The sequence below is a fragment of the Streptomyces sp. NPDC059866 genome, from assembly GCF_042731325.1.
Lineage (GTDB): Bacteria > Actinomycetota > Actinomycetes > Streptomycetales > Streptomycetaceae > Streptomyces > Streptomyces flavusporus.
Window position 1 is genome coordinate 1 of the sequence record NZ_JBHWJT010000005.1, and the last position, 56,018, is coordinate 56,018.

Consider the following 56,018-nt stretch of genomic DNA (forward strand, 5'->3'; position numbering starts at 1 on the left):
CACCCGTGCCGCCTGGGGCGGCACGGGTGGGCGCGGGCGGCACCCTGCAAGCGCCGGGCTGCGCGACCAACCCCGACGCCTTCACCAACGCCGGGCGCCCAGTCAACGCCGGGCTACCTCACCCACCGCTCGCGTCAGCTACCACTTGGGCGGCGATGCGATCGACCTCGCCAGGACCTCGTCCAGGACGCGGGCCGTGCCGGGTACGTCGAGTTGGGAGTTGTCGATGATCGGGAGGCCCGAGCCGTACCAGCCCGCCATGCGGCCGTGGATGCGGGCGACCTCCTCGTCGGTGAGGCGGCGGTTGCCGGTGCGTTCGGCGTTGCGTTCCAGGACTATGTCGAGGCCGGGCAGGAGGACCACGGGGAGCAGGCCGGGGCCCACGTGCCGTTTCCAGCCGCCGAGGCCCACGACCGGGCGGTCCGGGAAGACGGCGTCGTCGAGGATGCAGGAGATGCCGTTGGCCAGGAAGTTGCGCGCGGCGAATCCACAGGTGCGGCGGGCGAGGCGGTACTGGGCCTCGGAGTGGTCGTTCCATCCGGACTGCGGGTCCGCGAAGCCCGAGCGGACCCATTCGCGTACGTCGTCCAGGCTGATGTGGGCCGTGGGGACCCGGCGGTGGTCCGCCCAGTACTTGGCCACGCTGGTCTTGCCGGCGCCGGCGGGGCCGATGAGCAGCACCGCGAGTGTCGTGGTGCCGGGGTCGGGAGCGGTCGTGGCGGGCGGTGTGCTGGGCATGGCGACGGGGCCGCCGGGCGGTAGCGGCACATGGCCGGTGGTGTCCGGCGCCGTCGGGACGGCTTGCGCAGGCATGGGGTGCGAGGCGGGCGGGACCGGGGCCGAGGGGGCGCCGGTGAAGCCGGGTGCCGGGGGCGGCGGGGGCACGGGGACGGGTCCCCGCGGCCCGGGCGCGGAACCCTGGTGGTGCGGACCTGGGTGTTGTGCGGCCGGCGACCAGCCGACGGCCGGTCCGTGCCCCGGCTGGTGGGGCGGCGGCAGCGGAGACCCCACTGCGTGCTGCATCCGGTGCCACTCCGTCTCGTACAGGCAATTGACGCTGGCAGCGGGGCGGGCCCCGCTCTCCCCCACAGCCCAAAAGGCGTGGGGGCACCCCCACCTGAACGGTACCGTCCCCGGCCGCCGTCTGGTGAACGGCCGGGGACGGCCCGAAGTGCCCGGTGTGGAGAGGAGAATCGGGCTGATGGGGCCCCTGTGGACTTACTGGCCCACTTCGCCGTAGGCGGCGAGGAGCATGGCCGGGTCCGGCCCTTCCAGAACGGTGGGCTTGGCCAGGCCGTCCAGGACGATGAAGCGCAGCAGGTCCCCGCGGGACTTCTTGTCGACCTTCATGTTCTGCAGCAGCTTGGGCCACTGGTCGTAGCGGTAGTGCAGCGGCAGGCCGACCGATTCGAGGATCGTGCGGTGCCGGTCGGCGGTGGCGTCGTCCAACCGGCCCGCGAGACGGCCGAGTTCGGCGGCGAAGTGCATGCCGACGGCGACCGCGGCGCCGTGCCGCCACTTGTAGCGCTCGTTCTTCTCGATGGCGTGGCCGAGGGTGTGACCGTAGTTGAGGATCTCCCGCAGGCCCGATTCCTTCAGGTCGGAGGAGACGACCTCGGCCTTGACCCGGATGGACCGCTCGATGAGCTCGGCGGTGTGCGGGCCGGCCGGGGTGCGGGCGGCCTGCGGGTCGGCCTCGATGAGCTCGAGGATCGTCGGGTCGGCGATGAAACCGGCCTTGATGATCTCGGCGAGCCCGGAGACGTAGTCGTTGACCGGGAGGGAGTCCAGCGCCGCCAGGTCGCACAGCACGCCGGCGGGCGGATGGAAGGCGCCGACCAGGTTCTTGCCCTCGGCGGTGTTGATGCCGGTCTTGCCGCCCACCGCCGCGTCGACCATGGCCAGGACGGTGGTGGGGATCGCGATCCAGCGGACGCCGCGCAGCCAGGTCGCGGCGACGAAACCGGCGAGGTCGGTGGTCGCACCGCCGCCGACGCCCACGACGACGTCCGTGCGGGTGAAGCCGGACTGGCCGAGCGCCTTCCAGCAGTAGGCGGCGACCTCGGCGGTCTTGGCCTCCTCGGCGTTGGGCACCTGGATGGCGACCGCCTCGTAGCCCTGCTCGGCCAGATCGGCGCGCAGTGCCTCGCCGGTCTCGGCGAGCGCCTCGGGGTGGATGACGGCGACCCGCTTGGCCTTGTCACCGACCAATCCGCCGAGCTCACCGAGCAGTTGACGGCCGACCAGGACCTCGTACGGCTCGCTGCCCGCGGTGCCGCCGACCTGGATCCTTGTCACCTGGCTTGCCATCATGTCCTCCGGCCGGGAGTCCGGGGGTTGTCCCCCGGAGAATGCAGTCAACTCCAGTGCGTCCAGAGCAGCTTGGGTGACCTCTTCGGGCGTACGGCCATCAGTGGCGACCACGGCCGTGGCGACCTCCTCGTACAGGTGCCGGCGGGCCTCCATCAGCTCGCGCCACTGCTTGCGCGGGTTGACGGCGAGAAGGGGGCGGGCCGCGTTCAGGCCGGTCCGCTTGACCGCTTCCTCGACGTCCATGGAGAGGTAGACGACCCGCTGCCCGGCGAGCACCGCGCGCGTGTCCGCGTCGAGGATCGCGCCGCCGCCCAGCGCCAGGACGCCGTCGTGCTCGGCCAGCGCCCGGTGCACCGCCTGCTTCTCGAGCGCCCGGAACGCGGGCTCGCCCTCGTCGACGAAGATCTCGGCGATGGACCGGCCCTGCTCGGCGACGATGTCGTCGTCGGTGTCCCGGTAGCCGACGCCCAGCCGCTCGGCCAGCAACTGCCCGACCGTGGACTTGCCCACGCCCATCGGACCGACCAGCACCACCTGCGGAGCGCTCATCGGATCGCCAGGTTGTCGAGGTAGGACTGGACGTTGCGGCGGGTCTCGGCCACGCTGTCGCCGCCGAACTTCTCCGCCACGGCGTCCGCGAGGACCAGCGCGACCATCGCCTCCGCGACGATCCCGGCTGCCGGAACCGCCGATACGTCAGAGCGCTGGTGGTGGGCTTTCGCCGCCTCACCCGTGGTCACGTCCACGGTCTGCAGGGCGCGCGGCACGGTCGCGATCGGCTTCATCGCGGCCCGCACGCGCAGCAGCTCACCGGTGGACAGACCGCCCTCGGTGCCGCCGGAGCGGCCGGAGACGCGCCTGATGCCCTCGGGCGTGTTGACGATCTCGTCGTGCGCCTTCGACCCGGGCACCCGGGCAAGCTCGAAGCCGTCGCCGACCTCGACGCCCTTGATCGCCTGAATGCCCATCAGGGCGGCGGCCAGCCGGGAGTCCAGCCGGCGGTCCCAGTGCACGTGCGAACCGAGGCCCACGGGCACGCCGTACGCCAGCACCTCCACGACACCGCCGAGCGTGTCGCCGTCCTTGTGGGCCTGGTCGATCTCCGCGACCATCGCCTTCGACGCGTCCGCGTCCAGGCAGCGCACGGGGTCCGCGTCGAGCTTCTCGACGTCCGCCGGGGTCGGGTACACGCCGTACGGGGCCTTGGCCGCCGCCAGCTCCACGACATGGCTGACGATCTCGATGCCGGCGGTCTCCTTCAGGTACGACCGCGCCACCGCGCCGAGCGCCACCCGGGCCGCCGTCTCCCGCGCGGAGGCCCGCTCCAGCACCGGACGTGCCTCGTCGAAGCCGTACTTCTGCATGCCCGCGAGGTCGGCGTGACCGGGCCGGGGCCGGGTCAGCGGCGCGTTACGGGCGAGGTCGGCCAGCACCTCGGGGTCGACCGGGTCGGCCGCCATGACCTGTTCCCACTTCGGCCACTCGGTGTTGCCGACCATGATCGCGACCGGCGAGCCCAGGGTGAGACCGTGCCGGACACCGCCGAGGAAGGTGACCTCGTCCCGCTCGAACTTCATCCGCGCACCGCGCCCATAGCCGAGCCGCCGGCGCGCCAGGTGGTCCGCCACCATCTCCGTGGTGATCGGCACGCCGGCGGGAAGGCCCTCCAGCGTCGCGACGAGTGCGGGACCGTGGGACTCCCCCGCGGTCAGCCAGCGCAACCTGCTCAACGGTGCTCCTCAGTGCTCGCGCCCCGGTACTGCCCTGCGTACGCGCGTCCTCGCGTACGGCGATGGCGCGACCGGGGTGCGCGGCCCTGGCCCGCCACCTCCGATCCTCCCACGTCCGAGGCCCTGCCCCGCCGCCGGTCCATCAGACGGACGGGACCCGGCAGGACGACGATCAGGAGGGGCCGTTCTCCGGACGCTGCTGCGGGGCGTAGGCGCCGAGGTAGTCGGCGCCGCTGGGCTGCTGCGGAGCCGCCTGCTGAGGCGCGTACTGACCCAGGTGGTCCACTCCGCGCCCCTGCCCGTACTGTGCCGCCGGCACCGGCTGTGCCATGCGCAGCGCACGGCGTGCGGCGATCTTGTTCCTCAGCTTGAGGATCCAGGTCGCCAGGACAGCGACAATGATCAGTACGAGCACGGTGTTCTGCACCCAGTCGGGCAGGAACCACAGCAGGCTCTCGAAGATCTGGCTCTTGGCAGACGCCAGCGACACGCCTGTGGACATCGAACGCTTTCCCCTCCCCGGCCCGCCCCCTGCGGAACCGGGGGGATCCTATCGAGCGTCGAGCGCGTGTTCGCCCGCTTTTCGCATGGCCTCCAGCGCCGGTACGCGCCCCGTCATCTGCTCGACCTGGAGCACCGCCTGGTGCACCAGCAGGTCGAGACCGCTGACGACGGCCCCGCCGAACATGGACCAGCGGGCCGCGAGTTCGGTGGGCCACGGCTCGTAGAGCACGTCGAAGAGGGTGGCGGGCCGCTCGGGCACAGCGGCGGCCAGGGCGTCCGTCGTACCGGTCGGCGTCGTCGCGATCACCAGTGGAGCGCGCAGCGCCTCGGCCGCGTCCGCCCAGTCCGCCGTCCGCACCTCGACGTCGAGCCGCTCGCCCCACTGCCGCATCTCGGCGGCGCGGGCGGCGCTGCGGACGTACACCAGGACCTCGCCGGTGCAGATCCGGGCGAGCGCGGCCAGCGCGGAGGAGGCGGTGGCGCCCGCGCCGAGGATCGCCGCCGAGTCGACCTGCTCGATGCCGTGCTCGCGCAGTGCGGCGATCATGCCGGGGATGTCGGTGTTGTCACCGACGCGGCGGCCGTCCTCGGTGAAGACGACCGTGTTGACCGCCTCGACCGAGGCCGCGGTGGCGCTGATCTCGTCGAGCAGCGGGATCACGGCCCGCTTCAGCGGCATGGTCAGCGACAGCCCGGCCCACTCGGGACCGAGCGTGCCCAAGAAGCCCGGCAACGCCGCCTCGTCGATCTCGAAGCGGTCGTACCTCCACCCCTCCAGGCCCAGTTGCGCGTACGCGGCACGGTGCAGCACCGGGGAGAGGGAGTGGGCGATCGGAGAGCCGAGCACGGCGGCCCTTCGAGGTGCGGGCATCAGTCGTTCCTCGACGCGTTGAACTTGTCGACCAGCCTCTGGTGTTCCTCGATCGTCTTGGCGAACTCGGTCTTGTTCATGCCGTCCGTGGCGACGAAGTACATCCAGCCGTCGTCCGTCGGGTTCAGCGCGGCCTTCAGTGCCTCGTCGCCCGGGTTGCCGATCGGACCGGGTGGCAGGCCCTTGTTGGTGTACGTGTTGTACGGGTCCGGGTTGCTGTTGATCTCCGACTCGGAGATGTCGATCTTGCTCTGACCCTTGAGGTAGTTGAAGGTCGAGTCGAACTGGAGCAGTTGGTTCGTCTCGGTGTTGGTCGACTCGAGGCGGTTGTAGACGACCTCGGCCATCTTGCGGAAGTCGTCCGTCGTCTTGCCCTCGGCCTGGACGAGGCTGGCGACCGTGATGACCTGCAGCGGATTCTCCAGGTCGAGCGCCTTGGCCTTCGCGTCGAGCTCGTACTGGCCGTACTGCTCGTTGGCCCGCGTGACCATCTCCTTCAGCACCGCCTCGGGCTTCATGCCCTTGGCCGCGGGATAGGTGCCCGGGTAGAGGAAGCCCTCCAGCGGGTCCTTGATGTCGCCGTTGTTGTTCGCCCAGCTGGGCAGGCCGAGGCTCTTGTATTTCTTCTCGGCGGTCTTCCTGGTGGTGCCGGACGACAATTCGAGCTGTGCGTCGATCGCCTTGTAGACACTCGTATTGCGCTCGCCCGGCCTGACCAGCACATTGTTCTGGCTCTTCGGGTCGAGCATCATCTCGACGGCGCTCGCCGCGGACATCTGCTTGTTCAGCAGATAGGCGCCCGCCTGGATCGACTCCCCGTCAGGGTTCTGCGACTGCGCGGCGACGAACGCGTCCACGCTCTTGATGACGCCCGCGTCCTTGAGCCGGCGGCCGATCTCGGCTCCGGTAGCGCCCTTGGGGACTTCGACGGTCACCTGCTCGTCGGTGCCGTCCCCCGCGTAGTCCGGGGCAGCGCCGAAACGATCCTGGTAGTACTGGTAGCCGAAGTAGGAGACACCGGCCAGGCCGCCGCCGAAGACCAGGACGACCACCAGGCAGGCGCATCCGCTGCGGCTCTTCTTGCTCTTGCCGCCCCGTCCCCGCCGGTCGCGGCCACCCCGGTCCCCCGGCTCGTCGCCGTCGTCATCGTCCCCGCCCGCGAAGAAGGCGTGCTCGCCCTGGTCGGGGCCGGGATCCCAGTCGGTCCTCGGCTCCGGTTCGGCGCGCCGCCGGGCGGGCGGCTCCGGCGGCGGGTACGCGTCCGGGGTGCCGTAGAAGTCCGGCTGCTGTGCGCCGTAGGGGGCCGTCTGCTCGGCGTACGGGTCGGCCGGGTCCGGGGTGTAGGGGACCTGCTGGTGCGTGCCGGTGGCCCAGCCGCCGGTGTCGTACTGCTGGTGCGGGTCGTACGACTGCTGCCCCTGACCGGGGTACTGATGCTGCCCCTGGCCGGGGTACTGGTGCTGCGCCTGACCGTATGCGGCCTGCCGGCCGTTGCCCCAGTCGCCGTACTGCGGCTGCTGCGGCTGCTCTGGATAGTGCTGCGGCTGGCCGTCGTAGGGGGACTGCTGACCCTGGTGGGCCTGCTGTCCTCCCCATCCGCCGTCCCCGTACAACGGGTCCTCCGGATGCCACGGTTCGGAGCCTTGGCCCCGGCCATACTCAGTCATCGATCCCCTAGAGCCGCGAGGCGGCGGTCGCGTGGCTTCCGGCTCGGCTCCCGTCCCGCCTCTTGCTGTGCGGAGGCTGTTCGAACACCGCCGCATCGCGCGGAACGTTACCGTATCGCGATCAGATGACCACTTCGACGCCCTCGCCCGGGGCTTTACCTGACACCCGTTCGGATTCCAACGCCTGCTGCAGGATGATGACAGCGGCCGCCTGGTCGATGACCGAGCGGCCCTTCTTGGACTTCACGCCCGAGGCGCGCAGTCCCTGGCTCGCCGTCACCGTCGTCATCCGCTCGTCGACCAGCCGGACCGGGACCGGTGCGATGCCCTGCGCGAGTTCCTGGGCGAAGCCGCGGACCTTGGCCGCGGCCGGGCCCTCGCCCCCCTTGAGGGAGCGCGGCAGCCCGACGACGACCTCGATCGGCTCGTACTCCTCGACGAGCTGCTTCAACCGGCGGTGCGCTGCGGGGATGTCCCGTCCCGGGACCGTCTCCACCGGGGTGGCGAGGATCCCGTCGGGGTCGCACGAGGCGACCCCGATCCGGGCGTCCCCGACGTCGATCGCGAGTCGACGTCCTCTGCGCATCACTTGGCCGTTTCCGCCACGAGCCGCTCGACGGCGTCGACGGCCTCGCCGATGGCGGCCGGGTTCTGGCCGCCGCCCTGGGCGACGTCCGGCTTGCCGCCGCCGCCACCGCCGAGGGTCTTGGCGGCCGTACGGACCAGGTCGCCGGCCTTCAGGCCGCGCTCGCGGGCGGCCTCGTTGGTGGCGATCACGGTCAGCGGCTTGCCGTTGACCGTGGTGAACAGGGCGACCACGGCGGCCCGGCCGCCCTGGATGCGGCCGCGCACGTCGAGGACCAGCTTGCGCAGGTCGTCGGCGGTGGTGCCGTCCGGGACCTGGCCGGTGACCAGGGCGACGCCGCGCACGTCCTTGGCGGACTCGGCGAGGCCGGCGGCGGCCTGGAGCACCTTCTCGGCGCGGAACTTCTCGATCTCCTTCTCGGCGTCCTTCAGCTTGCCGAGCATGGCGGAGACCTTCTCCGGCAGGTCCTCCGGTCGGCCCTTGAGCAGCTCGGTGAGCTGGTTGACGACCGTGTGCTCGCGGGCGAGGAAGGTGTAGGCGTCCACGCCGACCAGGGCCTCGATCCGGCGGACACCGGAGCCGATGGACGACTCGCCGAGCAGCTTCACCAGGCCCAGCTGGGCGGTGTTGTGCACATGCGTGCCGCCGCACAGCTCCTTGGAGAAGTCGCCGATCGTCACGACGCGCACGCGCTCGCCGTACTTCTCGCCGAACTCGGCGATGGCGCCCTGCTTGCGGGCCTCGTCGATGCCCATGATGTCGGCGCGCACGTCGAGGTCGCGGGCGAGCACCTCGTTGATCTTCTGCTCGACGTCGGTCATCACGGCCGTCGGTACGGCGGACGGCGAGCCGAAGTCGAAGCGGAAGCGGCCGGGCTGGTTCTCGGAGCCGGCCTGGGCGGCCGTCGGGCCGAGGGCGTCGCGCAGAGCCTGGTGGGTGAGGTGCGTGGCCGAGTGGGCGCGGGCGATGGCCTTGCGGCGCCGGTTGTCGATCGAGGCGTGAGCCTTGGCACCGACGGTCACCTCGCCGACCTGGACGACGCCCTTGTGGACGTACACACCCGGGACCGGCTTCTGGCAGTCGCGGACCTCGATCACGGCGCCGGTGTCGACCTTGATCCGGCCGGTGTCGCCGATCTGGCCGCCGCCCTCGGCGTAGAAGGGGGTGCGGTCGAGGACGATCTCGACCTCGTCGCCCTCGGTGGCGGCCGGGGAGGAGACGCCGTCGACGAGGATGCCGACGATGGTGGACTCGCCCTCGGTGTCGGTGTAGCCGATGAACTCGGTCTCGCCGGCGCTGTCGGCGATCTCGCGGTAGGCGCCGACGTCGGCGTGGCCGGTCTTCTTGGCCTGGGCGTCGGCCTTGGCCTTCTCCCGCTGCTCCTTCATCAGGCGGCGGAAGCCGTCCTCGTCCACGGTCAGGCCCTGCTCGGCGGCCATCTCCAGGGTGAGGTCGATCGGGAAGCCCCACGTGTCGTGAAGCAGGAAGGCCTTGTCGCCGGGCAGGACGGTGGAGCCGGCGGCCTTGGTGTCGGTGATGGCCGTGTCGAGGATGTTGGTGCCGGCCTTCAGCGTCTTGAGGAAGGCGTTCTCCTCGGCGAGGGCCACCTTCTCGATGCGCTCGCGGTCGGTGATGAGCTCGGGGTACTGCTGGCCCATCATGCCGATGACGACGTCGATCAGGTCCTTGACGACCGGGCCGGTGGCACCGAGCAGGCGCATGTTGCGGATGGCGCGGCGCATGATGCGGCGCAGGACGTAGCCGCGGCCCTCGTTGCCGGGCGTGACACCGTCGCCGATGAGCATCACGGACGTGCGCATGTGGTCGGTGACCACGCGCAGGGAGACGTCCGAGTCGTGGGCGTCGCCGTAGCGCACGCCGGTCAGCTCGGTGGCCTTGTTGATGACGGCCATCGAGGTGTCGATCTCGTACATGTTCTGCACGCCCTGCAGAATCATGGCGAGCCGCTCCATGCCGAGGCCCGTGTCGATGTTCTTGCTCGGCAGCTCGCCGAGGATCTCGAAGTCCTCCTTGCCGGTGCCCTCGCCACGCTCGTACTGCATGAAGACGAGGTTCCAGATCTCCACGTACCGCTCGTCGTTGACGGCGGGGCCGCCCTCGACGCCGAACTCGGGGCCGCGGTCGTAGTTGATCTCGGAGCAGGGGCCGCAGGGGCCGGGGACGCCCATGGACCAGTAGTTGTCCTTCTTGCCGAGGCGCTGGATGCGCTCGGCGGGCACGCCGACGACGTCGCGCCAGATGCGCTCGGCCTCGTCGTCCTCGAGGTAGACGGTGATCCACAGACGCTCGGGGTCGAGTCCGTAACCGCCCTTGTCCTGGGGCGTGGTGAGCAGCTCCCAGGCGTACTTGATGGCGCCTTCCTTGAAGTAGTCGCCGAAGGAGAAGTTGCCGCACATCTGGAAGAACGTGCCGTGCCGCGTGGTCTTGCCGACCTCTTCGATGTCGGGCGTGCGCACGCACTTCTGCACGCTCGTGGCACGGGCGTAGGGAGGCTTGACCTCGCCCAGGAAGTAGGGCTTGAAGGGCACCATGCCGGCCGGGACGAGGAGCAGAGTCGGGTCGTCCGCGATGAGCGACGCCGAAGGGACGACGGTGTGCCCGCGCTCCTCGAAGAAGCTCAGCCAGCGGCGGCGGATCTCAGCCGACTCCATCAGTGGTCCTCATTCCGGTTGTACGAGTACGTCGTGCTGTCGATGACGTACGTCTTCGGCTTGTTGCGGTTCTCGATGGCGGCATACCGCCGCAGCGTGGGGAGTTCGGGATCCTCGTGGATGCCGAGCGCCTCCCCCAGCTCGGCCTCCCGCTGGGCCATGTTGTCGCGGACGTCGAGGGCGAAGCCCACCGCGCGGTCCTTGAGCCGGTGGCCCGCGTCGATCGCCTTGTTCGCGGCCGTGGCGGCGAGGCTCTCGGGGGTCAGCTGCTTCAGCTTGCGGTTGACCTTGGTGGTGGCCCACACGCCGGCGGCGACACCCGTGGTGAACCAGAACGTACGGCGGAACATCGCTAGGTCTCAGTCCTTCTTCCGCTTCGCCCGCCGCGCGGCCGGGACGGTCCGGCCCACGATCACGGTACGCCTGGACGTCCTGGCGGGCACGTCCTCCTTGCGGCCGCCGAGGGCCCGGCGTACGCCGTAGCCGAAGGCGGCGACCTTGACCAGGGGCCCGCCGAACGTGGAGGCGACGGTCGTCGAGAGCGCGGACGCGTTCGACGTGACCTCCTGGACGTCCGAGGCGATCGCGTCGACCCGCTCGATCTGGGTCTGTGCGGAGCGCACCGCCGCGGAGGCGTCGGCCAGCAGCGGGACGGCCTGGTCGGTCACGTCCGCCACGAGCTTGGTGGTCGCCCTGAGCGTCTGGGCCAGCCTCGCGAGTGCCACCGCGAGGAAGGAGACCAGGATCGCCCAGAAGACGGCCACCAGGATCCCGGCCACCTCTCCACCGGACACTGCGCACCCGCTCCCTGAAACGTGCCTGAACATCGAAAAAGTCGTGCACCGAGCCTATCGCGCCGAGGCTGGGACTCCGTACCGGATTACGGCCCGGCGGCGTGCGGGCGCCGCGCATGCGGAAGCCCGCCGCCCCGCCCGCCCGGAAGGGCGGGGAGACGACGGGCTGAGGTACTGCGGGCCGGCTGGGATCAGCGGGCGTAGTACTCGACGACGAGCTGCTCGTCGCAGATCACCGGGATCTCCTTGCGGTTCGGCTCGCGGTCCAGGCGGAACGCCAGGGCCTTGAGGTTCACCTGGAGGTAGCGCGGGGTCTCGCCGTCGGGAGCGAAGCCACCCTCACGGGCGATGGAGAAGAGGGTCTTCTCGCGGCTGCGCTCGCGGACCATCACGACGTCGTCGGGACGGACGCGGAACGACGGCTTGTCGACCTTCTGGCCGTTGACCTCGATGTGGCCGTGAACGACCATCTGACGGGCCTGGTAGATCGTGCGGGCGATGCCCGAACGCAGGACCAGCGCGTCGAGACGACGCTCCAGCTCGATGATCAGGGCCTCACCGGTCTTGCCCTGAACCTTGGAGGCACGCTCGTAGGCGCGGACGAGCTGGCGCTCGGAAACGTCGTACTGCGCACGCAGACGCTGCTTCTCCAGCAGACGGACCTTGTAGTCCGAGTTCTGCTTGCGGCCACGGCCGTGCTCACCCGGCGGGTAGGGACGGGCCTCGAAGTACTTGACGGCCTTCGGGGTCAGCGCGATACCGAGGGCACGCGACTTCTTGACCTTGGGGCGGGACTGGTTCGCCATGAACCAAACACCTCGTGTTTCTTATGCGAATACGGCTTCACCAGGGTTAGGGGAGGTCGCATCCGCAGCCGGGGAAACCCGCCGGGTCCGCTTACGGACCTGCCGGGCAGCCGCTCCCCTGGTCTGGGCACATACGTGCAGCACGCGAGTGGCCCACCGACCGCTCCCGGAACTTCGGGTGGTGGTGGGCTGCCCGCGACACCGTTCGCCGGTGCGCGACGCTCCTGGAGATCCCTGCCCGGGGGCCGGGTTCTCCGGCTGGATGTCCCGTTCTGGTGGTGCCGGCTCCTCTTTCGAGGTGCTGGGCACGGGACGCAGCGCTTCGAGCAAGTCTACAGGCTGCTCAGGGCCGCCTGCGACCGAGGTGTTTCCTGGTCCACTCCACGGCGTCCGCGTAGCGTGCCTCGGCGCCGTGCCGGGTCGGTGTGTAGTACTCCCGGTCCTTCAGGGCGTCCGGGGCGTACTGCTGGCCGGCGATGCCCTCGGGCAGGTCGTGCGGATACACGTACCCCTGGGCGTGGCCCAGCTCGGCGGCGCCCTTGTAGTGCCCGTCGCGCAGGTGCGGCGGGACGGGACCGGCCAGTCCCTTGCGTACGTCGTCCAGGGCGGCGCCGATCGCGGTCGTCGCGGCGTTGGACTTGGGGGCCAGGGCGAGGGCGATGGTGGCGTGGCTGAGCGTGAGGGCGGCCTCGGGGAAGCCGATCATGGCGACGGCCTGGGCGGCGGCGACCGCGAGGGGCAGGGCGTGCGGATCGGCGAGGCCGATGTCCTCGCTCGCGGAGATCATCAGGCGGCGGGCGATGAAGCGGGGGTCCTCGCCGGCCTCGATCATGCGGGCCAGGTAGTGCAGGGCCGCGTCGACGTCGGAGCCGCGGATCGACTTGATCAGGGCGCTGGCCACGTCGTAGTGCTGGTCGCCGTCGCGGTCGTACTTCACGGCGGCGCGGTCGACGGTCTCCTCCAGTGTCCGGAGCCCGATGTCCGTCTCGCCCTTGTCGAGCGCGGCCCCGGCGGCGGCCTCCAGGGCGGTCAGGGCACGCCGGGCGTCCCCGCCGGCGATCCGCAGCAGGTGGGCCTCGGTGTCCTCGGGGAGCGTGACGGCCCCACCAAGGCCACGGTCCTCGGTGAGGGCGCGGCGGATCAGACCGCGCACGTCGTCGTCGGTGAGGGGCTCGAGGGTCAGCAGCAGGGAGCGGGAGAGGAGGGGCGAGATCACCGAGAAGTACGGGTTCTCCGTGGTGGCGGCGATCAGCGTGACCCAGCGGTTCTCGACGGCCGGGAGGAGGGAGTCCTGCTGGGCCTTGCTGAAGCGGTGGATCTCGTCGAGGAAGAGGACGGTCTCCTTGCCGAAGCCGCCGGTGGCGCGGCGGGCGCCGTCGATGACCGCGCGGACCTCCTTGACACCGGCGGTGATCGCGGACAGCTCCACGAAGCGCTTGTTGGTGGCCTTGGAGACGACGTAGGCGAGAGTCGTCTTGCCGGTGCCGGGCGGGCCCCACAGGATCACCGAGGACGGACCCGCCGGTCCCCCGGCGCCCTCGCCGACCAGTCGGCGCAGGGGCGAGCCGGGCTTCAGCAGGTGCTGCTGGCCCACGACCTCGTCGAGGGTGCGCGGGCGCATCCGCACCGCCAGGGGACTTGCGGTCGGGTCCTTCTCCTGGCGTTCTTCTGCGGCGGCGGTGAACAGGTCGGGTTCCACGCTGAAACCCTAATTCACCCCACTGACAACGCCCCCGGAGCCCGGGCTCAGGCCCAGAGCTGGCTGCCCCAGCGGGTGAGGATCAGCATGACGATGACGCCGACGTGCGTGACCGGCAGCACCCAGGTGAACTCGGCGAAGAATCGCTTGAGGCCGGCGGGGGCCGGCAGGAAGTTGTTCCGGATGTTGAACGACGTCACGTACCAGAACATGACGATCGTGGCGACCCAGGCCAGCGAGCACCACAGGCACAGCGCGTTGATCCGGTACAGCGACTGGAACATCAGCCAGGTGCAGAAGGCGACGCCGAAGAGCGTGCCCGCGTTGAAGGTGAGCCAGTACCAGCGCGGAAAGCGGGCCCGGGCGAGCAGGCTCATGCCGACGCCGATCACGATGCCGTAGGTGACGAGGCCGAGCATCGGGTTGGGGAACCCGAAGACGGAGGCCTGGTCGCTCTCCATGACGCTGCCGCAGGAGACGATGGGGTTGAGGCTGCAGCTCGGCGTGAACGTCTCGCCCTCGGCCTTGGCTTCGAGGATCTTGAACTTGTCGAGCGTGATGACCCACGCGGCCAGCAGCCCCGCAGCTCCCGTGATCACCAGCAGCAGGGCGAAGGCCCGGCCGCCACCGACCGTCCGCGGCTCGGCGGCTGCACTCTGTGGTTCGGGCTCGGTGGAGACGTCCCTGACTGTCGTCTTGCTCATCACGCCGATTCCGTCACTCGAGGGGGACCTGCTTCCAGCATGGGCCATTGTGCCGCACGCGCCCGTGTGTCCACCGTCTGCTGCGCATAAGGACGTCGGCCTGCCGTTCGGTTCCGGACATGCGCGAGGGCGCCGGATGCCTGGGAAGACAGCCGACGCCCTCAGGAACGGCAATCAGCCGAGCCGTGCCTCCAGTTCCGCCACGATCTCGTTGACGCCGACCGCCGTCTGCTCGCCGGACTGCATGTCCTTGAGCTGGACGACGCCCTCGGCGAGGTCGCGTTCACCGGCGACGACCGTGTAGCGGGCGCCGCTGCGGTTGGCGTTCTTCATGGCGCCCTTGAGGCCCTTGGCGCCGTAGGAGAAGTCGGCGGCGATGCCGACCTTGCGCAGCTCGGTGACCTTGGCGAACAGCACCCGGCGGGCCTCCTCGCCGAGCGGCACCGCGAACACGCTGGTGCTGGCGGGGAGTTCGAGTTCGACGCCCTCGGCCTCCAGGGCGAGCACCGTGCGGTCGACGCCGAGCGCCCAGCCGACGGACGGCAGGGCGGGGCCGCCGATCATCTCCGACAGGCCGTCGTAGCGGCCGCCGCCGCCCACCGCGGACTGGGAGCCGAGGCCGTCGTGGACGAACTCGAAGGTCGTGCGGGTGTAGTAGTCCAGGCCGCGCACCAGCTTCGGGTCGTCCTCGAAGGCGACGCCCGCCGCGCCGAGCAGCTCGCGCACCTCCTCGTGGTACGCCTTGCAGGCGTCGCAGAGGTAGTCGCGCAGGAGAGGGGCTCCTGTCAACTGCTTCTGGACCGATTCCCGCTTGTCGTCGAGGACGCGCAGCGGGTTGATCTCCGCGCGGCGCAGGGTGTCCTCGTCCAGGTCCAGGCCGCGCAGGAAGTCCTGCAGCGCGCTCCGGTACACCGGCCGGCATTCCTTGTCGCCCAGGCTGTTGAGCAGGATGCGGAAGTTGCTCAGGCCCAGCGAGCGGTACGCCTGGTCGGCCAGGATGATCAGCTCGGCGTCCAGGGCGGGGTCCTCGGCGCCGATCGCCTCGGCGCCGACCTGGGAGAAGTGGCGGTAGCGGCCCTTCTGCGGGCGCTCGTAGCGGTAGTACGAGCCCGAGTACCAGAGCTTGACCGGGAGGTTGCCCGCCTTGTGCAGGTTGGCCTCCAGGGCGGCGCGGAGCACGGACGCGGTGCCCTCGGGGCGCAGGGCGAGCCGGTCGCCGCCCTTGGTCTCGAAGGCGTACATCTCCTTGGTGACGATGTCGGTGGACTCACCGACACCGCGCGCGAACAGCTCGACGTTCTCGAAGCCGGGCGTCTCGATGTAGCCGTAGCCGGAGTTGCGCAGCGGGGCCGCGATCGCCTCGCGGACGGCCAGGTACTTGGCGGAGTCCGGCGGGATCAGGTCGTACGTGCCCTTGGGGGCCTTGAAGGTGCTCACGGAAGGTCTCTCGTCACATTCCTCGTCGGGGAGCCTCGGCGGCGCCGCGATCTTGGCGGCCTGCGGCCACCTGCCGCAGATACGGGTTGGTGGCGCGCTCCTGGCCGATGGTCGTCTGGGGGCCGTGGCCGGACAGCACCACGGTCGAGTCGTCGAGCGGCAGGCACACGCGGGCCAGCGAGTCGAGCATCTCGGCCATGTCACCGCCGGGCAGGTCGGTGCGTCCGATGGAGCCGGCGAAGAGCAGATCCCCGGAGAAGAAGACCGACGGGATGTCGGCGGTCTCGGGCATCCGGAAGGTCACCGACCCCTTGGTATGGCCCGGCGCGTGCGCGACGGAGAGCTCCAGCCCGGCCAGCTCGAGCCGGACGCCGTCGGCGAGCTCCTTGACGTCGTCGGGCTCCCCCACGGTCAGCTCGCCCATCAGCGGCATCCCGATGGACCGGCCGAGGGCCTTCTCGGGGTCGCTCATCATGTAGCGGTCCTCGGGGTGGATCCAGGCCGGTACGTCGTGCGCTCCGCAGACCGGGACGACCGAGGCCACGTGGTCGAGGTGGCCGTGGGTGAGGACGACGGCGACGGGCTTGAGCCGATGCTTCCTGATCGCTTCCTCGACACCTTCGGCGGCCTGGTGGCCGGGGTCGATGATCACGCACTCCTCACCGGCGGCGGGGGCGACGAGATAACAGTTCGTCCCCCAGGCCCCGGCGGGGAACCCGGCAATGAGCACGATCGTCCTTCGTTTGGGTCGGTACGGGCGGACTTGGCGGCAGCTGCGCCTGACGTCAGAGCCTACCGGCGCTGCCGATTCCTCAGCGAACCCATATACGGTACGGGGCACACGCAGGCGGTCGGCTCACAGCACGCGCGCGTACCGGTCGACGTTCGAGACGCATGAGGAGTAAACCCGGTGGTCAGCCAGGAACAGCGGCGGCGTCAGCTCGCCCGGGAGAAGTTCTTGCGGCAGCAGCAGCGGCGCACCGACGCCCGGCGCAAGGCGCGTATGCGCAACGCCGCGATCGCGTCGGCGCTCGGCGTGGTCCTGATCGGCAGCCTCGCGCTGTATACGACCGACGCCCTCAAGGAGGACGAGAAGACCAACGCGGGCTCTGAGGTCACCGAGAGCTCCTCGCCGGCCAGCCCGCTGCCGGACCCGTGCGAGAAGCCCGCCGCGGGCAAGGTCAAGTCGGAGACCTGGAAGAAGGAGCCGGCGATGACCATCGACAAGTCGGCCGGGTACACGATGAAGCTCGCGACGACGTGCGGTGACATAGACATCGACCTGAAGACGTCGGCGGCCCCGCACACCGTCAACTCGTTCAACTTCCTCGCCGGCAAGGGCTACTTCGACCACACGAAGTGCCACCGCCTGACCACCAACGGCATCTACGTGCTCCAGTGCGGCGACCCGACGGGCAGCGGCAGCGGCGGTCCCGGCTACACGATTCCGGACGAGAATCTGAAGGACAAGAGCCTCAAGAGCAACGTGTACCCCGCGGGCACGGTGGCGATGGCGAACACGGGGCAGGCGGACTCCGGCGGCAGCCAGTTCTTCCTCGTGTACCAGGACAGTCAGCTGCCCCCCAGCTACACCCCGTTCGGTACCGTTTCCGAGTCGGGCATGACCGTGCTGAAGAAGATCGCCGCCGCAGGTGAGAGCACGGGCGCCGGTGACGGGGCGCCGAACGCAACGGTCGTGATCAACAAGGCAACCGTCACGAAATCCTGACCGCCAACTGCGGAATTTCGGTCGCGCGGGATGCGGACAGGCAACCCGCCGGTCGCCTATGTTGGCCGTGACGAAACTGTGGACGATGCCCGGGGGCTCGAGGCCCTGCGCAGGCATCATGTGGAGGAGGCGCTGTGAGCAGCGACCCGTGGGGCCGCGTCGACGAGACGGGGACCGTGTACGTGCGTACGGCCGACGGCGAGAAAGTCGTCGGTTCCTGGCAGGCAGGCTCCCCTGAGGAAGCACTGGCCTACTTCGAGCGCAAGTACGAGGGCCTGGTTGTCGAGATCGGCCTCCTCGAGAAGCGAGTGCAGACGACCGACCTGTCGGCGAAGGACGCCAAGGCCGCGATCGACCATCTGCGCGAGCAGGTCGACGCGCACCACGCGGTCGGCGATCTGGATGCGCTGCGGGCCCGGCTGGACAAGCTGGTCCAGACCGTCGAGGCTCGGCGCGAACAGCGCAAGGCGCAGCGGGCGCGGCAGGCGGACGAGGCGCGGCACGCCAAGGAGTCTCTGGTCGCCGAGGCCGAGGAACTGGCGCAGTCGGACCAGTGGCGGGCGGCCGGCGAGCGGCTGCGGGCTCTGGTGGACACCTGGAAGGGGCTGCCACGGCTGGACCGCAAGTCGGACGACGAGCTGTGGCACCGCTTCTCGCACGCCCGGTCGGCGTTCTCCAAGCGCCGCAAGGCGCACTTCGCGCAGCTGGACGCGCAGCGCGAGGAGGCCCGCAGGGCCAAGGAGCGGCTGGTCGCCGAGGCCGAGGCCCTTTCGGGGTCGACCGACTGGGGTCCGACGGCCGCGCGCTACCGCGAGCTGATGTCCGAGTGGAAGGCGGCGGGCCGCGCCCAGCGCGAGCACGAGGACGACCTGTGGAATCGCTTCCGCGGCGCCCAGGACGTCTTCTTCGCCGCCCGCAGCTCGGTCTTCGCCGAGCGTGACGCGGAGCAGGCGGAGAACCTCAAGCTCAAGGAGGAGCTGGCCGGTGAGGCCGAGAAGATCCTCCCGGTCACGGATCTGAAGGCGGCGCGGGCCGCGTTCCGCTCGATCAACGAGCGCTGGGAGGCCATCGGCCATGTGCCGCGGGATGCCCGGCCGAAGGTCGAGGGCCGGATGCACTCCGTCGAGCGGGCCATCCAGGAGGCCGAGGAGGCCGAGTGGCGCCGCACCAACCCGGAGGCACGCGCGCGTGCCGAGGGTCTGACGGGCCAGCTCCAGGCCGCGGTGGACAAGCTGAAGACGCAGATCGAGCAGGCGCGCGCCCAGGGCAACAACGCCAGGGCCGACAAGCTCGAGCGGGAGCTGGAGGGCCGCCAGGCCCTGCTGGACCAGGCGCTGAAGGGCCTCCAGGAGTTCGGCGGCTGACCGACGCCCGGCAGGCACGACAGAGGGGCTCCCGTACCGGCGTACGGGAGCCCCTCTCTCGTATCTCGTGCGGCTCTACGACCTGCTGCGCGCCGATGTCACCCGGTACACGTCGTAGACGCCCTCCACTCCCCGGACCGCCTTCAGGACATGGCCGAGATGTTTCGGGTCGCCCATCTCGAAGGTGAAGCGGGAGGTGGCGACGCGGTCGCGGGAGGTCTGGACGGCCGCGGAGAGGATGTTGACGTGCTGGTCGGACAGGACCCGGGTGACGTCCGACAGGAGCCGGGAGCGGTCCAGGGCCTCGACCTGGATGGCGACCAGGAAGACGGAGGACTGGGTGGGCGCCCACTCGACGTCGAGGATGCGCTCGGGTTCGCGGGACAGTGACTCCACGTTCACACAGTCGCTGCGGTGAACCGATACACCACTACCGCGCGTGACGAAGCCGATGATGGGGTCGCCGGGGACGGGCGTACAACAGCGGGCCAGCTTGACCCACACGTCGTCGACGCCCTTGACGACGACGCCCGGATCGGCGCTGGTGCGGCGTTTGCGGCCGCGTCCGCGCGCGGGCGGCACGCTCTCGTCGATCTCCTCGGTGGCGGCCTCCTCGCCACCGAACGCCTGGACGAGCTTCTGGACGACGTTCTGCGCGGAGACATGGCCCTCGCCGATCGCCGCGTACAGCGCGGAGATGTCGGGGTAGCGCATCTCGTGCGCGAGAGTGACGAGGGAGTCGCCGGTGAGGATCCGCTGGATCGGCAGGTTCTGCTTGCGCATCGCGCGGACGATGGCGTCCTTGCCCTGCTCGATCGCCTCGTCGCGGCGCTCCTTGGAGAACCATGCCCGGATCTTGTTGCGGGCGCGCGGGGACTTCACGAAGCCGAGCCAGTCCCGGGAGGGGCCCGCACCGGCCGCCTTGGAGGTGAAGACCTCCACCAGGTCGCCGTTGTCCAGGGTGGACTCCAGCGGGACGAGCCGCCCGTTGACCCGCGCCCCTATGGTGCGGTGGCCGACCTCCGTGTGGACCGCGTACGCGAAGTCGACCGGAGTCGCGCCGGCCGGGAGCGCTATGACGTCGCCCTTCGGGGTGAAGACGAAGACCTCGTTGCGGGAGAGGTCGAAGCGCAGCGACTCGAGGAACTCGCTGGGGTCCTCGGTCTCCTTCTGCCAGTCGAGGAGCTGCCGCAGCCACGCCATGTCGTTGATGGCGTCCTTGTCCTTGCCCGACGCCTTGGGCACGTCGGTGCGCACCTTGGAGGCGCCGGCCACGGCCTCCTGCTTGTACTTCCAGTGCGCGGCGATGCCGTACTCGGCGCGGCGGTGCATGTCGAACGTGCGGATCTGGAGTTCGACCGGCTTGCCGTTGGGGCCGATGACCGTCGTGTGCAGCGACTGGTACATGTTGAACTTGGGCATCGCGATGTAGTCCTTGAACCGGCCGGGGACCGGGTTCCATCGCGCGTGCACCGTGCCGAGGGCCGCGTAGCAGTCGCGGACGGTGTCCACGAGGACGCGGATGCCCACCAGGTCGTAGATCTCCGCGAAGTCACGACCGCGGACGATCATCTTCTGGTAGACGCTGTAGTAGTGCTTCGGGCGGCCGGTGACGGTCGCCTTGATACGGGCGGCGCGCAGGTCCTGCTGGACCTCGTCGGTCACTATCGCGAGGTACTCGTCGCGCTTGGGCGCCCGCTCGGCCACCAGACGCACGATCTCGTCGTACATCTTGGGGTAGAGGATCGCGAAGGCGAGGTCCTCCAGCTCCCACTTGATGGTGTTCATGCCCAGGCGGTGGGCGAGCGGCGCGTAGATCTCGAGCGTCTCGCGCGCCTTCTTCTCCTGCTTCTCGCGCTTGAGGTAGCGCATGGTGCGCATGTTGTGCAGGCGGTCGGCGAGCTTGATGACCAGAACGCGCGGGTCCTTGGCCATGGCGACGACCATCTTGCGCACGGTCTCGGCCTGCGCGGCCTCGCCGAACTTGACCTTGTCCAGCTTGGTGACGCCGTCGACGAGCAGGGCGACCACGTCGCCGAAGTCGCGGCGCAGATCGTCCAGGCCGTACTCGGTGTCCTCGACCGTGTCGTGCAGCAGGCCGGCCATCAGAGTGGCCGGATCCATGCCCAGCTCGGCGAGGATGGTGGTGACGGCGAGGGGGTGCGTGATGTACGGGTCGCCGCTCTTGCGCTTCTGGCCGCGGTGCCAGCGTTCGGCGACCTGGTAGGCCTTCTCGATCTGCCGGAGCGTCGACGTCTCGATCTTGGGGTCGTTGCTGCGCACTATCCGCAGCAGCGGCTCCAGCACGGGGTTGTACGGGTTGGCACGCTGGACGCCGAGGCGGGCGAGGCGGGCGCGGACGCGGTTGGAGGAGCCGGAGCGCGGGGTCTGCGGCGTCGCGGCGGGGCGGATCGGGGGCGTGGGCGCGGGGCGCTCGGCAGGGGCAGGCTTGGGGCGCGAGGACTCTGCCGTCTTGGCGACGGGCGCGGACTGGGCGTGCTCCACCGACCCGCGGGTGTCGTTCTTCGTGTGCGGCGCGGGTTTGGCCGCGGGCTCCGAGGCGCGCTCGGGCTTGGCGGCGGTCAGGTGCTGGGCCTCGTCTGGCAAGAGGGCTCCTCGTGCGCGATCCGGGTCCCCCGGTCAGGCTCCGGAGACCCCATGGTAGCGATCCTGAGCTTCAGGATCGCCCTCAGACCGATCTGAGGACCATGTACCCCGGTAACACCAGAGGCGGGCACCGGATTCCTCCGGGCCCGCCTCAGCGGTGTCATACGGGTGGCGTGCGCCTTTCGCCTGCCTTGCGCGCAGGTGCCGGGCCGATGTCCTGAACGCCGGCTCAGACGGTGAGGAGCGCCTCCAGGGGTGCCCCGTCGAGGGCCGGTTCCAGGCGGGCGCGGCCGTTCAGGAACACCAGTTCCATCAGGACGGCGACGCCCGCGACCTGGGCACCGGCCCGGCGGATGAGCTCGAGGGAGGCCTCGGCGGTGCCGCCGGTGGCGAGGACGTCGTCGACGACCAGGACACGGTCGCCTCCGGTCAGGTCCTCGGCGTGCACCTCGATCTCCGCGGAGCCGTACTCCAGGTCGTACGCCTGGCGGAGGGTGGCTCCGGGGAGCTTGCCCGCCTTGCGTACGGGGATGAAGCCGACGCCGGCCCGGACGGCGACCGGGGCGCCGAGGATGAAGCCACGGGCCTCCAGGCCGACGATCTTGGTGGCGCCGGTGCGCCCGGCGATCTCGGCCAGCGCGTCGGTGAGCGCGGTGAATGCCGCCGGGTCCGCCAGGAGTGGGGTGATGTCCTTGAACATCACGCCCGGCTCCGGGTAGTCGGACACGTCGCGGATGCGGCTGAGCAGCAGCTCCTTGATGTCGGTCATCGGCGCTTCCCCGAGGGTCGGCCGCGGCCCCGGTTGCGGGAGGCGGGCTGGTTGCGCGGGCCGACGACGGCCGGGGCTGCCTCCTCGGGCTCGTCGGCGAACGACTCGTCGGCGGTCTCGGCCTCCAGCGGCTCACCCTTCTCCCGCTTGGCGAGGACACGCTTCTTCAGGGCCTTCATCTGCGGCTCGCGCTCCTTGAGGTCGGCGACGAGCGGCGTGGCGATGAAGATCGAGGAGTACGCACCGGCCGCGAGACCGACGAACAGCGACAGCGAGATGTCGTTGAGCATGCCGGCGCCGAGGACCCCGCCGCCGATGAACAGCAGGCCCCCCACCGGCAGCAGCGCCACCACCGTGGTGTTGATGGAGCGGACCAGGGTGCTGTTGATGGAGCGGTTGGCGATATCGCTGTACGTCCAGCGGGTCTGCTTGGTGATGTCCTTCGTCTGCTCCTTGAGGCTGTCGAAGACGACGACCGTGTCGTAGAGCGAGTAACCGAGGATCGTCAGCAGACCGATCACCGTGCCCGGTGTGACCTCGAAGCCGACGAGGGCGTAGATGCCGACCGTGATGGTGATGTCGTGGATCAGGGCGACGAACGCGGCGAGCGCCATGCGCCACTCGAAGGCGATCGCCAGATAGATCACCACGAGGATCAGGAAGATCCCGAGGCCCTGCCAGGCCTTGTTGGCGATCTGGTCACCCCAACTGGGGCCGACCAGTTCGGCGTTGATCTTCTCCGAGTCGACCTTCAGGTCCTCGGCGAGCGTTTCCTTGATCTGGTCCGACCTGTCGGTGTCGATACCGGCGATCTGGATCCGCAGGCTGCCGTTGCCGAGCCCCTGGACGATGGCGTCGTGACCGGACGCCTCCTCCGCGTACTCCTCGGCCTGGGAGACCGAGACGGACGTCTTGGGTGTGGTGAAGACGGCACCGCCCTGGAACTCGATGCCCATGTTCAGGCCGCGCACCGCCAGGCCGACGATGGCCGTGATGGTGATCAGGATCGAGATGCCGTACCAGATCTTGCGGTTGCCGACGAAGTCGTAACTGACCTCGCCTCGGTGCAGTCGGGCGCCGAGGTTGCCGAGCTTCGACATCTCACGCCTCCTTCGTTTCGACGGGGGCGGCGGGACGACGGGTGCGGCGCAGCGGCGGCCGGGCACCGAGTCGCTTCGGGTCGAGACCGGACCACGGGTGGCCGCTGGCGAAGAACTTCCTGCGGGCCATGAGCGTCAGCAGCGGCTTGGTGAAGAGGAAGACCACCACGACGTCCAGCAGGGTGGTCAGGCCGAGCGTGAACGCGAAGCCCTGGACCTTGCCGACGGTGACGATGAAGAGCACCGCGGCGGCGAGGAACGACACGAAGTCGGAGACCAGGATGGTGCGCCGGGCGCGCGGCCAGGCCCGCTCGACCGCGGGGCGCAGCGAGCGGCCCTCACGGATCTCGTCCCGGACCCGTTCGAAGTACACGATGAACGAGTCCGCCGTGATGCCGATCGCGACGATCGCACCGCAGACCGCCGGCAGGTTCAGCGCGAAGCCGATGGCCGGGCCGAGCAGCGACATGATCACGTACGTGAGGGCGGCGGAGACCAGCAGGGAGAGGATCGCGATGAACGACAGGCCGCGGTAGTAGACCAGCAGGTACAGGACGACCAGAGCCAGACCGATGGCACCCGCGATGAGACCGGCCTGGAGCTGCTCGCCGCCGAGCGCCGCGGTCACCGTGGTGACGCTGTCCTCCTTGAAGGTCAGCGGCAGGGCGCCGTACGACAGGATGTTGCCGAGGCTCTCGGCCTCCTGCTGGGTGAAGGTGCCGGAGATCTCGGCGTTGCCGCCGGTGATGGACTGGCTGACGTACGGGCTGGAGACGACCTCGCCGTCCAGGACGATGCCGAACTGGTTCTGCGGTGACTGGTTCTGCGCGAGCTTGCCGGTGATGTCGGCGAACTTCTTGGCGCCCGCGGAGGTGAAGTCCATCTGGACCTTCCAGCCGGCGCCGCTCTGGGTGTCGTAGACGGCCTGGGCCTTGTCGACCTCGGTGCCGTCCACGCCGGCCGGGCCGAGCAGGTACTTGTACCAGACGCCCTGGTTCTCGCCGCAGCCGACGGTCGACTCCTCGGGCTTGGCGCCGTCGCCGGCCGTGGCGCGGGTCGCCGCCTTGCTGCAGTCGAGGGCCGCGTACTGGGCCTGGAGCTTGCTGTCGTCGGTGGTGCCGCCGCTCGCCGACGGGGAGGCGCTGGGCGAGGCGGACCCCGAGGGGGTCGCGGAGGGGGTGGGGTCGGCCTTCAGTGCGTCGGTGACGGCGCGGCCCTGCGTGGTGGCGGACGCCGAGGGGGTCGCGCTCGCCTTCTCGGAGCCGGAGGCCGACGGGCTCGCCGAACCGCTGGTGGAGGCGCTGGGCGAAGGCGACGTCGCGGGGCCGCCGGTTGCCTCGGTGGCGAGGACGGGACGGAAGTAGAGCTTGGCGGTGGTGCCGACCTGCTGCCGGGCTTCCTCCGAGTTGGTGCCCTTGGGGATGTTGACGATGATGTTGCGATCGCCCTGGGTCTGGACCTCGGCCTCCGAGACACCGAGACCATTGACACGGCGGTTCATGATGTCGACCGCGGTGTCCATGTTCTTCTTGTTGATCGCGGACTCGTTGCCGTCCTCGGGGACAGCCCGGAGCGTGATGCTCGTACCACCGGCCAGGTCGATGCCGAGACGCGGAGTGGTGTGCCCGGAGACGAACATGCCCCCGGTGAGCGCCACGATGGCGATCAGGATCAGGGCCAGCGAGCGCCCCGGCTTGCTCTGGGCGCTCGCGCTCCGGCCCTTTTTAGGTGCTGCCACCTTCTCGTACTCCCTCTCGGGCCGCCGCACGCCGGGTCAGCGGGCGAGCGGCCATGACATGGTGTCGGGATCCCGTGCGAGATGCGCATGTCCCGGGGTGCGCGAGCCCGGCCCGCGCACCCCGGGACATGACTACTTCTCGCCGTCGGTCTTCTTCGGCTCGTCGTCCGTCTTCGCGGTGTCGCCCGGGGTGGCGTCGGAGGGCTCCTCGTCCGCGTCCTTCTTGCCGAGGTCGACGGACTTGTCGGCGGAGGCGGCGGCGTCGGCGTCGGCGTCGGCGGACTCGTCGGTCTCGGTGAGGGAGGAGGCGTCGTCCGGGACGGAGTCCGCGTCGGACTTCAGGTCGTGCTCGATGCCGTGGACGATGCGGTTGTACTCGTCGTCGGAGAGCACGGCACCGATCGAGTTCTTCGCGAAGAGGAGCTCGACGCCCGGGCCGGCGTCGAGGAGGACCGTGTCCTCGTTGACCTCCTTGACCGTTGCGTACATGCCCCCGATGGTGCGGACGCCGGAACCGGGCTGCATCTGATTCCGCATGTCGACGGCCTGCTGCTGCTTCTTCTTGGCCGAGCGGGTCATCAGGATCATGGCCCCGATGAGCACGATGAACGGGAGGAGGGTCACGAGGCTATTCACGGGACGAATTTTCCTTCGCACGACCGCGCAGGTGAGCGGCCTGATGGATGGGGGTATGTCTGCCGCCGGGGAAGGCGGCATCGGCGGAGTCTAAGCGAGTCCGCGCGCATGGAACAACGCTCAGCATGGCACCGGGGTTCCTGGTCCGGCCAATGCCCTCGCCGTCACGCCCCGAACAGGTCCTGTTGTCCGTTTCCCCCGGCTCCCGTGCGGGGCGGGGTGAGGCCGAGATGCGCCCATGCCGCGGGGGTGGCGACGCGGCCGCGCGGGGTGCGGGCCAGCAGGCCCTCCCGTACGAGGAAGGGCTCGGCGACCTCCTCGACGGTCTCGCGCTCCTCCCCCACCGCGACGGCGAGCGTGGACAGGCCGACCGGTCCGCCGCCGAACAGCTTGAGCAGGGCTTCGAGCACGCCGCGGTCGAGGCGGTCGAGTCCGCGGGCGTCGACCTCGTACACCTTCAGCGCCGCGGCCGCGATCTCGCGCGTGATGATCCCGTCGGCCTTTACCTGCGCATAGTCCCGTACGCGGCGCAGCAGGCGGTTGGCGATACGGGGGGTCCCGCGGGAGCGTCCGGCGATCTCGGCGGCACCGTCGGCCTCGATCTCGACGTCCAGCAGGCTCGCTGAGCGGTGGATGACGCGCTCCAGCTCGGCCGGCTCGTAGAACTCCATGTGCGCGGTGAAGCCGAAGCGGTCGCGCAGCGGGGGCGGCAGCAGGCCTGCGCGGGTGGTGGCGCCGACCAGGGTGAACGGCGGCAGCTCGAGCGGGATCGCCGTGGCTCCGGGGCCCTTGCCGACGATGACGTCGACCCGGAAGTCCTCCATCGCCATGTAGAGCATCTCCTCGGCGGGCCTCGACATGCGGTGGATCTCGTCGAGGAAGAGGACCTCGCCCTCCTGCAGGGAGGAGAGGATCGCCGCGAGGTCACCGGCGTGCTGGATGGCGGGTCCGGAGGTGATGCGGATCGGGGCACCCATCTCGGCCGCGATGATCATCGAGAGGGTGGTCTTGCCGAGGCCGGGAGCGCCGGAGAGCAGCACATGGTCGGCGGTGGCGCCACGCGCGCGTGCGGCGCGCAGAACCAGGTCGAGCTGCTCGCGGACCTTCTCCTGGCCGATGAACTCGTCCAGGTCCTTGGGACGCAGTGCAGCCTCGACGGCCTGGTCCTCACGGTCGGCGACAGAGCCCACCAGCCGCTCGGCGGCGGGGGTGTCGGTCGTGTCGTCCCAGTTCACTGAAATACTCCTGCGGTGGGCGGTTTCCGGCTTCTCGGGGGCGATTTCAGGACGCTTCTGTCCCGTGCCCTGCGCGGCGCCCTCGTCAGCGGGCTCTGTTGAGCGTCTGCAGGGCGGCCTTCAGCAGCCGGCCGATCTGGGGGGTGCCGTCGGCGGCCTCGGCCTGCGGGGCGACCGCGGCGACCGCCTCGTCGGCCTCGCGGGTGGCGTAGCCCAGGCCGATCAGGGCGGCGTGCAGCTGGTCGCGCCAGCCGCTGGTGACCGGGATGCCGGCCGCGGGAGCGCCGATCGGCTCGCCCAGACGGTCCTTGAGCTCCAGCAGCAGCTTCTGGGCGCCCTTCTTCCCGATGCCGGGGACGGCGATGAGGGCCTTCTCGTCGCCGGTCGCGACCGCGCGGCGCAGGGCGTCCGGGGTGTGCACGGCGAGCATCGACTGCGCCAGCCGGGGGCCGACGCCGCTCGCGGTCTGCAGCAGCTCGAAGACCTGGCGCTCGTCGTCGTCCGCGAAGCCGTACAGCGTCAGGGAGTCCTCCCGTACGACCAGGGAGGTGGCGAGCTTGGCGGGTTGGCCGATGCGGAGCGTCGACAGCGTGTTGGGCGCGCACTGGACGGCCATGCCGACACCGCCGACCTCGACCACCGCGGCGTCGGGAGCGAGGGCGGCGACCGTGCCGCTGACGAAGGCGATCATGCCGTACGGCCTTTCGGTGCTGTTGCTTGTGCGGTGTGCAGGGCGACGGCCTGTTGGAGCCGGTTCTGCGCGGGGGCGCGCCAGATGTGGCAGATGGCGAGCGCAAGGGCGTCGGCGGCGTCGGCGGGTCTGGGCGGCGCGTCCAGCCGCAGCAGGCGGGTGACCATGGTGCCCACCTGGGCCTTGTCGGCACGGCCGGAGCCGGTGACGGCGGCCTTGACCTCGCTGGGGGTGTGCAGGGCGACGGGGATGCCGCGGCGGGCGGCGCAGAGCATGGCGACGGCGCTGGCCTGGGCCGTGCCCATCACCGTGCGCACATTGTGCTGGCTGAACACCCGTTCCACGGCGACGAATTCGGGCCGGTGCTCGTCGAGCCACTGCTCGATGCCCTGCTCGATGGCGACCAGGCGGTGCCCGAGGTCGGCGTCGACGGGCGTCCGGACGACACCGACGCCGAGCATCGTGAGCGGCCGCCCGGGAACCCCCTCGACGACACCGACACCGCACCGGGTCAGCCCCGGGTCCACCCCGAGTACCCGCACGGCCCCTCCCTTCTCTGCGGCTGAACCGCCGCCGCTCTCGCGGACCTGGCTGAGCACCGTCGGGGTTCCTCAATTGCTGGTTGCGGGCCCCGCGGACGGTGATCTTTCGACTGTGCCAGGCTATCCGCTGCCACTGACAGCAGCGGCGGGCCGGTGGGATGTACCCCCACCGGCCCGCCGAAATCGCGGCTCACACGGCCGCGTTACGCGCCGACCTTCTCCATGATGTCGTCGCTGACGTCGAAGTTGGCGAAGACGTTCTGCACGTCGTCGCTGTCCTCGAGCGCGTCGATCAGCTTGAAGATCTTCTTGGCGCCCTCCTCGTCCAGCTCGACCTGCATGGTCGGGACGAAGTTGGCCTCGGCGGAGTCGTAGTCGATCCCGGCGTCCTGCAGAGCGGTGCGGACCGCGACCAGGTCGGTGGCCTCGCTGATGACCTCGAAGTTCTCGCCGAGGTCGTTGACCTCCTCGGCACCCGCGTCCAGGACGGCACCCAGGACGTCGTCCTCGGTCAGCTCACCCTTGGGGACGATGACGACGCCCTTGCGGTTGAACAGGTACGACACGGAGCCCGGGTCGGCCATGGAGCCGCCGTTGCGGGTCATGGCGACGCGGACCTCGGAGGCGGCGCGGTTGCGGTTGTCGGTGAGGCACTCGATGAGCACCGCGACGCCGTTCGGGCCGTAGCCCTCGTACATGATCGTCTCGTAGTCGGCGCCACCGGCCTCCAGGCCGGCGCCACGCTTGACCGCGGAGTCGATGTTCTTGTTCGGAACCGACGACTTCTTCGCCTTCTGGATGGCGTCGTACAGCGTCGGGTTGCCCTCGGGGTCGGCGCCGCCCATACGGGCCGCGACCTCGATGTTCTTGATCAGCTTCGCGAAGAGCTTGCCGCGCTTGGCATCGATCACGGCCTTCTTGTGCTTCGTCGTGGCCCATTTAGAGTGGCCGGACATCTGCCTGTCTCCTTCGCGTAACCCATCTCTGCAACGACGCCAGAGATCCTACAAGGACTCCGCTGTCCGGTTCGCGCGCACCATGTCCACGAAGAGGCTGTGTACACGGTGGTCGCCGGTCAGTTCCGGGTGGAACGACGTGGCCAGCGCGTTGCCCTGACGGACCGCGACGATGTGGCCGTCGTGCTCGGCGAGCACCTCGGCCTCGGCACCGACGGACTCGACCCAGGGGGCGCGGATGAAGACGCCCTCCACAGGATCGCCCGCGATGCCCTTCACGTCGACCGCTGCCTCGAAGGACTCGTTCTGCCGCCCGAAGGCGTTACGGCGCACGATCATGTCGATGCCGCCGACGGTCTCCTGACCCGAGCGCGGGTCGAGGATCTTGTCGGCGAGCATGATCATGCCCGCACAGGTGCCGTAGACGGGCATGCCGTCCCGCACGCGCGCGCGGAGGGGCTCCAGCACGCCGAACAGGACGGCCAGCTTGGAGATGGTGGTGGACTCGCCGCCGGGGATGACGAGGCCGTCGACCTCGGCGAGCTCTTCGGGGCGCCGCACCGGCCTGGCCACGGCGTCGGCCGCGGCCAGGGCGATGAGGTGCTCCCGTACGTCGCCCTGGAGGGCCAGGACGCCGATGACGGGGGTGTGGCTCATGGGTGGGGTGCCTTACCAGCCGCGGTTGGCGTAGCGCTCGGTCTCGGGGAGGGTGTCGCAGTTGATGCCGACCATGGCCTCGCCGAGGTTGCGGGACGCGTCGGCGATGATCTTCGGGTCGTCGTAGAAGGTGGTGGCCTTCACGATGGCGGCGGCACGCTTGGCCGGGTCGCCGGACTTGAAGATGCCGGAGCCGACGAAGACGCCCTCGGCGCCGAGCTGGCGCATCAGGGCGGCGTCGGCGGGGGTGGCGACACCACCGGCGGAGAACAGCACGACCGGGAGCTTGCCGAGCTCGGCGACCTCCTTGACCAGCTCGTACGGAGCGCGCAGCTCCTTGGCGGCGGCGTACAGCTCATGGTTGTCGTAGCCGCGCAGGCGGGCGATCTCGTTCTTGATCTGCCGCAGGTGGCGCACGGCCTCGACGACGTTGCCGGTACCGGCCTCGCCCTTGGAGCGGATCATGGCCGCGCCCTCGGCGATGCGGCGCAGGGCCTCACCGAGGTTGGTGGCGCCGCAGACGAAGGGGGTGGTGAAGGCCCACTTGTCGGAGTGGTTGACCTCGTCGGCCGGGGTGAGGACCTCGGACTCGTCGATGTAGTCCACGCCGAGGGACTGCAGGACCTGGGCCTCGACGAAGTGGCCGATGCGGGACTTGGCCATGACGGGGATCGAGACGGCGTCGATGATGCCCTCGATCATGTCCGGGTCGGACATACGGGCCACGCCGCCGTCCTTGCGGATGTCGGCGGGCACGCGCTCCAGGGCCATGACGGCGACGGCGCCCGCGTCCTCGGCGATCTTCGCCTGCTCCGGCGTGACGACGTCCATGATGACGCCGCCCTTGAGCTGCTCGGCCATGCCGCGCTTCACGCGGGCGGTGCCGGTCGCAGTGTTCTCGTCGGGCTGGGCGGAGTTGGGGAGCGTGGTGGACACGGGTGACCTCACTCGATGGAAAGAGGGTTTCTTGCTGGACCGAGGAAACGTGACGGATGCAGGCCACAGCAAGGGCCAATGAGGAGGCGGTGGATCGTTTTCCGGTACGTCGGACTAGGTGGCCCGGTCCGCCAGGGCCGTCGGCGGCTCGTCGTCCATCTCGAAGGCCATGGGGAACGGGGCGTGGCCCGCGAGGCGGAACAGGCGGACCTTGCGGTGGCGGCGCAGGGCGCGGGCCGCGCGTACGGCGTCGTTGTGGAAGCGGCGGGCCATCGGCACCCGGCGGACCGCTTCCGTGAGCTCGCGGGCCGCTGCCTCGCCGCCGGGCGCCGCACGGACCGCCTCGACCTGCTGCGGGTCCGCGAACACGGCCCGCAGGGCCTGGCTCAGCTCGCTCTCGGCGACCTCCCGCTGGTCCTCCTCGGCCTGCCGTGCGGCGTGCGCCGCCTCGTAGAGCACGATCGACGCCGCCGGGTCCAGCACTCCGGACGTGGCCAGTTCCTGTGCCACCGAGGCGCGGCGCAGCAGCTGCGCGTCGAGCGCGGCACGGGCCGCGTCGATACGGGCGTGCAGCCGGTCGAGCCGGCCCGCCGTCCAGCTCAGGTAGAGGCCGATCGCGATGAGGGCGACGAGGATCCAGATGAGGGTTGCGGTCACGGGCGGCAAGGCTACCGGGGCGCTCCGCCGGGTGAGCCGGCGCACTTGCGGGCCTCACACGCCGGTCAGGCCGGTTTTTCCGCAGTCAGTCCCGTGCCAGCCCCAGCCGTGCCCGCAACCCCGTGGTGCGTTCGTCGGCCGCCACCGCCGCGGCGCCGTCCGTGACCGTCTCGTAGACCGACAGGATGTCCGCGCCGACCGTCGACCAGTCGAACCGGCGGACGTGGGCGCTGCCGCGCTTGCGCAGTCCGGCGCGGCGTTCCGGGTCACCGAGCAGCCGCACCGCCGCCGCGGCGAGCGCGTCCGCGTCCTCGTTGGCGAACAGCTCCCCCGCCGCGCCCTGGTCGAGGACCTGCGCGAAGGCGTCCAGGTCGGACGCCAGGACCGGCGCGCCCGCCGACATCGCCTCGACCAGGATGATCCCGAAGCTCTCGCCGCCGGTGTTGGGCGCCACGTACAGGTCGATGCTGCGCAGGAAGCGGGCCTTGTCCGCGTCGCTCACCATGCCGAGGAACTCGACGCGCGAGCGGAGCTCCGAAGGCAGCGATGCCACCGCCTCCTCCTCGTCCCCGCGGCCCGCGACCAGCAGCCGGGTCTGCGGGCGCTCGGCGAGGATCCTGGGCAACGCCCGCATCAGGACCGGCAGGCCCTTGCGGGGCTCGTCGATGCGCCCTATGAAGCCGATCGTGCCGCCCTCCCCTTCCGACTGCCAGTCGGGGTTCGGCTCGGCCTCGGCGAAGAAGCCGACGTCGACGCCGTTGGGGATGACGACCGCGTCCCCGCCGAGGTGCTCCACCAGCGTGCGGCGGGCGTACTCGCTGACCGCGATCCGCGCGCTGATCTTCTCCAGCGCCGCCTGGAGGATCGAGTACGCGGCGATCATCGCGCGCGAGCGGGGGTTGGAGGTGTGGAACGTGGCGACGATCGGGCCCTGTGCCGCCCAGCAGGCCAGCAGGCCCAGGGACGGCGACGCCGGTTCATGGATGTGGATCACGTCGAACGCGCCGTCGTGCAGCCAGCGTCGCACCCGGGCCGCCGAGAGGAAGCCGAAGTTCAGCCGGGCCACCGAGCCGTTGTACGGCACCGGGACCGCTCGGCCGGCCGAGACGACGTACGGCGGGAGCGGGGTGTCGTCGTCGGCGGGGGCGAGGACGGACACCTCGTGCCCGAGGCGGATGAAGTACTCGGCGAGATCGCGGATGTGGAACTGGACGCCGCCCGGCACGTCCCAGGAGTACGGGCAGACGATGCCGATCCTCACGACGGCCCCTTCGCGGGGTCGAGGTCTTCGAGCCACAAGCGCTGCAGCATGTGCCAGTCCTCCGGATGGTCGGCGATCCCCGAGGCGAAGGCGTCTGCCAGCGCCTGTGTCATCACAGACGTCTTCTCGGCCCGGGTACCTGTCTCGGGTACCTCGATCGGGGGATGCAGGCGGCCCTGCATGAGGGGCGAGTCGTCGTACCAGAGCGTCACCGGCAGCAGCAGCGCGCCCGTCTGCTGGGCCAGCAGGGCGGGTCCGGCCGGCATGCGGGCCGTGTCGCCGAAGAACTTCACCTCGACGCCGGACGCGGACAGGTCGCGGTCGGCGACCAGGCAGACCAGGCCGCCGTCGCGCAGCCGCCGGGCCAGGGTGCCGAACGCGGTGCCGCCGCTGTGCGGCAGGACCTCCATGCCGAGGCCCTCGCGGTAGGCGACGAAACGGTCGTACAGGGTCTCCGGCTTGAGGCGTTCGGCGACCGTGGTGAAGGGGGTTTCCAGCTTCGTGGTGACCCAGGCGCCCGCGAGGTCCCAGTTGGCCATGTGCGGCAGGGCGAGTACGACGCCGTTGCCGGCGGCGAGACCGTCGGTCAGGTGGTGCAGGTCCTTCGGGTCGAAACCGCTCTTGACGCGCTCGGCGCTCCAGGCCGGGAGCCGGAAGGACTCCATCCAGTACCGCAGGTACGAGCGCATGCCCGCGCGGGAGAGCTCGGCAAGGCGCTCAGGGGTCGCGTCGGGCACCACGCGCGCGTAGTTGCTCTCCAGCCGCCGTACGCCCTTGCCGCGCTGCTTCCAGGCCAGGTCGGCCACGGTGTTGCCGAGCCGTACCGCGACCGGCTCGGGGAGCTTCTTGACCGTGCCCCAGCCGAGGCCGTACAGCGCGTCCGTCAGCCGCTCCTGAGCGCTCATTTCGCCGCCTCCCTCCCCTGAGAGGCATTCTCCGTGCTTTCCTGCCCGGCCGCCGCTGCCTCCGCCTCCGCGGACTCCCGGCGGACCGTGACGACCCGCTGGATCAGGGTGACCAGGCTGCCGACGGCAACGATCCACAGGGCGATGGGCAGCAGTACGTCGATGCCGGGCACGCCGAACTTGTGCATGCCCGCGAGCCCGGCGGCGACCAGGGAGATCACCAGCCGCTCGGCGCGCTCCACGAGACCGTTGACCGCGACCGGCAGGCCGATCGACTCGCCACGGGCCTTGGTGTACGACACCACCTGCCCGCTGGCCAGGCAGAAGATCGACACCGCGCACAGCACGAGGTCGTCGCCGCCGCCCGCGTACCAGAGGGCGAAGCCGCCGAAGATCGCGCCGTCGGCGACCCGGTCCAGGGTGGAGTCCAGGAAGGCTCCCCAACGGCTGCTGCGGCCCAGCTGGCGGGCCATGTTGCCGTCGACGAGGTCCGAGAACACGAACAGCGTGATCACGACCGTGCCCCAGAAGAACTCGCCCTGGGGGTAGAAGACCAGCGCGCCCGCCATCACGCCGGCCGTGCCGACCAGCGTGACCGTGTCCGGGCTCACGCCCCGGCGGATGAGAAACGCGGCGAACGGTGTGAGGACACGCGTGAAGAATGCACGCGCGTACTTGTTCAGCATGGCCTTCCCGAGGGTCGGTGTCGCCGCGCGGCCCCTGCTGGCCACCGGCTGGCCCATCGTAGCCACGCGCGCGTGTGGGCGACGGCCGGGCACCCGCACCCCGTGAGGGGATCCGGCGTACGGGACGCAACCGCCGGCGGGCGACGCGTTCCGGTCCTTCGTATGGACGCACCGTGACGAGAGTGGAAAGCTCGAAGAACGCGGGCGTCGCCGGAGCCGCCCCGCACGGGTCCCGCGTGTCCGCGCCCACAGTGACCTCACCGTGCACGGGAGGCAAGGCCATGGGCGACAAGGCGAATGCACACCCCGGAGCCGCCGGCAGGGCAGTGGCGGCCGACCATCCCGCGTCCGTACGGAATGTGGTGCTGGTCGGCCACTCCGGATCGGGCAAGACGACTCTGGTGGAGGCTCTCGCGCTGACCGCGGGAGCGGTGAACCGGGCGGGCCGCGTGGAGGACGGCGGCACCGTCTCCGACTACGACGAGATCGAGCACCGGCAGCAGCGCTCGGTACAGCTCTCCCTGGTGCCGGTCGAATGGGACGGCATCAAGGTCAACCTTCTCGACACCCCCGGATACGCCGACTTCGTCGGAGAACTGCGGGCCGGTCTGCGAGCGGCGGACGCGGCCCTTTTCGTCGTCTCGGCGTCGGACGGCGTGGACGGCTCGACCCGCATGGTGTGGGAGGAGTGCGCGGCCGTCGGCATGCCGCGGGCCATCGTCGTCACGCATCTGGAGGCCGCGCGGGCGGACTTCGAGGAGATGACACGGATCTGCGCTCAGGCCTTCGGCGGGGACGACCCCGACGCGGTACTGCCGTTGTATCTGCCGCTGCACGGTCCGCAGGGGCCGGACGGGCACGCGCCCGTGACCGGCCTGATCGGGCTGCTGTCGCAGAAGCTCTTCGACTACGCGTCCGGGGAGCGCAAGGAGTCCGATCCGGGCGAGGACCAGCTGCCGCTGATCGAGGAGGCACGCAACCGGCTGATCGAGGGGATCATCGCCGAGAGCGAGGACGAGACCCTCATGGACCGGTATCTCGGCGGTGAGCAGATCGACGTCAAGACACTGGTGGAGGACCTGGAACGGGCCGTCGCGCGCGGGACGTTCTTCCCCGTCCTGGCCGCCGCTCCCGCGGCCGAGGGCGCCCGGCAGGGGCTCGGCACGGTCGAGCTGCTGGAGCTGATCACACGGGGGTTCCCGACCCCGCTGGAGCACCCGACGCCCGGCGTCACCACGGTGGACGGCAAGCCACGTGAGCTGAAGCCCTGCGATCCGGACGGTCCGCTGGTCGCGGAGGTCGTGCGGACCTCGTCCGACCCCTACGTCGGCCGGGTCTCCCTCGTGCGGGTCTTCTCCGGAACGCTGCGGCCGGACGAGACCGTGCACGTCTCCGGGCACGGACTGACCGACCGGGGCCACGAGGACCACGACGTCGACGAACGCATCGGCGCCGTGTCCACGCCGTTCGGCAAACAGCAGCGCCCGGTGTCGCACTGCGTCGCGGGCGACCTCGCGTGCGTGGCGAAACTGAGTCGCGCCGAGACCGGCGACACCCTGTCCGCCAAGGACGACCCGCTCCTCATGGAGCCCTGGGACATGCCGGATCCGCTGCTGCCGCTCGCCATCCAGGCGCACAGCAAGCCGGACGAGGACAAGCTCTCGCAGGGGCTCGCCCGGCTGGTCGCCGAGGACCCGACGATGCGGCTCGAACAGAACCAGGACACCCATCAGGTGGTGCTGTGGTGCCTGGGCGAGGCGCACGCGGACGTCGCGCTGGAGCGGCTGCGCAGCCGGTACGGCGTCCAGGTCGACGTCGTACCGCACAAGGTCTCCCTGCGGGAGACGTTCGCGACCAGGTCGGCCGGGCGCGGGCGGCATGTCAAGCAGTCCGGCGGGCACGGGCAGTACGCCATCTGCGAGATCGAGGTGGAGCCGCTGCCGGGCGGCTCGGGCATCGAGTTCGTGGACAAGGTCGTCGGGGGCGCGGTGCCGCGCCAGTTCATCCCGTCCGTCGAGAAGGGCGTACGCGCCCAGGCCGCCAAGGGGGTCGCCGCGGGCAATCCGCTCGTCGACGTCCGGGTCACGCTGCTCGACGGCAAGGCGCACTCCGTGGACTCCTCCGACGCCGCCTTCCAGACGGCGGGTGCGCTCGCACTGCGGGAGGCCGCGGCCGACGCGAGGATCCATCTCCTGGAGCCGGTGGCCGAGGTGAGCGTCCTGGTCGGCGACGAGTACGTGGGCGCCGTGATGAGCGACCTGTCCGGGCGGCGCGGCCGTGTGCTGGGCACGGAGCAGACGGCCGGCGGACGCACCCTCGTCCGGGCCGAGGTGCCCGAGATCGAGATCGGGCGGTACGCGGTCGATCTGCGCTCGCTGTCGCACGGCACCGCGCGCTTCAACCGGCGATACGCCCGGCACGAACCCATGCCGGCTCAAGTCGCCGAGCGGCTACGGAAACAGGAGCAGGAGGCGTCATAGGAAGCGGGGAACAGATGGGGGGCGGCGCGTAGTTGGTACGGGGGCGCGTGCAAGTGGCTTGCGCTGCGGCCTCCGAGCGGACTGCGCGGTGCGCTGCCCCGTGCGCCGGCGGGCGGCTTCGGCCGTCCGCCGCCGAATGTCCGCACCTGCGGATACGCTGATGACCTGATCAACAGGTGTGCAGAGCACGGAAGTCGGGAAGGCCGCAGGAGCGACAGTGGCGGCGATCGGGGGCGGGAATGACCGTTGACAGCGGTTACGCGGACATCTTCGGGCCGCAGGTGCCGCGCACGGGCGACGAGGGGCAGACGGCGACGTTCGCGCTGGCCTCTGCGGCGTACCGGGACAACGAGGTCGAGGAGATACTCAAGGCCAACAACGAGTGGCACGAATCGACCGTGAAACCGGGCCAGAAGTGGGCGAAGATCTTCCGGCCCAATCTCGGTGAGGCGTTCTCCCGCGCGGTGGTCGACCGGATGCTCGGCTCCGACCGCAAGCCGCTGATCCAGTCCTTCGGCACCGAACCCCAGGTGGTCGTCGAGCACTGTCTCGCCGCGAACCGCATCCGCCGGCAGCGCGACAACCTGCTCACGGTCGTCATGGTGCTGTGCGGGCTGCTCTTCCTGCCCGGCCTCCTGGTGTGGCTGATGGTGTTCACGATCCGCTCCACCATCGCCAAGCGCGAGGACAAGCGGGCCTCGACGCTCGCGACCACGCTGCTCGTCGCGGTGGGCGCGCTCGCCGTGATCTTCCTGATCCAGATGCCCTTCACGGGATTCTGGGCCTGGTACGCGCGCGCGTCGGTCGTGCTGCCGGTGATCGGCTGGTTCTGGGCCCGGCAGATCTGCGAGCGCACGGCGAAGGACCTGCGGGAGCGCTGGGACAGCCTGCTCTCGGGCAGCAGCGTCGGCGCGAAGGTGCCCGAGGCGGTGCCGAGCAGCCCCGGGGAGACCGCGGCCGAACAGTTGCGTCAGTCCCTGGCCCGGCTCAGCGCCGAGCAGCAGTCCAACTCCGTCTTCTACGCCGGGCCCAAGGGCATACTCGGCATGGGCACGCGCTGGGGCAGCTGGCAGCTCGCCGAGGATCTGACGCCGGCCGATCCCGACCGGGAGATCCATCCCTTCCGCAGCTGGGACGTCATACGGTCGATCCACGACCAGCTGCGCATGCTGGAGCGCGGTCCGCTGAACACGGGCGGCTTCACGAAGCCGTCGATACGGCACTGGGTCGTCACGCCGATCGGGGAGAACGCGAAGGCGGTGTCCCGGCCGGAGGGCACCGATGTGGACGCCTACCAGGTCAAGTCGCACGCCATACAGGACATCTGCAACAAGCAGCAGTTCGGCAGCGGAGACCGGCACTACCTGGGCGTGCAGTGGACGCTGTGGGAGGGGCAGCTGGTGATCACCATGCTGATCACGGTGACCGTGCTGTACGAGACGCTGCGCATCGAGGTCACCGGGCATGCGCTGGGGCCCGTGCACGGCCTGTTCACCTCGAAGCCGGAGGCCAAGGAGAAGGCGGTACAGAAGTCGCTCAAGCGGTGGGAGACGCGGACGGTGAAGCTTCCGCTGGTCGACACCGACGAGGTGGTACGGCTGGCGGCTCGGGCACCTCTGACCTGGTATCCCCCGCTGCTGAACTGGCTCGGCGGCACCCTCACCCTGCCGGAGCCGTTCGGCCTGCGGCACGCCTGGGCCGACAAGCCCTGGCGCCACCGCTTCATGGCCGACGACGCGCTGCGGGCGGCCACACCGGTGCTGCGGGTGGTGCACTCGGCGGCGATCCGGGTCCTCGAGGAGAACGGCGTGGACACGGAGAAGTTCGGGACGCGGTCTGCTTTCCTCAGCACGGCGATCCAGGACCCGGCTCCGAAGAAGGCGGACCTTTACGACGCGTAGTCCCCCTCGTCAAGCCGCGGGCGGTGTATCAGAACCCGCGGCTCACGCCGCCGGCCAGGCCTCCGCCAGCATCTTGCGGGTGTCGGCCAGCAGCTGCGGCAGCACCCGCGTATGCCCCACCACCGGCATGAAATTGGTGTCCCCGCCCCAGCGCGGCACGATGTGCTGGTGGAGATGCGCGGCGATCCCGGCCCCGGCCACGGTCCCCTGATTCATTCCGATGTTGAACCCGTGCGCCCCGGACGCGGTCCGCAACGCCGTCATCGCCTGCTTCGTCAGCGCGGCCAGCTCAACGGTCTCGGGCCCGGTCAGGTCCGTGTAGTCGGCGACATGCCGATAGGGCACGACCATGAGGTGGCCGCCGTTGTACGGGTACAGGTTCAGCACGGCGTACACCTGCTCACCGCGCCGGACGATCAGCCCGTCCTCGTCGGACTTGGCCGGGATGGAGCAGAAGGGGCAGCCGTCGTCGGCCCCCGGACCGGTGGGCTTGTTCTCGCCCTGGATGTACGCCATCCGGTGGGGCGTCCACAGGCGCTGGAACGCGTCCTGCGTCCCCACTCCGATCTGCTGCTCCGGCTCACTCGTCATGCTGTGCAGCATATGGCTTCGCTCGTTCGCGGCGTGTCGCCGGGGGCGCCGCGAAACGGCCCGGGGCCAAGCTGGGCCGATGGACGACGACAGCCGCACGGCCCGCTGGGAGCGGCGGGCGGAGATCCCGCTCACGGCTGCCTCCCTGCTCTTTCTCGTCTCGTACGGGACTCGGGTCCTGGGCGAGGGGCTGCCCGGGGAGGTGCGAGATCTGTGTCTGGCAGTGACGTACGCGTCCTGGGCGCTTTTCGTCGTCGACTACGCGGTGCGCTGGCGGTTCAGCGGCGAGGGGCCGCGCTTCGTCCACCGGCACTGGCTGGACTCGCTGGTGGTGCTCCTGCCCCTGCTGCGGCCGGTGCGCATCGTACGGGTCCATGACGCCGTGCAGGACCGCCGGCAGGCGGCACCCCGGCTGCCCGTCCAGGCGAGGGTGATGATGTACGCGGGCCTGTCGTCCGCCCTGCTGGGCCTCACTGCGGCCCTGTCCGTGTACCACGTCGAGCACACCGCTCCTGGCGCGACGATCCGTACGTTCGGCGACGCGCTGTGGTGGGCGGCCTCCACACTGGCGACCGTCGGCTACGGCGACGTCGTCCCGGTGACCCTGCTGGGTCGGCTCGTCGCGGTGGGCCTGATGGGCTGCGGCCTGGCCCTGCTGGGCGCGGTCGTGGGGTCGTTCTCGTCCTGGCTGATGCAGCGCTTCGCCCGGGCCGGGGACGAGGGAGGGCCCCCGGGGAGCTGAAATCCCGGAGGCCCTCGGCCGCGTCCGCGTCAGACCTGCACCCGCTCCTCGACGACCTTGCCGATCTTCGCGATGGCCTCGTCGAACGGGATGCCGTTCTCCTGCGAGCCGTCGCGGTAGCGGAAGGAGACGGCGTTGTTGGCCATGTCCTCGTCACCCGCGATGACCATGAACGGCACCTTCTGCTTCTGGGCGTTGCGGATCTTCTTCTGCATCCGGTCGGAGGAGGAGTCCACCTCGACCCGCAGGCCCTTCTTGCGCGCGGCCGTGGCGAACTTCTCCAGGTACTCGACGTGCGCGTCGCCGATCGGGATGCCGATCGCCTGGACGGGGGCGAGCCAGGCCGGGAAGGCGCCCGCGTAGTGCTCCAGGAGCACCGCGAAGAACCTCTCGATGGAACCGAACAGCGCGCGGTGGATCATGACCGGGCGCTGCTTGGAGCCGTCCGCGGCCGTGTACTCCAGGTCGAAGCGCTCGGGCAGGTTGAAGTCGAGCTGGATGGTCGACATCTGCCAGGTGCGGCCGATGGCGTCCTTGGTCTGGACGGAGATCTTGGGGCCGTAGAAGGCGGCACCGCCCGGGTCCGGGACCAGCGGCAGACCCTGCTTCTCGGCAACCTGGCGGAGGGTCTCCGTCGCCTCCTCCCAGGCCTCGTCCGAGCCGACGAACTTCTCCGGGTCCTTGGTGGACAGCTCCAGGTAGAAGTCGGTCAGACCGTAGTCCCGCAGCAGGCCGAGGACGAAGGTGAGCGTCTTGTCCAGCTCCTCGGACATCTGCTCACGCGTGCAGTAGATGTGCGCGTCGTCCTGGGTGAAGCCGCGGGCGCGGGTCAGGCCGTGCACGACGCCCGACTTCTCGTACCGGTACACGGTCCCGAACTCGAAGAGACGCAACGGCAGTTCGCGGTAGGAACGGCCGCGCGCGTCGAAGATCAGGTTGTGCATCGGGCAGTTCATGGGCTTGAGGTAGTAGTCCACGCCCTCGTCGAGCTGCATGGGCGGGTACATGCCCTCGGCGTACCAGTCCAGGTGGCCCGAGGTCTCGAAGAGCTTCCCCTTGGTGGCGTGCGGGGTGTAGACGAACTCGTAGCCCTCTTCCTCGTGGCGGCGCCGCGAGTAGTCCTCCATCACGCGGCGGATGATGCCGCCCTTGGGGTGGAAGACGGCGAGGCCGGAGCCGATCTGCTCCGGGATGGAGAACAGGTCGAGCTCGGAGCCGAGCTTGCGGTGGTCGCGCTTCTCGGCCTCGGCGAGGAACTCCAGGTACGCCTTCAGCTCGTCCTTCGACGGCCAGGCGGTGCCGTAGATGCGCTGGAGCATCGGGTTCTTCTCGCTGCCGCGCCAGTAGGCGGCCGCGTTGCGCATCAGCTTGAACGCCGGGATGAGGCGGGTGGAGGGCAGGTGGGGACCGCGGCAGAGGTCCTTCCAGCACAGCTCGCCGGTCTTGGCGTCCAGGTTGTCGTAGATCGTCAGCTCGCCGGCGCCGACCTCGACGTCGGCGCCGTCCTCGGAGGACGCGGAGCCCTTGAGGCCGATCAGTTCCAGCTTGTACGGCTCGTTCGCCAGCTCCTCGCGCGCGGCCTCATCGGTGACGACCCGGCGCGAGAAACGCTGGCCGCGCTTCTGGATCTCCTGCATCTTCTTCTCGATGGCCTTGAGATCCTCGGGCGTGAACGGCTTCTCGACGTCGAAGTCGTAGTAGAAACCGTCCTTGACCGGCGGGCCGATGCCCAGCTTGGCCTCGGGGAAGAGCTCCTGCACGGCCTGCGCCATGACGTGCGCGGTGGAGTGGCGCAGGATGTTCAGGCCGTCCTCGGAGGAGATCTCCACCGGCTCGACCTTGTCACCCTCTGCCAGCGCATACGCCAGGTCCTTGAGCTCGCCGCCCACGCGCGCGGCGATGATCGAGCGCTCGCCGGCGAAGAGCTCGGCGGCCGTAGTGCCCGTCGTCACCGTGCGCTCTTCCCGCTCGGAATCGCGTTGGATGATCACACGGACGTCTGACACCGGTCTCTCCTGACTGAAGATGGATGCGGCGCCATACCGAGAGCGCGCGCAATAAGGGATCGTACCGACCCCGGACCACCCCAGGCGAAATCAGTCCCCGCTGCACGCCTCCTCGAAGAAGTCGAGATTCTCCTGCAGCGACTTCATCAGCCGGTCCCGCTCCGCCTCGTCCACCTGCACGGGTACGACGCCACAGGCGCCGGTCAGCCGGCGGAAGCCGCCCCTGCTCTCCAGCCGCCCGTGCACCCGCACCGGCAGTCCGACGAGGTGGGCCTGACCGGCGATCCGGTAGTCCTCCTCGTCCAGCGTCAGCCGGACGTGCGGGATCTCGGCTCCGGCGAGCACCCGCAGCCGTACAGTGCCCTCGCCGCGCCGCTCCGACCTGCGCATCCGGACCACCTCGCCGGTGATCCGCACCGGCACGGACGGCTCCTCGCGCAGATAGCGGGTCCCGGCCTCGCGCAGCACGGGCAGGTCGCCCGGCGAGAACTCGACCGCCTCGTCGGGGGCGGCGGCGCCCTCGGGGACTCCGGCGCCCGGCGCCCACTCGACGGCGACCCGGGCGCCCTCCGTCCCGCGGACGAGGGTGATGAGGGCCTCGGTGAGCTCGCGGCTGACGCCGGCCTCGACGGCGCCGTCGAAGGCGTCCATGCCACCGGTGGCCCGCTGGTAGTCGATGGCCTCGCGGACGGCGTAGAGCGCCTGGTGGAGGCGTACGGCGAGCGGGCGCCCCGGGGCGACGGGCACGAACGCGGTGAGGCGGCGGCCGCCGGTCGCGGCGCCGACCAGGACGCTCTGCAGCATCGAGGCGGCGGCGCGCTTGTGCCGGGCACCGTAGTAGCCGGCACGCGCGCGTGTGGCGAGGGCACCGGCGAGCAGCATCTGACGGGCAGCGGCGCGCAGCTGTTCCTCGACGGTCCAGGACGCGGCTCCGGCCGGCCCGCTCGGCACGTCCCGCCACCAGCGGATCTCGTCGCTGGGCACGGTGAGCCCGACCAGCACCTCGCGCGCCGACGGCGTCGCGCTGCGGGAGAGCGCGACGAGCGCCTCGGCGAGCAGGTCCTCGCTGTCGGGGAAGGCGCGGCTCTCCGGCACGAGCAGGCTGGTGCCGTTGCCGCCGGGCCCCGGCGGCGTCCAGCGGCCGTAGCGTCCGACGGCGCCGCCCCGGCGCTGCCAGCCGTGCCGGTGCAGCAGCGCGCCGAGCACGGCGGGGTCGACCTGGCCGGGCTCCGGCGGCGGCTCGTTCCACGGCGCCTGGGGATGCGGCCGGACCGGCCTCGATGGCTCGTCGAGCGGGCGGTGCGTCACGGTCTGCCTCCCGTCCCGACCCGCGTCATGATCTCGCACAGCGCCCGGTCGTCGAAGATGCGTGAGGTCGGTATGCGGACGTTGGTCCGGTGCCGGCCGGTGATGGCGTGCCCGGCGAGGTTGACCCAGTAGCAGCAGTGTCTCAGGTCGAGCCGGTCGTGGCTGGCGCGCAGCCACTCGTCCTGCGACCGCGGGACGAGCATCACGACCAGGATCTTGTGCACCGAGACCGGAGTGCGGGCGAGTTTCGCCAGGTGGTCGTTGTCGAGTGTGAAGGAGAAGAAACGCCCGGGCGGGTTCGGTGCGATCTGGTACGTGGCCTTGAGCTGCACCTTGATGGTGACCTCGTCGTCGACCGTGTGCCCGGGCGCGCTGTGGCTGACGTGCCAGTCGATGCCGTTGTCCGGGAAGGGCTGGGAGAGCGAGCAGCCGGCGGCGGCCGCGACGGCGTGCAGATAACCCACCTGCAGTGTCTCCATGCAGGCGGTGGTGGCGAGTGAACCGCGATGGGGGCCCGTGCGTTCGGGCAGCAGCCCGCCCCGCTCGGGCTGCGCTATCGCCATGACCAACAGCCTTCCAAGCAAAGTGATGTCCCCGCGAGGGCCCGCTGAACTGCGCGGACCCGTACTTCTGTTGTCTCCTCCCGGCGTACGGCGCAAACGGTCCGGGTATCACCAAACGGGCAGAAGACGGGGCGTCAGCTGCCATGGGTGAACGAGGAGTTGTGTACGTATGACGTGCTGGTACGAGGGCCCTCTGGCGGCATTCGACACGGAGACAACGGGCGTGGACGTCGAGACCGACCGGATCGTGTCGGCCGCCCTCGTCGTCCAGGACGCCCCTGGCACGCGGCCCCGGGTGAGCCACTGGCTGGTGAACCCGGGCGTACCCGTACCCGCCGAGGCGACGGCGGTGCACGGGCTGACGGAGGATCACCTGGCGTGCAACGGCCGCTGGCCGGCGCCGGTGATGCAGGAGATAGCCACCGAGCTGGCCGAACAGGCGTCGGCCGGGCGACCGTTGGTGGTGATGAACGCACCGTTCGACCTGACGCTCCTCGACCGTGAGCTGCGTCGGCACCGGGCCTCGTCGCTGGGCCACTGGTTCGAGTCGGTGCCCCTGCTCGTCCTCGACCCCCGGGTCCTGGACAAGCACCTGGACCGCTACCGCAAGGGCCGTCGCACCCTGACCGATCTGTGTGCGCACTACGGCGTCGCCCTGGACGGTGCGCACGACGCGGCCGCGGACGCGCTGGCCGCGCTGGAGGTCGTACGGGCCATAGGCCGCCGTTTTCCGTCACGGCTGGAACGCCTCACCCCCGCCGAGCTGCATCCCCTGCAGGCGGTGTGGCATGCGGCACAGGCGCGTGGCCTGCAGGCGTGGTTCGCCCGCAGCGGCAGCGAGGAGGCGGTGGACCCGGCGTGGCCACTGCGCCCGGACCTGCCGGCGGCGGCGTAGGAGACACAAAAAAAGCCGGTCCGCTGCTGCGGACCGGCCTTTCCCGGTGGGCGATACTGGGTTCGAACCAGTGACCTCTTCGGTGTGAACGAAGCGCTCTCCCACTGAGCTAATCGCCCGGGAACGCACTGAACAATACAGGTGTCCGCCGGTCTGGTTCAAACCGCTTCGAGGTACGCCAGCAGGCCACGCCGTCCGGCCCGCATCATCAGCCGGTGGTTGCCCCGGAAGACCGGCCGGCCCGGTACGGCGAACCGCCTGAGCAGCGGCTTGGTCACGTCGGCCACCTGGTCGTAGCGGACGAGACACCCACCGTCGGCCGACGTGACCGTCCAGCGCGCCCAGCCCTCGATGTCGCCGGACATCGCGACCTCCAGCACCCCGGCCGCCGGGTCGCGGCGCACTTCTCGGGCCGTGAAGGTCATGTCGTACGGGAGGAGCGACCGGATCCGGATCACGCCCGTGGTGTCGTCGACCCGTTGGACCTCGCGCACCTGACGCCACCAGCGGGGGTAGCCCTCCGGCCGCGCCAGCACGCCGTACACGGTGGCGGGCAGGACGGGCAGGGGCCACAAGCTGCGGAAGCGGTAGTGGGTCCAGTCCATGCGCAGAGTGTGCCCGTACAGGGACATTCCCCACCGCGTCTGAGTACCTTCTGAGTACGCGTACTCATGGCGCACCGAGTGACGTGGGCCACACTCCAGAGCGAGCGCCGCCGCCCGTGCGGCGGCGCTCTTCTCACGGTTTCCTACGAGGGCATCTTGTCGCCGACCAGTGCCAGGTTCTGGATCGCCGCCAGCCCGTACAGCGCGGTGGCGTTGGTGGACACCCAGGCCGCCTCGCTGCCCGGGACCAGGGCGGTCGGGCCCTCGATCTTCTTCGTGGACCAGTCGGTGGACTCCTTGTAGTCCCAGGTGTCCCGGCTGTTGTAGAACTGCTGCCACGCGCGGGCGGCCAGCGTGTCGTCGCCGGACTGGACGGCGGCGTAGGCGTCCTGGCGCGAGTGGCCCTGGAAGAGCAGCAGGGACCCGAAGTCGGAGCCGTAACGGGCCTTCTGCTCCGCCTTGGTGGCGTTGAAGTAGCGGCAGTAGTCGAGCCAGGCCTCCTTGAACTTCGGCATGTCGATCTGGTCGATCAGCTCGGCGCACAGCTCGACCAGGCCGAACATCGCGGAGAGGTGCGACACCCCGACCACGGGCTTGTCGGCGATGGCGAACCTCCCGGTGTCCAGGTCGTACAGCGCAGTGCCCTGGACGAAGCCGTTGGGCTGGGCGGCGATGGTCTCCATGGTGGACAGGACCCGCGCCTTGGCCTTCTCCCACTTGGGGCCGCGCCGCTCCCACTCGGTGAGCCAGGCGGAGACGAGGCCGCTCCAGTCGGTACCGAAGCCGATGGACAGCGCGTTGCGGTCGGGGGTGTACGGCTCGGTGCGGATCTTGCGGATGGGGTCGAGGACGAGGAAGGTCTCGTCGGAGTCGACGTTGGCGTGCATGAGGTCACCGACGCGCTCGTCGGCGGTGAGGAAGTAGTAGTAGCGCCGGTAGGTGGTGTTGGCGATGCGCTGCTGCTTGGCGCTGTCGGCGTAGTGCTGGACGCCGTGGCGGGTGCCCAGGCCCGCCCACTTGCCGATGTGGTAGACGTCGACCTCGCCGGTGTGCCGGGTCATCGCCTCGGCGAAGCGGAAGATGTCGGCGCGGCCCGAGCGCATGTACGCGAACCAGAGCCACAGGTCGGGCGAGAGCTCGGAGTTGTCCCAGGCGTAGCCGCCTACGTCGTAGCACCACTGGTGGCGGCTGGGGTCGTAGCTGTGCATGATGTCGCCGTAGTCCCAGAAGCCGTACCAACGGCGCATCTCCACCTGGTCCTTGTAGTAGGTGAAGAGGAAGTCGAGGTGGTCCTCGATCTTCGCCTTGGCGGCGGTGGAGCGGTCCGGCTCGGAGAACAGCTTGCCGAAGACGCCCGCCTTGATGAGCTGCCGGGGCGGGGCGGCGAGCTGCGGCGGGGTGCGGACGGCCTCCACCTGCTTGGCCATCTGCTCGGCGTCGGGCGTGGACTCGTGGGCCCAGAAGAGGAGTTCGCTGGTGCGGGCGATGCCGTAGGGGGTGCCGAAGCCCGGTTCGTAGTCCTCGTAGGTGATGTTGAGGCCTTCGAGCTGCTCGGGGTAGGTGTCCTGACCCATGCCGTCGTGGTAGAAGCGCAGGTCCATGGGCTGCGCCTCGGGCGACCAGAGCCAGAGGGTGACCTCGGCCTCGTCGGTGTGGGCGTCGCGGATGTCGAGCTGGGCGGGGAACTTCTCCCAGAAGTCGCGCAACCCGAAGGCGAACCCGCCGCTCGCGCCGCCGACGTAACCGAATCCGCTGGCCCTCCGGCCGCCGCCCGCGGGGATCCAGCCGTAGCCCTTCTTGGTGCGCTTGCGGACGGCGAAGCCGTCGGCGGACAGCTGCGAGAGGGTGTAGTCGCCCCACTCGGGGATGTACTGGAGGCGGGTGGTGACCCGCTGGTCCCACGTCGACGGGTCCGGCAGCTTCCTGCCCTCGAACTGGGCCGTCCGCACCGCCGCCCCCGGGTCGCGGCGCAGCCCGGTGATGCCCTTGACGGCCTCACGCAGCAGACCGGTGCCCTCACCGCCGATGCGGATGTGCCGGTCGTAGGCCGCGTCGCGCATCGGCACGGTGAAACGGACGCCGATGCCGCGGATGAAGTCGCCGCTGGCCTTGCCGGGCTCCTGGGTGCCGTCGTAGGTGATGGTGTGCACCATGCGGAAGGAGTCGGCGCCGGCGTAGAAGTAGAGCCGGATGGAGAACGGCAGCCAACTCCGGTCTCCCTTGCGATGCTTGCCGTCGATGCGGACGACCGCGCGGACGGGGCCCTCCTGCTCGACGGTGACCTCGGAGACGGCGCTCTCGAAGCGCTCGTACTTCACCGTGCCCTGGTCGCCGTCCTCGACCTCCGGCTGGCGCAGCAGCACGAGCCGCCCGTTCGTGGCGATCTCGGTGGAGCCGCGAGTGACCGACTTTACGAGGGTGGAGCCCGACTTGCCGATCTTTGCGGTGATGACACCGGTCGATATGTCGATGGTGCCGCCGCTCTTGTCGACGGTGACCTTCTTCTCGGGGGCGGCGGACTCCCCGGCCGTCAGCGTGAGCTTGCCGGAGCCCGAACTCACCGCGTGCGCGGTCCACTTGAGGGAGCCGTCGGGCCAGTGGGCAAGCGGCCACGACTGCACGGGGACCGCCTTGCCGTCCTCGTCCGTGAGCGCGAAGGTCTGGTCCTCCCGACAGGCGCCCTTCGGCCAGGGCACGCCCACCGTGGAGCCGGGAGCGGCGCCGAGACCGCCGTCCTCCAGCCAGTTCAGTGTGACCGGGTCCGCATCGGCGGGTGCGGATCTGGGCGCGGCCTGTGCGGTCGATCCGAGCGCCCAGCTGAACTGCGCGGCGGCGCCGGCGACGGCGGCCGTCTTGAGGAGGGACCTACGGGGGATGGGGGACATGGCCTTTCCTTTCCGTGCGAGTGCAGGGTGGTCAGGGGCATGACAGAGAGAGGTACGACGCCCTGGGGGCGCCGACCTGGTGCACCACCGGGGTCAGCGGTGCCGGTACCGCTCCTCCACGGCGACCGCCGCCGCCGCGACGGCCCCGAGGACGGGGACCGCCAGCGGCGCGACGAACAGGGCGGAACAGGCGACGACCGCCAGTCCGCCGACGAGCAGGAAGGACCCGGCCGGGTCCAGGACCGTCCGGCGCCCGGCGTCCGCCAGCAGCGCCCGCCACCGGGCGCCCGGCGTCCACACCGCCGCCGCGCGCAGCCCGGCGACGGTGAGCCCGATCAGCGCGAACAGGCCGACCGCCCCGACGAACGGCCCGCCGGGAATTCCGGCGCGCGCGGCCTGGACGTCCACCCAGACCGCGGCCACCGCCGCCCACCCGGCGAGCCCGACGATCCACCCACCGCGCACGGCCGCCCGGAAGTCCATAACGAACTCCCGCCGACCGCCGCCCTCGTGGGCCGTACTACGCCGCAGATGCCGCGCCCCGGCGGCGAAGGCCGCAGGGTAGGTGACGACCCCGAGACAGGCCACGGCGATCCACACGCCCGTGAGCAGGCACTCGGCGAAGACCGCGAAGCGCTCGCCGAACACGGACTCCTTGCGCGGGGCTCGTGCCTTCACGCGTGCTTGCGCCATGGTGACCGCCTCAGCCCTTCAGTCCGGAGGTCGCCATACCGTCGATGAGGTAGCGCTGGAAGGCCATGAAGAAGGCGATGACCGGTATCAGCGCCACCAGCGACATCGCGATCATGCTGCCGTAGTTGGAGACGCCCTCCTGGTCGCGGAACATCATCAGGCCGAGCGAAACGGTGTACTTCTCCGGGGTGTTGAGGTAGATCAACGGCCCCATGAAGTCGTTCCAGGCGTTGATGAAGGTGAAGATCGCGCTGGTGATGATCGCGGGCCGGCTCAGCGGCAGCACGATCGACCAGTAGGTGCGCAGATGCCCGCAGCCGTCGAGCTTGGCAGCCTCGTCGAGTTCTTTGGGGAGGCCGCGCATGAACTGCACCATCAAGAACACGAAGAAGGCTTCCGTGGCCAGGAACTTGCCCGCGACGAGCGGCACCAGGGTGTCGGTGAGCTCGAGGTTGCGGAAGAGCACGTACTGCGGGATGAGCAGCACGTGGTACGGCAGCAGCAGCGTGCCGATCATCAGCGTGAAGAGCAGGTTCCGCCCGGCGAACCGGATCTTGGCGAAGGCGTACGCGGTCAGCGAGCTGGACAGCACCACACCGACCACGGCCAGGACCGCGTACATCAGCGAGTTGGTGAAGAAGCTGGTGATGGGGATGCCGGAGATGCCGTCGGCGAGCCCGGAGAAGTTCGCCCAGACCGGTTCGGTGGGCAGCAGGTCGAGGCTGGCGATGATGTCCTTGCTCGGCTTGAACGAGGCACCGACCACCCAGATCACGGGATACAGGACGACCGCGAGCACGACGAGCGCGCCCACGTGCCAGGCGATCGATCCGAAGCGCCGCCGCTCGTTCGCGGTGTGCAGGGCAGGGCTGGTGGCACTGGTCACTTGGCGGCCTCCTCGTAGTGCACCCACTTCTTCTGCGACCAGAACAGGACCGCCGTGACGAGCGCCACCGCGATCACCAGCGTCCAGGCCATCGCGGAGGCGAAGCCCATCTGGGCCTCCTTGAAGCCCTTCTGGTAGAGGTAACAGGTGTAGACGAGCGTGGCGTCGGCGGGCCCGCACCGGGTGTCGGAGACGACGTACGCGGAGCCGAACACCTGGAACGCGTGGATGGACTCCAGCAGCACGTTGAAGAACAGCACCGGGGAGATCATCGGCAGCGTGATGTTCCAGAACCGCCGCAGCGGACCGGCCCCGTCCACCTCGGCGGCCTCGTACAGCTCCTGCGGGACCTGCTTGAGGCCGGCCAGGAAGATGACCATCGGCGCGCCGAACTGCCAGATGCTCAGCGCCACCAGGGCGTAGATGACGTAGTCCGGGTTGCCGATCCAGCCGCCCGCGTCGAGCCCGAAGATCTTCTGCGTACGGTCCACGATCGCGTCGTCCGAGAACAGCGCCCGCCACACGAAGCCCACGGAGACGCTGGCACCGATGAGCGAGGGCATGTAGAACGCGGCCCGGTACAGGCCCTGTCCGCGCCGCTTCTGCGCGAGCAGCAGCGCCACTCCGAGCGCGAGCAGCAGCTTCAGCGGTGTGGCCACGACGACGTACTTCAGCGTGACCTCGACCGACTTCTGCCAGCGCGGGTCCTGGAACATCGTCGTGAAGTTGTCCAGCCCCACCCACTGGGGCGGCGTGAACAGGTTGTAGCTGGTGAACGCGTAGTACAGCGACGCGATCATCGGCCCCGCCGTGAGCAGCAGGAAGCCCGCGATCCACGGCGACATGAAGAGATAGCCGGCGAGGTTCTCGCGGCGCCGCCCGCGCCGCCCGGCGGCAGGAGCGGCGGGCCGCTTCTTCGCCGGGCGCGCGGGCGCTTCCTTGACGAGCGTCATGGTGGTACGTCCCCTCAGCCCGCGAACGCGGCCTTGGCCTCGCTGAACAGCGCCTTCGCGGCGTCGGCCGGCTTGGTCTTGCCCTGGGCGACCTCACCGCCGAGGCGCAGGAACGCCACCTCGATGACGTCCGTACCGGAGGGGTGCGGGGTGATCTTCCCGAGGACACCGGCCGCGGCGACCTCCTCCTCGTACGCCTTGACGCCCTTGTTGTTGTCGTCGGTGGGCGTGAACGCCTCGTACTGCTCGGTCGTGGCGAGGATGCCGCGGTCGTAGCCCATGATCTTGCCGACCTCGGGGTCATGGACCATGAAGTCGATGAACTGGGCGGCCTCCTTGGGGTGCTTGGTCCCGGAGAAGGCGCTGAGCATCAGCGAACCGAGGTACTGGCCGGTGTCCTTGCCGTCCGTGGTGGGGATCGGCGCGAGGCCGTAGTCGGACTCACCCTCGCCCTCGTAGCGGATGGAGAAGTTGTCCCAGGTGAACTCGGACGCCGCGAGCCCCGCCGAGAGCGCGGACAAGGGCTTGACCTGCTCGACCTTCTTCGGGTCGGCGACGAGCCCGGACCTCACACGCTTGTAGCCGTCCTCCCACCACTGCGTCAGATCGTCCTCGGTGAAGCCGAGATCGGAGTCGGTGAAGAAGGCCTTGCCGTTCTGACGCAGGTACAGGTCGTAGAGGTACATGATGCTGAAGTAGCCGGTGTCACCGGCGATCTTCAGCTTGTCCTGGATCGTCTGCAGCGCGTCGAAGTACTCGTCCCAGGTCCAGCCGAACTTCGCCTCCACGCCCGCCTTCTCGAAGGCCTTGAGGTCGATGACGAGCGCCATGGTGTTGGCGCCGACGGGTATGCCGATCTGCTTGCCATCGACCTGACCGTTCGCCAGAACGCCGTTGCGGAAGTTCTCCAGGCTCAGATTCCCGGCGTCCGCCTGCGTCTTGAGGTCCATCAGAACGCCGCGCTTGTCGTACTTGCGCAGAAAGCCGACCGCATTCTGGAAAACGTCCGGCGGATTCCCGCCGGAGGCCTGGGTCTGGAACTTCTCCCAGAAGGCCTCGTAGTCGGTGAATTCCGGCTTGATCTTGATCTTCGGGTGCTTCTTCTCGAAGAGCGCGATCGTCTTCTTGATGGCGATGGTGCGCGGCTCGCCACCCCACCACGCGTAACGGAGTGTCACCGTTCCGTCTCCGGAACCGCTACCGCCACCGCACGCGGTCGTGGCACCCAGCCCGAGCATGGCTGCCGAGGCCCCAGCCACCTTCAGGATCGTACGCCTCTCAACATTCCTGCTGGTTCCCATGGTTGGGCCCCCTCCCCGCAGCGTCATTGCCGACTGCATGAATCGTTTCAAGTAAGCGCTTGCTGGCACAAGCTACGAGGGGCCTCGGAGTGCGTCAATGATTCGGACAGGATTTTCTTGCGGAGCGGCTCCGTGATCCGACGCGATTCGGGGGCCGGGGGGCGGGAGGCGTGAGGTGACGCCGCAGGTGAGACGGGTGCGGTCGGCTGGTCGGACGGCGGGCGGGGTGCCGTACGGGTGTGGCGTTCGACTGAAAGACGTCGGAGGGGTGGGCGTCGGCAGGACGGCCGGCGGGCGGGCACGGGTGGTGAACCGATCCGTGACGAAGCGGGCCTTGGACCCACTCAGGCGCGGTGAGGTGCGGCCCGCAGACACTGATCGAGGTGGGCTCGGAGCGGGCGCGTCGGCCACGCGGTGAGGTTCGGCCCGCAGACGATGATCACTGCCGGGCTCGGAGCGGGCACCGCCGCCCGCGCGAACGACGGCGGCCCACCTGCACTCTCGCAGGTGGGCCGCCGTCTTCGGATGGTGGGCGATACTGGGTTCGAACCAGTGACCTCTTCGGTGTGAACGAAGCGCTCTCCCACTGAGCTAATCGCCCGGGCGCAGGAAGAACATTACCCCATGTCAGGCGGTGCCTGTGACCGGCGTCGGCCGGTACCCGCGCCCCAGGGCCCGGCCGGCGGATCATGCCGCAGACGCGGGGCTCGGCACGCCCATCTGCGCCGATGAGTCACCGCCGGTTTCCTGCGACCTGATCCGCCGGACAGGCCCTGCCCACGGATCAGCGGATCACTGGTTCTCGATCTTCCACGGCATCATGAGGCCGAACTTCCAGAGGTAGACACCGGCGAGGACACCGATGATCACGCAGCCGATCGTCGTCAGGATGATGTTGCGTCGCCGCACCTTGGGATCGAGGGCGCGCTGGGCCGCCTCGGTGACCTTGCGTTTGGTCCAGCGCAGGACCAGCTGGGCCCAGACGAACTCGGTCGCCCAGATCGCCATGCCGCCGAAGATGATCACCCAGCCCGGTCCGGGCAGCGGCAGCAGGATGATGCCGCCGACCACGACCGCCAGGCCCACGAGGAAGACGCCGACCTGCCAGCTCACATGGAGCAGTCGGCGCCCCTTGATGAATTCCGGTGCCCTCGAGCCGAGCCCCCGCTCGTGCTGCACCTCGCCCCGCTTCGTCTCGTCCGCCGCCACGGCCGCCTCGCCAGGCTCGCTACTCCCCGTGTTCATACGGCCAAACCCTACCCGACCGAATCCGATCACCGGAATGGACGCACCCGACGAACGGGTTCTCGGCCGGAAGAGTTACGTAAAGACACGCAAAACACTCAGAGGGGTTTACAACGGCACCGTAGGTGGCATGTCGATTTCGCCGACGTGCGAATCCCCGAGCGCACACTGAGCGAAAGGCCCTGGCGCTTATGAACACCACGGTCAGCTGCGAGCTGCACCTGCGCCTCGTTGTGTCGAGCGAGTCCTCCCTGCCTGTCCCCGCAGGCCTGCGGTACGACACGGCCGACCCCTACGCCGTGCACGCCACCTTCCACACCGGAGCCGAGGAAACCGTCGAGTGGGTGTTCGCCCGCGACCTCCTCGCCGAAGGGCTTCACCGGCCCACCGGCACCGGCGACGTCCGCGTCTGGCCGTCGCGCAGTCACGGTCAGGGCGTCGTGTGCATCGCCCTGAGCTCCCCGGAGGGGGAGGCGTTGCTCGAGGCCCCGGCGCGGGCCCTGGAGTCGTTCCTGAAGCGGACCGACGCCGCCGTACCACCCGGCACCGAGCACCGGCACTTCGATCTCGATCAGGAGCTCTCGCACATTCTGGCGGAAAGCTAGGCGAGGCCTCACAGAGCTGCCCGACGCCGTCCAACTCGGGGAGACGGCTCGGGCCAGGACAACCGCATACGGCACACACCGACGTCGCCACCGTGAACCTCCGCGGGGCGGCGCCGGTGCGCGTGTTTCGCCCCCGCCCCGCCTTCCGGGAACCGCGCTGCCGCCGGCCGGCGTTCTACCGGCAGGCGCAGGCTGGTGCGGGGCGCAGGCAGTGGGGCGCCGTTCCGCGAGCCACTACCATCGGCCAGCATCGGCGGGCGCCCGCCCGACCCCCCAGGCCAGGGAGCGAAACGTGCTGATCACCCACGACACCCGGTGCGCGCTCGACACCGTGGTCGATCTGGTGAACACCGCACCGGAGGACGACACGACGCCGGACGGGCTGCCGGATGTCGCGGCTCTCGCGGATTTTGTACGAAAGCACGAGATCAGCGATGTCGGGGTGCTCTCGGAGTTCGACCTCTCGGCAGTCCGCAAGATCCGGAGCCGGTTCGCCGGGATCTTCGCGGCGGCGGACGCCCGGACCGCGGCCGGAATGATCAACGATCTGGTCGCCGCCGCCGGCACCACGCCCCGGCTCACGGACCACGACGGCTACGACTGGCACGTGCACTACTTCGCGCCCGGCGCCTCCGTGGCCGATCACCTCGCGGCCGACTGCGGCATGGCGCTCGCCTTCTTCGTGGTCGCCGGGGAACAGGAGCGGCTGCGGCGCTGCGAGGCCCCCGACTGCCGGCGCGCCTTCGTCGATCTCTCCCGCAACCGTTCGCGCCGCTACTGCGACAGCCGCACCTGCGGAAACCGCCTGCATGTGGCCGCGTACCGGGCTCGGCGCAAGGAGGCGACGGGCTGACGGCGCCCGGGGGACGGGCGGCGGTCGGGACGGGCGGCGGTCGGCGGAAGCGGGACACCGGTGCCGACGCGGTGCCCGGCGGGTGGCGCCGGGGACCGCGCGTACGGCTCAGAGCAGCAGCAGATCGTGCAGCGCAGCCATGAGCAGCAGACACCCGATCACCGCAAGGAAGATCATCAGCGGTGGCTGGGAAAGGGCGAAAAGGCACCCGCGCGGCTCGTCCTGAGGCGGCGCGGCGTCGCTCTGTGTCGTGTCCAGCATCTCGCGGGCGATGATGACGCAGCAGACACCCCCGACGCGATCAACACGCTCGGAAGATACGGGAGTTCGCCGAATTCCATGATCTTGTGCACGATCGGTGTCTCAGGCCGTCCGGCTTACGACCGCACGCGATCTCTGGTTCGTTTCAGTCCCCGGGCCGACGTCATATGCCGTGCTTCTTCAGGATGGCCTCGATGTCGCTGAAGTCGTCCGCGGAATCGGCCCGGGGCCCCGGCTGGGGCCTGGCCGTCGCACGGGAGGCCGGACCCAGCGAAGGCGCGGAGGCCTGCGGGGCCAGGGCGTCGGACTGGGCCGCCGTGGCTGCCTTGCGCTCCTTGCGGGTGCCGCCCCGGCGCCGCTCCACCGCGCGTGTGCCGGCGAACAGCAGCCAGGCGCCGCCGAGCACGCCGAAGCCGGCCCAGGCCGTGGGGCTGAACGCGGTGTCGGCGGCCCACTGAACGACCCCGGTCATCACCAGACCCAGGGGGACGAGTGAGTAGGCGGCGATACGGGCGGCCGTGAGGAAGCGCTTGCGGTACGCCGTCACCGCCGCGATGCCCAGGCCGGCCGCGGCAACGGCGGAACAGACGGTCTCGGCAATCATCCGGTCCTCCATGCGGGCTCGGTCGGGCGGGGGCGCTTCGCCCCTTCCATCCTGCACCCCCCGCGCCCTCGCAGGCCATGCTCCGACCGGACATCAGGGACATCTCCGGGTCAGCTCCTCCGCAGGTCCCGGTTCGGACGTATGGCCGCACGCGCTCCGGCAACCGCGGCCGGACCGGTCCGAGGTCCCGGTTGGGCCGGTCGAGCCGCGGCTGGGAGACTGGGTTCATGAACGACTCCTCCCCGACCCGCCCCGCGCCCGTCCTCGACATCTGGTGCGAACTCCAGTGCCCGGACTGCCGTAGCGCCCTGGACGACATCCGCGCGCTGCGCGCCCGCTACGGCGACCGGCTCGAGCTGCGGCTGCGGCACTTCCCGCTGGAGAAGCAC

52 protein-coding genes and 2 tRNA genes (1 of these 54 running past the window's edge) are annotated in these 56,018 nt (G+C 70.1%); 9 read left to right on the forward strand and 45 right to left on the reverse strand.

The genetic code is table 11. The features are described from left to right. Positions 1-138 precede the first annotated feature (138 nt). From ACFV7R_RS08515 to ACFV7R_RS08585, 15 genes are all read right to left on the reverse strand, one after another. Complete coding sequence (locus tag ACFV7R_RS08515) at positions 139-1,023, reverse strand: Pro-rich N-terminal domain-containing protein (protein WP_385261430.1); 885 nt, start codon at positions 1,021-1,023, stop codon at positions 139-141. A 195-nt stretch (positions 1,024-1,218) separates the two neighbouring features. After that, positions 1,219-2,862 (reverse strand): 3-dehydroquinate synthase, encoded by a 1,644-nt coding sequence (gene aroB, locus ACFV7R_RS08520; RefSeq protein ID WP_385261433.1) that lies wholly within the window; start codon positions 2,860-2,862, stop codon positions 1,219-1,221. Then, positions 2,859-4,043, reverse strand: a complete 1,185-nt coding sequence (gene aroC, locus ACFV7R_RS08525) for a chorismate synthase (protein ID WP_129796823.1) — start codon at positions 4,041-4,043, stop codon at positions 2,859-2,861. The genes aroB and aroC overlap by 4 nt, the downstream gene beginning before the upstream one ends. Positions 4,044-4,215: 172 nt before the next feature. Then, positions 4,216-4,545 (reverse strand): hypothetical protein, encoded by a 330-nt coding sequence (locus ACFV7R_RS08530; RefSeq protein WP_385261435.1) that lies wholly within the window; start codon positions 4,543-4,545, stop codon positions 4,216-4,218. A 48-nt stretch (positions 4,546-4,593) separates the two neighbouring features. Further along, the gene (locus ACFV7R_RS08535; RefSeq protein WP_385261438.1) at positions 4,594-5,418 is read right to left on the reverse strand and encodes a shikimate dehydrogenase; all 825 of its coding nucleotides are present in this window, start codon (positions 5,416-5,418) and stop codon (positions 4,594-4,596) included. Further along, complete coding sequence (gene mltG, locus ACFV7R_RS08540) at positions 5,418-7,085, reverse strand: endolytic transglycosylase MltG (protein ID WP_385261440.1); 1,668 nt, start codon at positions 7,083-7,085, stop codon at positions 5,418-5,420. Before mltG ends, ACFV7R_RS08535 begins: the two co-directional genes overlap by 1 nt. A 121-nt stretch (positions 7,086-7,206) precedes the next feature. Continuing rightward, entirely contained in the window at positions 7,207-7,671 is a 465-nt protein-coding gene (ruvX, locus tag ACFV7R_RS08545; RefSeq protein ID WP_129796827.1) for a Holliday junction resolvase RuvX, read from the reverse strand. Continuing rightward, entirely contained in the window at positions 7,671-10,343 is a 2,673-nt protein-coding gene (alaS, locus tag ACFV7R_RS08550; RefSeq protein ID WP_385261443.1) for an alanine--tRNA ligase, read from the reverse strand. Before alaS ends, ruvX begins: the two co-directional genes overlap by 1 nt. Then, positions 10,343-10,693, reverse strand: coding sequence for a hypothetical protein (locus ACFV7R_RS08555; protein ID WP_385261445.1), 351 nt, complete (start codon positions 10,691-10,693; stop codon positions 10,343-10,345). Before ACFV7R_RS08555 ends, alaS begins: the two co-directional genes overlap by 1 nt. A 9-nt stretch (positions 10,694-10,702) precedes the next feature. Beyond that, complete coding sequence (locus ACFV7R_RS08560) at positions 10,703-11,137, reverse strand: DUF948 domain-containing protein (RefSeq protein WP_165396151.1); 435 nt, start codon at positions 11,135-11,137, stop codon at positions 10,703-10,705. Positions 11,138-11,328: 191 nt separating this feature from the next. Next, positions 11,329-11,943, reverse strand: a complete 615-nt coding sequence (rpsD, locus tag ACFV7R_RS08565) for a 30S ribosomal protein S4 (RefSeq protein ID WP_129796831.1) — start codon at positions 11,941-11,943, stop codon at positions 11,329-11,331. A 343-nt stretch (positions 11,944-12,286) separates the two neighbouring features. Then, positions 12,287-13,642 (reverse strand): replication-associated recombination protein A, encoded by a 1,356-nt coding sequence (locus tag ACFV7R_RS08570; RefSeq protein WP_385261448.1) that lies wholly within the window; start codon positions 13,640-13,642, stop codon positions 12,287-12,289. Positions 13,643-13,689: 47 nt separating this feature from the next. Further along, complete coding sequence (locus ACFV7R_RS08575) at positions 13,690-14,346, reverse strand: vitamin K epoxide reductase family protein (RefSeq protein WP_385261451.1); 657 nt, start codon at positions 14,344-14,346, stop codon at positions 13,690-13,692. 174 nt (positions 14,347-14,520) lie between these two features. Beyond that, positions 14,521-15,783, reverse strand: coding sequence for a histidine--tRNA ligase (hisS, locus tag ACFV7R_RS08580; protein WP_385261454.1), 1,263 nt, complete (start codon positions 15,781-15,783; stop codon positions 14,521-14,523). Positions 15,784-15,796: 13 nt separating this feature from the next. Next, a complete protein-coding gene (locus ACFV7R_RS08585; protein WP_385261457.1) occupies positions 15,797-16,513 on the reverse strand; it encodes an MBL fold metallo-hydrolase in 717 nt (238 codons plus the stop codon). Positions 16,514-16,693: 180 nt separating this feature from the next. On the opposite strand from ACFV7R_RS08585, the gene ACFV7R_RS08590 reads away from it, so the two are divergent. After that, positions 16,694-17,512, forward strand: a complete 819-nt coding sequence (locus ACFV7R_RS08590) for a peptidylprolyl isomerase (protein WP_385261459.1) — start codon at positions 16,694-16,696, stop codon at positions 17,510-17,512. A 134-nt stretch (positions 17,513-17,646) separates the two neighbouring features. After that, positions 17,647-18,876 carry a DUF349 domain-containing protein gene (locus ACFV7R_RS08595; protein WP_129796837.1) on the forward strand — a complete coding sequence of 410 codons (1,230 nt, stop codon included), beginning with the start codon at positions 17,647-17,649 and terminating at the stop codon, positions 18,874-18,876. 75 nt (positions 18,877-18,951) lie between these two features. Here the strand turns inward: ACFV7R_RS08595 and ACFV7R_RS08600 are convergent, their stop codons facing one another. From ACFV7R_RS08600 to pgsA, 15 genes are all read right to left on the reverse strand, one after another. Then, positions 18,952-21,483 carry a RelA/SpoT family protein gene (locus ACFV7R_RS08600; RefSeq protein WP_385261462.1) on the reverse strand — a complete coding sequence of 844 codons (2,532 nt, stop codon included), beginning with the start codon at positions 21,481-21,483 and terminating at the stop codon, positions 18,952-18,954. Between the two features lie 229 nt (positions 21,484-21,712). Beyond that, a complete protein-coding gene (locus ACFV7R_RS08605; protein WP_385261464.1) occupies positions 21,713-22,252 on the reverse strand; it encodes an adenine phosphoribosyltransferase in 540 nt (179 codons plus the stop codon). Continuing rightward, positions 22,249-23,352 carry a protein translocase subunit SecF gene (gene secF / locus ACFV7R_RS08610; RefSeq protein ID WP_385261466.1) on the reverse strand — a complete coding sequence of 368 codons (1,104 nt, stop codon included), beginning with the start codon at positions 23,350-23,352 and terminating at the stop codon, positions 22,249-22,251. The genes ACFV7R_RS08605 and secF overlap by 4 nt, the downstream gene beginning before the upstream one ends. A 1-nt stretch (position 23,353) precedes the next feature. Continuing rightward, positions 23,354-25,090, reverse strand: coding sequence for a protein translocase subunit SecD (gene secD / locus ACFV7R_RS08615; RefSeq protein WP_385261468.1), 1,737 nt, complete (start codon positions 25,088-25,090; stop codon positions 23,354-23,356). A gap of 132 nt (positions 25,091-25,222) precedes the next feature. Next, positions 25,223-25,726, reverse strand: a complete 504-nt coding sequence (gene yajC / locus ACFV7R_RS08620) for a preprotein translocase subunit YajC (protein WP_385261470.1) — start codon at positions 25,724-25,726, stop codon at positions 25,223-25,225. A 164-nt stretch (positions 25,727-25,890) separates the two neighbouring features. Continuing rightward, positions 25,891-26,961, reverse strand: a complete 1,071-nt coding sequence (ruvB, locus tag ACFV7R_RS08625; RefSeq protein WP_385261473.1) for a Holliday junction branch migration DNA helicase RuvB — start codon at positions 26,959-26,961, stop codon at positions 25,891-25,893. Between the two features lie 85 nt (positions 26,962-27,046). Beyond that, positions 27,047-27,652: a Holliday junction branch migration protein RuvA gene (gene ruvA, locus ACFV7R_RS08630; protein WP_385261476.1), complete on the reverse strand. Its 606-nt coding sequence runs from the start codon at positions 27,650-27,652 to the stop codon at positions 27,047-27,049. Continuing rightward, complete coding sequence (gene ruvC / locus ACFV7R_RS08635) at positions 27,649-28,194, reverse strand: crossover junction endodeoxyribonuclease RuvC (RefSeq protein WP_385261479.1); 546 nt, start codon at positions 28,192-28,194, stop codon at positions 27,649-27,651. The genes ruvA and ruvC overlap by 4 nt, the downstream gene beginning before the upstream one ends. A gap of 203 nt (positions 28,195-28,397) precedes the next feature. Beyond that, the gene (locus ACFV7R_RS08640) at positions 28,398-29,150 is read right to left on the reverse strand and encodes a YebC/PmpR family DNA-binding transcriptional regulator (RefSeq protein ID WP_224737020.1); all 753 of its coding nucleotides are present in this window, start codon (positions 29,148-29,150) and stop codon (positions 28,398-28,400) included. Positions 29,151-29,198: 48 nt separating this feature from the next. Beyond that, a complete protein-coding gene (pdxT, locus tag ACFV7R_RS08645; protein WP_385261481.1) occupies positions 29,199-29,807 on the reverse strand; it encodes a pyridoxal 5'-phosphate synthase glutaminase subunit PdxT in 609 nt (202 codons plus the stop codon). Positions 29,808-29,819: 12 nt separating this feature from the next. Beyond that, a complete protein-coding gene (pdxS, locus tag ACFV7R_RS08650) occupies positions 29,820-30,743 on the reverse strand; it encodes a pyridoxal 5'-phosphate synthase lyase subunit PdxS (RefSeq protein ID WP_129796848.1) in 924 nt (307 codons plus the stop codon). A 114-nt stretch (positions 30,744-30,857) separates the two neighbouring features. Next, a complete protein-coding gene (locus ACFV7R_RS08655) occupies positions 30,858-31,400 on the reverse strand; it encodes a hypothetical protein (protein WP_129796849.1) in 543 nt (180 codons plus the stop codon). A gap of 85 nt (positions 31,401-31,485) precedes the next feature. Further along, positions 31,486-32,661, reverse strand: coding sequence for a glycosyltransferase family 4 protein (locus ACFV7R_RS08660; RefSeq protein ID WP_385261484.1), 1,176 nt, complete (start codon positions 32,659-32,661; stop codon positions 31,486-31,488). Further along, positions 32,658-33,566 (reverse strand): phosphatidylinositol mannoside acyltransferase, encoded by a 909-nt coding sequence (locus ACFV7R_RS08665; protein ID WP_385261487.1) that lies wholly within the window; start codon positions 33,564-33,566, stop codon positions 32,658-32,660. The genes ACFV7R_RS08660 and ACFV7R_RS08665 overlap by 4 nt, the downstream gene beginning before the upstream one ends. Beyond that, entirely contained in the window at positions 33,563-34,309 is a 747-nt protein-coding gene (gene pgsA / locus ACFV7R_RS08670) for a phosphatidylinositol phosphate synthase (protein ID WP_385262132.1), read from the reverse strand. Before pgsA ends, ACFV7R_RS08665 begins: the two co-directional genes overlap by 4 nt. A gap of 224 nt (positions 34,310-34,533) precedes the next feature. On the opposite strand from pgsA, the gene ACFV7R_RS08675 reads away from it, so the two are divergent. Continuing rightward, positions 34,534-36,732 carry an elongation factor G-like protein EF-G2 gene (locus tag ACFV7R_RS08675; RefSeq protein WP_385262134.1) on the forward strand — a complete coding sequence of 733 codons (2,199 nt, stop codon included), beginning with the start codon at positions 34,534-34,536 and terminating at the stop codon, positions 36,730-36,732. Positions 36,733-36,971: 239 nt separating this feature from the next. Then, on the forward strand, positions 36,972-38,633 hold the full coding sequence (locus tag ACFV7R_RS08680; RefSeq protein WP_385261489.1) for a hypothetical protein: 1,662 nt from the start codon (positions 36,972-36,974) through the stop codon (positions 38,631-38,633). A gap of 42 nt (positions 38,634-38,675) precedes the next feature. Here the strand turns inward: ACFV7R_RS08680 and ACFV7R_RS08685 are convergent, their stop codons facing one another. Further along, complete coding sequence (locus ACFV7R_RS08685) at positions 38,676-39,236, reverse strand: HIT family protein (protein ID WP_385261490.1); 561 nt, start codon at positions 39,234-39,236, stop codon at positions 38,676-38,678. Positions 39,237-39,303: 67 nt separating this feature from the next. Between ACFV7R_RS08685 and ACFV7R_RS08690 the strand changes: the two genes are divergently transcribed. Beyond that, entirely contained in the window at positions 39,304-39,966 is a 663-nt protein-coding gene (locus ACFV7R_RS08690) for a potassium channel family protein (RefSeq protein ID WP_385261492.1), read from the forward strand. 29 nt (positions 39,967-39,995) lie between these two features. Here the strand turns inward: ACFV7R_RS08690 and thrS are convergent, their stop codons facing one another. From thrS to ACFV7R_RS08705, 3 genes are all read right to left on the reverse strand, one after another. Continuing rightward, positions 39,996-41,972 (reverse strand): threonine--tRNA ligase, encoded by a 1,977-nt coding sequence (gene thrS, locus ACFV7R_RS08695; protein ID WP_385261494.1) that lies wholly within the window; start codon positions 41,970-41,972, stop codon positions 39,996-39,998. A gap of 90 nt (positions 41,973-42,062) precedes the next feature. Next, the gene (locus ACFV7R_RS08700) at positions 42,063-43,280 is read right to left on the reverse strand and encodes a hypothetical protein (RefSeq protein ID WP_129796856.1); all 1,218 of its coding nucleotides are present in this window, start codon (positions 43,278-43,280) and stop codon (positions 42,063-42,065) included. Further along, positions 43,277-43,843, reverse strand: coding sequence for a DUF4365 domain-containing protein (locus ACFV7R_RS08705; RefSeq protein WP_129796857.1), 567 nt, complete (start codon positions 43,841-43,843; stop codon positions 43,277-43,279). Before ACFV7R_RS08705 ends, ACFV7R_RS08700 begins: the two co-directional genes overlap by 4 nt. Before the next feature lie 169 nt (positions 43,844-44,012). On the opposite strand from ACFV7R_RS08705, the gene ACFV7R_RS08710 reads away from it, so the two are divergent. Beyond that, entirely contained in the window at positions 44,013-44,738 is a 726-nt protein-coding gene (locus ACFV7R_RS08710; protein ID WP_385261495.1) for a 3'-5' exonuclease, read from the forward strand. 47 nt (positions 44,739-44,785) lie between these two features. Here ACFV7R_RS08710 and ACFV7R_RS08715 read toward each other — a convergent pair. From ACFV7R_RS08715 to ACFV7R_RS08755, 9 genes are all read right to left on the reverse strand, one after another. Next, a tRNA-Val gene (locus ACFV7R_RS08715) sits at positions 44,786-44,857 on the reverse strand. A gap of 39 nt (positions 44,858-44,896) precedes the next feature. Then, complete coding sequence (locus tag ACFV7R_RS08720; protein WP_385261498.1) at positions 44,897-45,343, reverse strand: SRPBCC family protein; 447 nt, start codon at positions 45,341-45,343, stop codon at positions 44,897-44,899. Between the two features lie 143 nt (positions 45,344-45,486). After that, positions 45,487-48,228, reverse strand: coding sequence for a Tat pathway signal sequence domain protein (locus tag ACFV7R_RS08725; RefSeq protein ID WP_385261499.1), 2,742 nt, complete (start codon positions 48,226-48,228; stop codon positions 45,487-45,489). Between the two features lie 93 nt (positions 48,229-48,321). Further along, positions 48,322-48,921: a hypothetical protein gene (locus ACFV7R_RS08730; RefSeq protein ID WP_385261501.1), complete on the reverse strand. Its 600-nt coding sequence runs from the start codon at positions 48,919-48,921 to the stop codon at positions 48,322-48,324. Between the two features lie 10 nt (positions 48,922-48,931). Then, positions 48,932-49,807, reverse strand: a complete 876-nt coding sequence (locus ACFV7R_RS08735) for a carbohydrate ABC transporter permease (RefSeq protein WP_385261504.1) — start codon at positions 49,805-49,807, stop codon at positions 48,932-48,934. Next, positions 49,804-50,760, reverse strand: coding sequence for a carbohydrate ABC transporter permease (locus ACFV7R_RS08740; protein ID WP_385261507.1), 957 nt, complete (start codon positions 50,758-50,760; stop codon positions 49,804-49,806). Before ACFV7R_RS08740 ends, ACFV7R_RS08735 begins: the two co-directional genes overlap by 4 nt. A gap of 14 nt (positions 50,761-50,774) precedes the next feature. Beyond that, positions 50,775-52,061 (reverse strand): extracellular solute-binding protein, encoded by a 1,287-nt coding sequence (locus ACFV7R_RS08745; RefSeq protein WP_385261510.1) that lies wholly within the window; start codon positions 52,059-52,061, stop codon positions 50,775-50,777. 526 nt (positions 52,062-52,587) lie between these two features. Then, a tRNA-Val gene (locus ACFV7R_RS08750) sits at positions 52,588-52,662 on the reverse strand. Between the two features lie 191 nt (positions 52,663-52,853). Then, the gene (locus ACFV7R_RS08755; protein ID WP_385261512.1) at positions 52,854-53,306 is read right to left on the reverse strand and encodes a TIGR02611 family protein; all 453 of its coding nucleotides are present in this window, start codon (positions 53,304-53,306) and stop codon (positions 52,854-52,856) included. A gap of 191 nt (positions 53,307-53,497) precedes the next feature. On the opposite strand from ACFV7R_RS08755, the gene ACFV7R_RS08760 reads away from it, so the two are divergent. Together ACFV7R_RS08760 and ACFV7R_RS08765 are read left to right on the forward strand one after the other, a co-directional pair. Further along, a complete protein-coding gene (locus ACFV7R_RS08760) occupies positions 53,498-53,911 on the forward strand; it encodes an SsgA family sporulation/cell division regulator (RefSeq protein ID WP_004002642.1) in 414 nt (137 codons plus the stop codon). A 292-nt stretch (positions 53,912-54,203) separates the two neighbouring features. Continuing rightward, positions 54,204-54,764 (forward strand): CGNR zinc finger domain-containing protein, encoded by a 561-nt coding sequence (locus tag ACFV7R_RS08765; RefSeq protein ID WP_129796866.1) that lies wholly within the window; start codon positions 54,204-54,206, stop codon positions 54,762-54,764. Between the two features lie 108 nt (positions 54,765-54,872). On the opposite strand, the gene ACFV7R_RS08770 is transcribed toward ACFV7R_RS08765, so the two are convergent. Beyond that, entirely contained in the window at positions 54,873-55,025 is a 153-nt protein-coding gene (locus ACFV7R_RS08770) for a hypothetical protein (RefSeq protein WP_020138043.1), read from the reverse strand. 163 nt (positions 55,026-55,188) lie between these two features. Next, a complete protein-coding gene (locus tag ACFV7R_RS08775) occupies positions 55,189-55,629 on the reverse strand; it encodes a hypothetical protein (protein ID WP_385261515.1) in 441 nt (146 codons plus the stop codon). Positions 55,630-55,856: 227 nt separating this feature from the next. Here ACFV7R_RS08775 and ACFV7R_RS08780 point away from each other — a divergent pair, with 227 nt between their 5' ends. Next, a protein-coding gene (locus ACFV7R_RS08780) for a DsbA family protein (protein WP_385261518.1) crosses the window boundary here: on the forward strand, positions 55,857-56,018 show its beginning. Its footprint extends 357 nt past the window's final position; 162 of the gene's 519 nt are visible here — the first part of the coding sequence; the start codon lies at positions 55,857-55,859; the stop codon falls past the right edge of the window.

What these genes read in the sequence shown, in the direction of transcription:
- aroB (WP_385261433.1), bottom strand. Translation starts at nt 2,862, where the DNA reads ATGAGCGCTCCGCAGGTGGTGCTGGTCGGTCCGATGGGCGTGGGCAAG.
- ACFV7R_RS08705 (WP_129796857.1), bottom strand. Translation starts at nt 43,843, where the DNA reads ATGGCGATAGCGCAGCCCGAGCGGGGCGGGCTGCTGCCCGAACGCACG.
- ACFV7R_RS08535 (WP_385261438.1), bottom strand. Translation starts at nt 5,418, where the DNA reads ATGCCCGCACCTCGAAGGGCCGCCGTGCTCGGCTCTCCGATCGCCCAC.
- ACFV7R_RS08640 (WP_224737020.1), bottom strand. Translation starts at nt 29,150, where the DNA reads ATGTCCGGCCACTCTAAATGGGCCACGACGAAGCACAAGAAGGCCGTG.
- ACFV7R_RS08730 (WP_385261501.1), bottom strand. Translation starts at nt 48,921, where the DNA reads ATGGCGCAAGCACGCGTGAAGGCACGAGCCCCGCGCAAGGAGTCCGTG.
- ruvA (WP_385261476.1), bottom strand. Translation starts at nt 27,652, where the DNA reads ATGATCGCCTTCGTCAGCGGCACGGTCGCCGCCCTCGCTCCCGACGCC.
- ACFV7R_RS08675 (WP_385262134.1), top strand. Translation starts at nt 34,534, where the DNA reads ATGGGCGACAAGGCGAATGCACACCCCGGAGCCGCCGGCAGGGCAGTG.
- ACFV7R_RS08725 (WP_385261499.1), bottom strand. Translation starts at nt 48,228, where the DNA reads ATGTCCCCCATCCCCCGTAGGTCCCTCCTCAAGACGGCCGCCGTCGCC.
- ACFV7R_RS08745 (WP_385261510.1), bottom strand. Translation starts at nt 52,061, where the DNA reads ATGGGAACCAGCAGGAATGTTGAGAGGCGTACGATCCTGAAGGTGGCT.
- mltG (WP_385261440.1), bottom strand. Translation starts at nt 7,085, where the DNA reads ATGACTGAGTATGGCCGGGGCCAAGGCTCCGAACCGTGGCATCCGGAG.
- ACFV7R_RS08665 (WP_385261487.1), bottom strand. Translation starts at nt 33,566, where the DNA reads ATGAGCGCTCAGGAGCGGCTGACGGACGCGCTGTACGGCCTCGGCTGG.
- ACFV7R_RS08605 (WP_385261464.1), bottom strand. Translation starts at nt 22,252, where the DNA reads ATGACCGACATCAAGGAGCTGCTGCTCAGCCGCATCCGCGACGTGTCC.
- ruvX (WP_129796827.1), bottom strand. Translation starts at nt 7,671, where the DNA reads ATGCGCAGAGGACGTCGACTCGCGATCGACGTCGGGGACGCCCGGATC.
- ACFV7R_RS08690 (WP_385261492.1), top strand. Translation starts at nt 39,304, where the DNA reads ATGGACGACGACAGCCGCACGGCCCGCTGGGAGCGGCGGGCGGAGATC.
- ACFV7R_RS08760 (WP_004002642.1), top strand. Translation starts at nt 53,498, where the DNA reads ATGAACACCACGGTCAGCTGCGAGCTGCACCTGCGCCTCGTTGTGTCG.
- ACFV7R_RS08680 (WP_385261489.1), top strand. Translation starts at nt 36,972, where the DNA reads ATGACCGTTGACAGCGGTTACGCGGACATCTTCGGGCCGCAGGTGCCG.
- rpsD (WP_129796831.1), bottom strand. Translation starts at nt 11,943, where the DNA reads ATGGCGAACCAGTCCCGCCCCAAGGTCAAGAAGTCGCGTGCCCTCGGT.
- ACFV7R_RS08710 (WP_385261495.1), top strand. Translation starts at nt 44,013, where the DNA reads ATGACGTGCTGGTACGAGGGCCCTCTGGCGGCATTCGACACGGAGACA.
- alaS (WP_385261443.1), bottom strand. Translation starts at nt 10,343, where the DNA reads ATGGAGTCGGCTGAGATCCGCCGCCGCTGGCTGAGCTTCTTCGAGGAG.
- ACFV7R_RS08685 (WP_385261490.1), bottom strand. Translation starts at nt 39,236, where the DNA reads ATGCTGCACAGCATGACGAGTGAGCCGGAGCAGCAGATCGGAGTGGGG.
- ACFV7R_RS08720 (WP_385261498.1), bottom strand. Translation starts at nt 45,343, where the DNA reads ATGGACTGGACCCACTACCGCTTCCGCAGCTTGTGGCCCCTGCCCGTC.
- ACFV7R_RS08575 (WP_385261451.1), bottom strand. Translation starts at nt 14,346, where the DNA reads ATGAGCAAGACGACAGTCAGGGACGTCTCCACCGAGCCCGAACCACAG.
- ACFV7R_RS08530 (WP_385261435.1), bottom strand. Translation starts at nt 4,545, where the DNA reads ATGTCCACAGGCGTGTCGCTGGCGTCTGCCAAGAGCCAGATCTTCGAG.
- ACFV7R_RS08775 (WP_385261515.1), bottom strand. Translation starts at nt 55,629, where the DNA reads ATGATTGCCGAGACCGTCTGTTCCGCCGTTGCCGCGGCCGGCCTGGGC.
- pgsA (WP_385262132.1), bottom strand. Translation starts at nt 34,309, where the DNA reads ATGGGCCAGCCGGTGGCCAGCAGGGGCCGCGCGGCGACACCGACCCTC.
- ACFV7R_RS08740 (WP_385261507.1), bottom strand. Translation starts at nt 50,760, where the DNA reads ATGACGCTCGTCAAGGAAGCGCCCGCGCGCCCGGCGAAGAAGCGGCCC.
- ACFV7R_RS08555 (WP_385261445.1), bottom strand. Translation starts at nt 10,693, where the DNA reads ATGTTCCGCCGTACGTTCTGGTTCACCACGGGTGTCGCCGCCGGCGTG.
- secF (WP_385261466.1), bottom strand. Translation starts at nt 23,352, where the DNA reads ATGTCGAAGCTCGGCAACCTCGGCGCCCGACTGCACCGAGGCGAGGTC.
- pdxT (WP_385261481.1), bottom strand. Translation starts at nt 29,807, where the DNA reads ATGAGCCACACCCCCGTCATCGGCGTCCTGGCCCTCCAGGGCGACGTA.
- ACFV7R_RS08755 (WP_385261512.1), bottom strand. Translation starts at nt 53,306, where the DNA reads ATGAACACGGGGAGTAGCGAGCCTGGCGAGGCGGCCGTGGCGGCGGAC.
- ACFV7R_RS08770 (WP_020138043.1), bottom strand. Translation starts at nt 55,025, where the DNA reads ATGCTGGACACGACACAGAGCGACGCCGCGCCGCCTCAGGACGAGCCG.
- ACFV7R_RS08515 (WP_385261430.1), bottom strand. Translation starts at nt 1,023, where the DNA reads ATGCAGCACGCAGTGGGGTCTCCGCTGCCGCCGCCCCACCAGCCGGGG.